This is a genomic window from Streptomyces sp. NPDC048172 (assembly GCF_043202595.1).
Lineage (GTDB): Bacteria > Actinomycetota > Actinomycetes > Streptomycetales > Streptomycetaceae > Streptomyces.
Map to the genome: position 1 here is coordinate 110,570 of NZ_JBIDAT010000007.1, position 55,623 is coordinate 166,192.

Annotated in this window: 51 protein-coding genes and 2 tRNA genes (2 of these 53 only partly in view); 30 read left to right on the forward strand and 23 right to left on the reverse strand. The window is 71.6% G+C overall.

Going from position 1 to position 55,623, the window contains the following annotated elements; translation table 11 throughout:
* Both ACGF3A_RS29950 and ACGF3A_RS29955 read left to right on the forward strand, forming a co-directional pair.
* Window positions 1–50: the final stretch of a Trm112 family protein gene (locus ACGF3A_RS29950; protein WP_393733503.1), read on the forward strand. It extends 196 nt beyond the left edge of the window; only the last 50 of its 246 coding nucleotides appear in the window; its start codon lies beyond the left edge, outside the window; the stop codon is at window positions 48–50.
* A complete protein-coding gene (locus tag ACGF3A_RS29955) occupies window positions 47–829 on the forward strand; it encodes an FkbM family methyltransferase (RefSeq protein WP_393733504.1) in 783 nt (260 codons plus the stop codon). Before ACGF3A_RS29950 ends, ACGF3A_RS29955 begins: the two co-directional genes overlap by 4 nt.
* Here ACGF3A_RS29955 and ACGF3A_RS29960 read toward each other — a convergent pair.
* Window positions 826–1,941 (reverse strand): Ku protein, encoded by a 1,116-nt coding sequence (locus tag ACGF3A_RS29960; RefSeq protein WP_393733506.1) that lies wholly within the window; start codon window positions 1,939–1,941, stop codon window positions 826–828. The genes ACGF3A_RS29955 and ACGF3A_RS29960 overlap by 4 nt on opposite strands.
* 30 nt (window positions 1,942–1,971) lie before the next feature.
* Between ACGF3A_RS29960 and ligD the strand changes: the two genes are divergently transcribed.
* The gene (gene ligD, locus ACGF3A_RS29965; protein WP_393733507.1) at window positions 1,972–2,883 is read left to right on the forward strand and encodes a non-homologous end-joining DNA ligase; all 912 of its coding nucleotides are present in this window, start codon (window positions 1,972–1,974) and stop codon (window positions 2,881–2,883) included.
* A gap of 63 nt (window positions 2,884–2,946) precedes the next feature.
* On the opposite strand, the gene ACGF3A_RS29970 is transcribed toward ligD, so the two are convergent.
* Entirely contained in the window at window positions 2,947–3,243 is a 297-nt protein-coding gene (locus ACGF3A_RS29970) for a YtxH domain-containing protein (RefSeq protein WP_393733508.1), read from the reverse strand.
* A gap of 155 nt (window positions 3,244–3,398) precedes the next feature.
* Here ACGF3A_RS29970 and ACGF3A_RS29975 point away from each other — a divergent pair.
* Window positions 3,399–3,471: transfer RNA gene (locus ACGF3A_RS29975), tRNA-Asn, on the forward strand.
* 200 nt (window positions 3,472–3,671) lie between these two features.
* A tRNA-Ile gene (locus ACGF3A_RS29980) sits at window positions 3,672–3,745 on the forward strand.
* Window positions 3,746–3,840: 95 nt separating this feature from the next.
* On the opposite strand, the gene ACGF3A_RS29985 is transcribed toward ACGF3A_RS29980, so the two are convergent.
* Window positions 3,841–4,923, reverse strand: a complete 1,083-nt coding sequence (locus ACGF3A_RS29985) for a CU044_5270 family protein (protein WP_393733509.1) — start codon at window positions 4,921–4,923, stop codon at window positions 3,841–3,843.
* A complete protein-coding gene (locus ACGF3A_RS29990) occupies window positions 4,920–5,552 on the reverse strand; it encodes an RNA polymerase sigma factor (protein ID WP_393733510.1) in 633 nt (210 codons plus the stop codon). Before ACGF3A_RS29990 ends, ACGF3A_RS29985 begins: the two co-directional genes overlap by 4 nt.
* Window positions 5,553–5,736: 184 nt before the next feature.
* Here ACGF3A_RS29990 and ACGF3A_RS29995 point away from each other — a divergent pair, with 184 nt between their 5' ends.
* The 4 genes from ACGF3A_RS29995 to ACGF3A_RS30010 all read left to right on the forward strand — a co-directional run bounded on the left by ACGF3A_RS29995 (window position 5,737) and on the right by ACGF3A_RS30010 (window position 8,161).
* The gene (locus tag ACGF3A_RS29995) at window positions 5,737–6,468 is read left to right on the forward strand and encodes an FG-GAP repeat domain-containing protein (protein WP_393733511.1); all 732 of its coding nucleotides are present in this window, start codon (window positions 5,737–5,739) and stop codon (window positions 6,466–6,468) included.
* A 119-nt stretch (window positions 6,469–6,587) separates the two neighbouring features.
* Window positions 6,588–6,821 carry a hypothetical protein gene (locus ACGF3A_RS30000; protein ID WP_393733512.1) on the forward strand — a complete coding sequence of 78 codons (234 nt, stop codon included), beginning with the start codon at window positions 6,588–6,590 and terminating at the stop codon, window positions 6,819–6,821.
* Between the two features lie 6 nt (window positions 6,822–6,827).
* Complete coding sequence (locus ACGF3A_RS30005) at window positions 6,828–7,460, forward strand: Clp protease N-terminal domain-containing protein (protein WP_393733513.1); 633 nt, start codon at window positions 6,828–6,830, stop codon at window positions 7,458–7,460.
* 170 nt (window positions 7,461–7,630) lie between these two features.
* Window positions 7,631–8,161: a hypothetical protein gene (locus ACGF3A_RS30010; protein ID WP_393733514.1), complete on the forward strand. Its 531-nt coding sequence runs from the start codon at window positions 7,631–7,633 to the stop codon at window positions 8,159–8,161.
* A gap of 110 nt (window positions 8,162–8,271) precedes the next feature.
* Here the strand turns inward: ACGF3A_RS30010 and ACGF3A_RS30015 are convergent, their stop codons facing one another.
* Complete coding sequence (locus tag ACGF3A_RS30015) at window positions 8,272–9,360, reverse strand: MalY/PatB family protein (RefSeq protein ID WP_393733843.1); 1,089 nt, start codon at window positions 9,358–9,360, stop codon at window positions 8,272–8,274.
* Window positions 9,361–9,647: 287 nt separating this feature from the next.
* Between ACGF3A_RS30015 and ACGF3A_RS30020 the strand changes: the two genes are divergently transcribed.
* The 3 genes from ACGF3A_RS30020 to ACGF3A_RS30030 all read left to right on the forward strand — a co-directional run bounded on the left by ACGF3A_RS30020 (window position 9,648) and on the right by ACGF3A_RS30030 (window position 14,976).
* Window positions 9,648–11,054, forward strand: coding sequence for an FGGY family carbohydrate kinase (locus tag ACGF3A_RS30020; RefSeq protein WP_393733515.1), 1,407 nt, complete (start codon window positions 9,648–9,650; stop codon window positions 11,052–11,054).
* Between the two features lie 266 nt (window positions 11,055–11,320).
* Window positions 11,321–13,054 carry an ABC transporter ATP-binding protein gene (locus ACGF3A_RS30025; protein ID WP_393733516.1) on the forward strand — a complete coding sequence of 578 codons (1,734 nt, stop codon included), beginning with the start codon at window positions 11,321–11,323 and terminating at the stop codon, window positions 13,052–13,054.
* Window positions 13,055–13,089: 35 nt separating this feature from the next.
* Window positions 13,090–14,976: an ABC transporter ATP-binding protein gene (locus ACGF3A_RS30030; protein WP_393733844.1), complete on the forward strand. Its 1,887-nt coding sequence runs from the start codon at window positions 13,090–13,092 to the stop codon at window positions 14,974–14,976.
* Between the two features lie 165 nt (window positions 14,977–15,141).
* On the opposite strand, the gene ACGF3A_RS30035 is transcribed toward ACGF3A_RS30030, so the two are convergent.
* From ACGF3A_RS30035 to ACGF3A_RS30055, 5 genes are all read right to left on the reverse strand, one after another.
* Window positions 15,142–15,951 (reverse strand): S1 family peptidase, encoded by an 810-nt coding sequence (locus ACGF3A_RS30035; protein ID WP_393733517.1) that lies wholly within the window; start codon window positions 15,949–15,951, stop codon window positions 15,142–15,144.
* Between the two features lie 325 nt (window positions 15,952–16,276).
* Window positions 16,277–17,554 (reverse strand): RNA polymerase sigma factor, encoded by a 1,278-nt coding sequence (locus ACGF3A_RS30040; protein WP_393733518.1) that lies wholly within the window; start codon window positions 17,552–17,554, stop codon window positions 16,277–16,279.
* 122 nt (window positions 17,555–17,676) lie between these two features.
* Entirely contained in the window at window positions 17,677–19,611 is a 1,935-nt protein-coding gene (gene dnaG / locus ACGF3A_RS30045) for a DNA primase (RefSeq protein ID WP_393733519.1), read from the reverse strand.
* Window positions 19,612–19,685: 74 nt separating this feature from the next.
* Window positions 19,686–21,431: a pyruvate dehydrogenase gene (locus tag ACGF3A_RS30050; RefSeq protein ID WP_393733520.1), complete on the reverse strand. Its 1,746-nt coding sequence runs from the start codon at window positions 21,429–21,431 to the stop codon at window positions 19,686–19,688.
* 99 nt (window positions 21,432–21,530) lie between these two features.
* On the reverse strand, window positions 21,531–22,823 hold the full coding sequence (locus tag ACGF3A_RS30055; RefSeq protein WP_393733521.1) for an NAD(P)/FAD-dependent oxidoreductase: 1,293 nt from the start codon (window positions 22,821–22,823) through the stop codon (window positions 21,531–21,533).
* Between the two features lie 538 nt (window positions 22,824–23,361).
* Between ACGF3A_RS30055 and ACGF3A_RS30060 the strand changes: the two genes are divergently transcribed.
* Window positions 23,362–24,492 carry an ArsR/SmtB family transcription factor gene (locus tag ACGF3A_RS30060; RefSeq protein WP_393733522.1) on the forward strand — a complete coding sequence of 377 codons (1,131 nt, stop codon included), beginning with the start codon at window positions 23,362–23,364 and terminating at the stop codon, window positions 24,490–24,492.
* On the opposite strand, the gene ACGF3A_RS30065 is transcribed toward ACGF3A_RS30060, so the two are convergent.
* A complete protein-coding gene (locus ACGF3A_RS30065; RefSeq protein WP_393733523.1) occupies window positions 24,469–25,794 on the reverse strand; it encodes a deoxyguanosinetriphosphate triphosphohydrolase in 1,326 nt (441 codons plus the stop codon). The genes ACGF3A_RS30060 and ACGF3A_RS30065 overlap by 24 nt on opposite strands.
* 218 nt (window positions 25,795–26,012) lie before the next feature.
* Here ACGF3A_RS30065 and ACGF3A_RS30070 point away from each other — a divergent pair, with 218 nt between their 5' ends.
* On the forward strand, window positions 26,013–26,783 hold the full coding sequence (locus ACGF3A_RS30070) for a glucose 1-dehydrogenase (RefSeq protein ID WP_393733524.1): 771 nt from the start codon (window positions 26,013–26,015) through the stop codon (window positions 26,781–26,783).
* A gap of 128 nt (window positions 26,784–26,911) precedes the next feature.
* Here the strand turns inward: ACGF3A_RS30070 and cutA are convergent, their stop codons facing one another.
* Window positions 26,912–27,229 carry a divalent-cation tolerance protein CutA gene (gene cutA, locus ACGF3A_RS30075; RefSeq protein ID WP_393733525.1) on the reverse strand — a complete coding sequence of 106 codons (318 nt, stop codon included), beginning with the start codon at window positions 27,227–27,229 and terminating at the stop codon, window positions 26,912–26,914.
* A 75-nt stretch (window positions 27,230–27,304) separates the two neighbouring features.
* On the opposite strand from cutA, the gene ACGF3A_RS30080 reads away from it, so the two are divergent.
* Window positions 27,305–27,703, forward strand: coding sequence for a VOC family protein (locus ACGF3A_RS30080; protein WP_393733526.1), 399 nt, complete (start codon window positions 27,305–27,307; stop codon window positions 27,701–27,703).
* A gap of 16 nt (window positions 27,704–27,719) precedes the next feature.
* Here the strand turns inward: ACGF3A_RS30080 and ACGF3A_RS30085 are convergent, their stop codons facing one another.
* Window positions 27,720–28,439 (reverse strand): helix-turn-helix domain-containing protein, encoded by a 720-nt coding sequence (locus ACGF3A_RS30085; protein ID WP_393733527.1) that lies wholly within the window; start codon window positions 28,437–28,439, stop codon window positions 27,720–27,722.
* A gap of 3 nt (window positions 28,440–28,442) precedes the next feature.
* Window positions 28,443–29,480, reverse strand: coding sequence for an AraC family transcriptional regulator (locus ACGF3A_RS30090; protein WP_393733528.1), 1,038 nt, complete (start codon window positions 29,478–29,480; stop codon window positions 28,443–28,445).
* Between the two features lie 65 nt (window positions 29,481–29,545).
* Here ACGF3A_RS30090 and ACGF3A_RS30095 point away from each other — a divergent pair, with 65 nt between their 5' ends.
* Window positions 29,546–29,869: a cupin gene (locus tag ACGF3A_RS30095; protein ID WP_393733529.1), complete on the forward strand. Its 324-nt coding sequence runs from the start codon at window positions 29,546–29,548 to the stop codon at window positions 29,867–29,869.
* An 82-nt stretch (window positions 29,870–29,951) separates the two neighbouring features.
* On the opposite strand, the gene ACGF3A_RS30100 is transcribed toward ACGF3A_RS30095, so the two are convergent.
* From ACGF3A_RS30100 to aroQ, 3 genes are all read right to left on the reverse strand, one after another.
* Window positions 29,952–30,149, reverse strand: coding sequence for a hypothetical protein (locus ACGF3A_RS30100; protein WP_393733530.1), 198 nt, complete (start codon window positions 30,147–30,149; stop codon window positions 29,952–29,954).
* Between the two features lie 41 nt (window positions 30,150–30,190).
* Window positions 30,191–31,555 carry a ferric reductase-like transmembrane domain-containing protein gene (locus tag ACGF3A_RS30105; protein ID WP_393733531.1) on the reverse strand — a complete coding sequence of 455 codons (1,365 nt, stop codon included), beginning with the start codon at window positions 31,553–31,555 and terminating at the stop codon, window positions 30,191–30,193.
* A 94-nt stretch (window positions 31,556–31,649) separates the two neighbouring features.
* On the reverse strand, window positions 31,650–32,126 hold the full coding sequence (gene aroQ / locus ACGF3A_RS30110; protein ID WP_393733532.1) for a type II 3-dehydroquinate dehydratase: 477 nt from the start codon (window positions 32,124–32,126) through the stop codon (window positions 31,650–31,652).
* 142 nt (window positions 32,127–32,268) lie between these two features.
* On the opposite strand from aroQ, the gene ACGF3A_RS30115 reads away from it, so the two are divergent.
* A complete protein-coding gene (locus ACGF3A_RS30115; protein WP_393733533.1) occupies window positions 32,269–33,180 on the forward strand; it encodes an oxidoreductase in 912 nt (303 codons plus the stop codon).
* Between the two features lie 60 nt (window positions 33,181–33,240).
* Entirely contained in the window at window positions 33,241–33,951 is a 711-nt protein-coding gene (locus ACGF3A_RS30120; RefSeq protein ID WP_393733534.1) for a response regulator, read from the forward strand.
* 6 nt (window positions 33,952–33,957) lie between these two features.
* On the opposite strand, the gene ACGF3A_RS30125 is transcribed toward ACGF3A_RS30120, so the two are convergent.
* Window positions 33,958–35,562 carry a family 20 glycosylhydrolase gene (locus tag ACGF3A_RS30125; protein WP_393733535.1) on the reverse strand — a complete coding sequence of 535 codons (1,605 nt, stop codon included), beginning with the start codon at window positions 35,560–35,562 and terminating at the stop codon, window positions 33,958–33,960.
* Between the two features lie 173 nt (window positions 35,563–35,735).
* Between ACGF3A_RS30125 and ACGF3A_RS30130 the strand changes: the two genes are divergently transcribed.
* Window positions 35,736–36,188 carry a MerR family transcriptional regulator gene (locus ACGF3A_RS30130; RefSeq protein WP_393733536.1) on the forward strand — a complete coding sequence of 151 codons (453 nt, stop codon included), beginning with the start codon at window positions 35,736–35,738 and terminating at the stop codon, window positions 36,186–36,188.
* Entirely contained in the window at window positions 36,185–36,517 is a 333-nt protein-coding gene (trxA, locus tag ACGF3A_RS30135) for a thioredoxin (RefSeq protein ID WP_393733537.1), read from the forward strand. The genes ACGF3A_RS30130 and trxA overlap by 4 nt, the downstream gene beginning before the upstream one ends.
* A gap of 196 nt (window positions 36,518–36,713) precedes the next feature.
* On the opposite strand, the gene ppdK is transcribed toward trxA, so the two are convergent.
* Entirely contained in the window at window positions 36,714–39,434 is a 2,721-nt protein-coding gene (gene ppdK / locus ACGF3A_RS30140) for a pyruvate, phosphate dikinase (protein ID WP_393733538.1), read from the reverse strand.
* Window positions 39,435–39,934: 500 nt separating this feature from the next.
* Here ppdK and ACGF3A_RS30145 point away from each other — a divergent pair, with 500 nt between their 5' ends.
* Both ACGF3A_RS30145 and ACGF3A_RS30150 read left to right on the forward strand, forming a co-directional pair.
* Entirely contained in the window at window positions 39,935–40,417 is a 483-nt protein-coding gene (locus tag ACGF3A_RS30145) for a gamma-glutamylcyclotransferase family protein (protein WP_393733539.1), read from the forward strand.
* 122 nt (window positions 40,418–40,539) lie between these two features.
* A complete protein-coding gene (locus ACGF3A_RS30150) occupies window positions 40,540–41,571 on the forward strand; it encodes an NAD-dependent epimerase/dehydratase family protein (RefSeq protein WP_393733540.1) in 1,032 nt (343 codons plus the stop codon).
* Between the two features lie 35 nt (window positions 41,572–41,606).
* Here the strand turns inward: ACGF3A_RS30150 and dusB are convergent, their stop codons facing one another.
* Window positions 41,607–42,743 carry a tRNA dihydrouridine synthase DusB gene (gene dusB / locus ACGF3A_RS30155; RefSeq protein ID WP_393733541.1) on the reverse strand — a complete coding sequence of 379 codons (1,137 nt, stop codon included), beginning with the start codon at window positions 42,741–42,743 and terminating at the stop codon, window positions 41,607–41,609.
* Between the two features lie 94 nt (window positions 42,744–42,837).
* Window positions 42,838–43,419, reverse strand: coding sequence for a MarR family winged helix-turn-helix transcriptional regulator (locus tag ACGF3A_RS30160; RefSeq protein ID WP_393733542.1), 582 nt, complete (start codon window positions 43,417–43,419; stop codon window positions 42,838–42,840).
* 171 nt (window positions 43,420–43,590) lie between these two features.
* Between ACGF3A_RS30160 and ACGF3A_RS30165 the strand changes: the two genes are divergently transcribed.
* Window positions 43,591–45,045 (forward strand): MFS transporter, encoded by a 1,455-nt coding sequence (locus ACGF3A_RS30165; RefSeq protein WP_393733543.1) that lies wholly within the window; start codon window positions 43,591–43,593, stop codon window positions 45,043–45,045.
* Between the two features lie 104 nt (window positions 45,046–45,149).
* On the opposite strand, the gene ACGF3A_RS30170 is transcribed toward ACGF3A_RS30165, so the two are convergent.
* Window positions 45,150–46,133 (reverse strand): helix-turn-helix transcriptional regulator, encoded by a 984-nt coding sequence (locus ACGF3A_RS30170; protein WP_393733544.1) that lies wholly within the window; start codon window positions 46,131–46,133, stop codon window positions 45,150–45,152.
* A gap of 251 nt (window positions 46,134–46,384) precedes the next feature.
* On the opposite strand from ACGF3A_RS30170, the gene ACGF3A_RS30175 reads away from it, so the two are divergent.
* The 6 genes from ACGF3A_RS30175 to ACGF3A_RS30200 all read left to right on the forward strand — a co-directional run bounded on the left by ACGF3A_RS30175 (window position 46,385) and on the right by ACGF3A_RS30200 (window position 53,095).
* Window positions 46,385–47,773 (forward strand): MFS transporter, encoded by a 1,389-nt coding sequence (locus ACGF3A_RS30175; protein ID WP_393733545.1) that lies wholly within the window; start codon window positions 46,385–46,387, stop codon window positions 47,771–47,773.
* Window positions 47,774–47,998: 225 nt separating this feature from the next.
* A complete protein-coding gene (locus ACGF3A_RS30180) occupies window positions 47,999–49,267 on the forward strand; it encodes an MFS transporter (protein WP_393733546.1) in 1,269 nt (422 codons plus the stop codon).
* A gap of 57 nt (window positions 49,268–49,324) precedes the next feature.
* A complete protein-coding gene (locus ACGF3A_RS30185) occupies window positions 49,325–50,239 on the forward strand; it encodes a LysR family transcriptional regulator (protein WP_393733547.1) in 915 nt (304 codons plus the stop codon).
* Between the two features lie 22 nt (window positions 50,240–50,261).
* Entirely contained in the window at window positions 50,262–51,530 is a 1,269-nt protein-coding gene (locus ACGF3A_RS30190; protein ID WP_393733548.1) for a sensor histidine kinase, read from the forward strand.
* Window positions 51,527–52,243 carry a response regulator gene (locus ACGF3A_RS30195; protein ID WP_393733549.1) on the forward strand — a complete coding sequence of 239 codons (717 nt, stop codon included), beginning with the start codon at window positions 51,527–51,529 and terminating at the stop codon, window positions 52,241–52,243. Before ACGF3A_RS30190 ends, ACGF3A_RS30195 begins: the two co-directional genes overlap by 4 nt.
* A gap of 120 nt (window positions 52,244–52,363) precedes the next feature.
* Window positions 52,364–53,095: an SAM-dependent methyltransferase gene (locus tag ACGF3A_RS30200; protein WP_393733550.1), complete on the forward strand. Its 732-nt coding sequence runs from the start codon at window positions 52,364–52,366 to the stop codon at window positions 53,093–53,095.
* A 108-nt stretch (window positions 53,096–53,203) separates the two neighbouring features.
* On the opposite strand, the gene ACGF3A_RS30205 is transcribed toward ACGF3A_RS30200, so the two are convergent.
* Window positions 53,204–54,586: a glycine--tRNA ligase gene (locus ACGF3A_RS30205; RefSeq protein ID WP_393733551.1), complete on the reverse strand. Its 1,383-nt coding sequence runs from the start codon at window positions 54,584–54,586 to the stop codon at window positions 53,204–53,206.
* A gap of 159 nt (window positions 54,587–54,745) precedes the next feature.
* Here ACGF3A_RS30205 and ACGF3A_RS30210 point away from each other — a divergent pair, with 159 nt between their 5' ends.
* Window positions 54,746–55,623 carry the 5' portion of a metal ABC transporter substrate-binding protein gene (locus ACGF3A_RS30210; protein ID WP_393733552.1) on the forward strand. 106 nt of this gene lie beyond the right edge of the window, so the window shows 878 of its 984 coding nt (coding positions 1–878); the start codon lies at window positions 54,746–54,748; its stop codon lies off the right edge, out of view.

Below are 55,623 nucleotides of genomic sequence, written 5' to 3' on the forward strand. Positions count from 1 at the left end.
GCGTCGACGGGCCCGACACACCGGACGCCCCGGAGGACCACCCCTCATGACCCTCGCTTCCCGACTCGGCCCGCATCTCCCCGGGGCCCTGCTGACCCGCGCGACCGACCTCCTCTACCCGCGCTTCGAGCCCGAGCTGCGTCACCTCGCGGACTTCTGCCCGCGCGGCGGCACGGCCGTCGACATCGGCGGCTGGTACGGGCCGTGGACCCGCCGTCTCGCCCGGCGGGCCGACCGCGTGGTGACCATCGAGCCCGTCCCCCATCTGGTCCGCCATCTGCGCGCCGCGGCGCCGCCGAACGCGGAGGTCCTCCAGGCCGCGGCGAGCGACCGTTCCGGCCGCGCCACCCTGTGGCTGCCACCGGACGGACGGGGCGACCGCGGCGTCTCCTCGCTCGTACGGCGCGAGGTGCACGACACGGCGCTCGACGTGCCGTGCCTCCCCCTGGACGAGCTGGGGCTCTCCGACGTCACCATGCTGAAGATCGACGTCGACGGCAGCGAACTCGCGGTCCTGAACGGCGCGGAGACCACTGTCAAGCGTGACCAGCCGGCGCTCTTCATCGAACTGGAGCTGCGCATCCAGCCGCTCGCGCCGGTCCTGTCGCTGCTCTCCTCGCTCGGCTACGCGGGCTGGGTGCTGCCCTCCCGCGACTGGCTGCCCCTGGAGGACTTCGACCTGGAGGCACATCAGCAGCGCACGGCGCATGTGGCGGAGCACGGCCTGCTGCGGCGTTCCCTCGCGCCCCACCGCCGCTACGTGAACTCGGTCCTCTTCCTTCCGGAGGGCCGCCGCCCGGGACCGGCCTCCGGGACCGCGAACGGTTAGGCGGTCTTCTTCGTCCGCGCGCTCGCCGTGCTCTTCTTCGCGGACGTCTTCTTGGCAGCCGTCTTCTTGGCCGTGGCCTTCTTGGTGGCCGCTGCCTTGGAGGACGCTGTCTTCTTCGCCTTCGCCGGAGCCGCCTTCTCGGACGAGGAGGACGCGGCCTTCTTAGCCGCCGCCTTCTTGCCGGAGGCTGCCGTCTTGGCGGAGGCCGTCTTCGCGGGGGCGGTCTTCTTCCCGGAGGCGCTCCTGGAGGCCGCCTTCTTGCCCGCTGCCGCCTTCTTCGCGGAGCGCCTGGTGGACAGCTCGTGGACGGTCGCCTCGCCCTCCCCGCGGGTCCCCTTGGCCTCCTTGACGCTCTTCTCCAGGACCGCCATGAGGTCGACGAGCTTCCCCGAGCCCTCCCCCGCCCCGGCGCCCTCCTTGGGGGCGCTGGGCTCCTTGCCGGACGCCTTCTCGGCGACCAGCTCCTCGACTGCTGCCCGGTACTCGTCGTGCAGCTCGTTCCAGTCGAGCTCCCCCAGCGTCTCCATGAGGGTGTCCGCGAGATCCAGCTCGGCGTCCCGTACGGTCACGCGCTCCTCCGGGGCGACCCCGCTCACCGACCGGATCTCGTCGGGCCAGAGCATCGTGTGCAGCGCGAGCGCGTCCTCGTACACCCGGAGCATCCCCAGGCTCTCCCTGCCGCGCATGGCCAGCTTGGCGACGGCCACCTTGCCCGACCGGGTCAGCGCCTCGCGCAGCAGCACATAGGGCTTGTCCGCGCTCTGCCCGTCCGCCGCCAGGTAGTACGAGCGGTCCAGCTGGATCGGGTCGATCTCCTCTTCCGGGACGAACCCCAGGATCTCCACGGTCTTCGCCGTCGGCAGCGGAAGGGCTGCCATGTCCGCGTCGGACAGCAGTACGGTCGTACCGTCGCCCGACTCGAAGCCCCTGCCGATCTCGTCGCGCGGGACTTCCTCCCCGTCCAGCTCGCACACCTTCCGGTATCGGATCCGGCCGCCGTCGGCGGTATGCACCTGGTGGAAGGAGACGCTGTGGTTCTCAGTGGCGGAGACCACCTTGATCGGGATCGAGACCAGCCCGAAGGAAATGGACCCTTTCCAGATGGAACGCATACTTTGTCCCTTCTATGGGACTCTCAGGGTATGCCGCACACGGAGATCGAGGGTCACCGTCTCTCCCTCAGCAACCTCGACAAGGTGCTCTATCCGGCGACGGGCTTCACCAAGGGTGAGGCGATCCACTTCTACGCGTCGATCGCCGGCACCCTCCTGCCCCACCTCGACGGGCGCCCCCTGTCCTTCCTCCGCTTCCCGGACGGCGTGGAGGGGCAGAGGTTCTTCACGAAGCACGTTCCGCGCGGCACGCCCGACTGGGTGACCGTGCACGAGATCACCGTGGCCAGCAAGACGCCCATGCACCAGGTCTTCCTCCAGGACGAGGCGTCTCTCGTCTGGGCGGCCAATCTGGCGGCCCTGGAGCTGCACACCCCGCAGTGGCGCGTGGACCGCCAGGGAATGGCGGACCGGCTCGTCTTCGACCTCGACCCCGGCGAGGGCGCCGACATCCTGGACTGCCGCACGGTCGCCTCCTGGCTGCGCGACCGCAGCGCCGAGGACGGCGTGACGCTGCTGCCCAAGACCTCGGGCTCCAAGGGGCTGCATCTGCTCGCCCCCATCGAGCGCAGGGACGCGCTGGACGTGTCGGCGTACGCCAAGCAGCTCGCCCGCGAGGCCGAGGACGCCCTGCCCGACCTGGCGGTCAGCAAGATGTCCAAGGACCTGCGCTCCGGGAAGGTCTTCGTGGACTGGTCGCAGAACAACGCGGCCAAGACGACGGCGGCGCCCTACACCCTGCGCGCGAAGGAACGCCCCACCGTCTCGACCCCCGTGACCTGGGACGAGCTGGACGCGGCGGACTCCGCCGACGACCTGGTCTTCGTCACCGCCGACCTGCCGCCCCGCCTGAAGTCCTACGGCGACCTGCTCGCGCCCCTGCTGACGGGCCCGGGCTCCAAGGGCGGGAGCGTCCGGGCCCGGCTGCCCAAGGCCCAGTGAAGCCCCGGAGAGACCCGGAGAGGCCGGTGCGGCCTCACAGGCATCTCCCGGCCGGCCCCGGGCTCATTCGTCGTCGGCCGGGCCCCTCGCGGGCGCGTTCCGCCGCTCACCGGCGGGGCCGAACCTGTCCGTCACCGCGTCGGGCAGCCGGTGGCCGACCTTCTCGCCGACAGCGCCCACGGTCTTCGCCGCGGCCCGCCTGCCCGTGAGCGCGGCGGACTCTCCCACATTGCGGACGGCCGGGTTCTCGGCGATCCTCCGAGCGCTCTTCCGGAGCTGCTCGTAGCGCTCACGCCCCGCTCGCGTGCCCAGCACATAACCGACGGCCAGTCCCGTCACGAACGTGAGCCGGTACCGCATGGCCAACCCCTTCTCTCGGCTCCCGGGGTGCGTCGCCGTGGCGGTTGCCGTGGCGGCGGCAATACCGATTTCGAAGCACCCCCTGGCATGCGCTAATGTATTCCTCGCCGCAAGGGAACGCCCCCGGGAACGGGGTGCGGATCCGGGCGAAGCGGTCCCGTGTAGCTCAATCGGCAGAGCAGCCGGCTGTTAACCGGCAGGTTACTGGTTCGAGTCCAGTCGCGGGAGCACCACCCAAAAGGGCCCCTCCGAGGGGCCCTTTTCCTTGTTCTGCCCTTCCCCGCAGGGAAGTTGGGCCCGAGCGGGAACCGATCACCCCCTGGCCGGGGTCCTCACCTGCGTAGATCCCCCCCGGCACGGGCGGCAGATCGTATGAGCAGCTATGCTGCGGCAGACGGCGCGTACAGATGTGCGCGGTGCGCCGTTTCGGGGCGGTAGCTCAGCCGGTTAGAGCAGCGGACTCATAATCCGTCGGCCGTGGGTTCGAGTCCCACCCGCCCCACCGAGCACGGCAGTGCAGAATCGATCTGACCTGCAGAAACGTCCCTTCGGGGACGTCTCTGCAGGTCATTTTCGTCTCATGCCGTTCGGTGTCGTTCAGCTCTTCCGCGAGGCGGACCGCTGCAGCTCCTCGTCGACGATCGCACGCTTGGTGACGGCGCTGGTGAAGGTGATGGTGCCGCGCTTGATCAGCTTGTCCTCGGGCTCGGGGTTCCTGCCCTCCTGCACCTTGACGTTGCGCTCGCCGAGGAAGGCGTGGGTCTTCTTGTCGAAGATCCACTCGGCGCGCTCGCCGCTGACCTTGTCGAGCCTGGCCACCGCGACCCCGTGCCGTCCGGTGACGTCGGCCGCGTCCTCGACCATGACCACCCCGGGGATCCTGGCCGCGGCCTTGTAGAGCGCGGCCTCCACCCCGGGGGGCGGGTATGACTCGCCGATCATTTCCCCGATCATCTCGAAGGCCGCCTGGTCACGGCTGTTGCCCTCCCCCTTGGACTCCTCGTAGATGTGCTTGAGCAGCGCCTTGGGGTCGGTGGGCAGCTTGGCGAGGCTGTTGTAGGCGTCCGAGCCCGCGTACGGCCCGTCCAGGGACTCGCCCGCCTCGGGGCCGCCCGGCGCGACCAGCCGCCCCTTCTTCCCGTCCGGCGACTCCCAGACGTGCCGCTCGTACGGCTCGTCGCTGACGACCCTGTGCTTGTCGCCGGACGTCTTCACATGGGTCTCGGCCACCATGGACTTGACGTAGAGGAACTGATCCTGGCGCGGCTTCCCGCTGTCCGTCTCACCCGCCGCCAGGGAGATCCGGTCGAGCAGCTTGCCGGCGCCCTGGGTGCTGGCCTGGCCGACGTTCGTGGTCAGCACCGGGCCGGTGGCGACGCCGGGAGTCGTGTCCTCGCTCTGCCCGACGAGCACACCGGTCACCATCGCACCGGCCAGGGCGCACGCCGCCACGGGCACCAGGAAGGCCGGACGCCGGTACCAGCCGCGCCGCGCACGGGGAGCCGCGGGAGAGGGGGTGGTGGCGGTGGGGGCGGTGGCGCGGGTCTCTTCGTGGATCTGGGCCATCAGACGCTCCTTGTGGAACTCGTGGCGGCCCGCAGGCAGATCCCGCTCGACCGGCGGCAGGAGCCCCTCGGTCTCCTGCCACTCTGCCGGACGCGGCGTAGGGGTGGCGTTCATCGGATTCCTTCCCGTTCGGACCGGACCGCTGTTGCGCGATCACCTCTTACCTGTCGAGGTGGCGGATCGAGTTCCCGTTCGCTTCCGGCGAGTTGGACGTCCGCGAGTTTCCGTAGTCTCTTGCGGGCCCGGGAGAGCCGGGAGCGGACCGTGCCGACCGGGACGCCGAGGGCGGCCGCGATCTCCGTGTACTCCATGCCCTCCCACAGACACAGCACGAGAACCTCGCGCTCGGGGCGCTTGAGGGAGGCCAGGGCGCGCAGTGCCGCGTCGATCCGCCGCCGGTCGTCCACCCGTCCGGCCACTTCCTCCGCGTGGTCGGGGATTTCGACCGCCCCGGCGCCGTTGGCGGCGGCCGCGGCGGCCGCCGCCCGGTAGCGCCGGTTGCTGCGGCGGCTGCCGCGCGCGACGTTGGTGGCCACTCCCAGCAGCCACGGCCGCAGCGATCCCCCGTCCGCGTCGACCTTCCCGCGCAGGCGCCATGCCTCCATGAAGGTCGCCGACATGACGTCTTCGGCCATCGACCAGTCGGCCGTCAGCCGGAAGGCGTGGTTGTACACAGCCCGCGCGTAAGCGTCGAAGAGCTCCGCGAAGGCTCCGGGATCGCCGTCCCGTATCCGAGTACGCATATCTGTGGTCACTCCTGTCCCCTGTTCAGGAGCCCGCAGCGAGTTCCCGTGACCTGCGTCACACACTCTCAGGCCTTCCGTCACGGCGGGGACTGTCACGGTTGCGTAATACACGAATTCACGCGTGAACCCGTGCGGTGGTGCCCACGTGGCTGTTCGCAGGAACAACGTTGGGAGTTCACCCATGCTTCGTAGCAAGCGCTCACGTCTGATCGCCGCGCCGATCGCGGCTGTCGCCCTTTCTCTGACCGTTGCCGGGTACCAGGCCAGTGCGGGCGAGTCGGGGAGCGGGAGCGAGAAGGCGGACACGTCGGGGGCCGCCTGCGTGGCCGACGCCACGACGCTGCACGCCGACCTCGACAGAGACGGCAGGACGGACAAGATCGCGAACCCCGGGCACACCGGCACCAAGATGACGATCCAGTGGGGACAGGGCGGCGGTTCGTACGGCCCCAAGCAGTCCGTCAGCAAGCTCCTCGGCGCGAAGGAGGGGGAGGTCGCGACCGCCGCGGTCGGCGACTTCGACAATGACAACACCCTGGACATGGTCGTCAACGTCGTCGAGCCGTCCGGCGTGGACGACCCCTCCACGGCACGCGTGGCCGAGTACCGTCCGGGCCCGCTCAAGCAGACCGACCTGGGCTCCGACGACGCCCGGCACTCCGACATCGGCGAACACGGCGAGGTCCAGGCGCTCGGGATCGCCAACTACGGCGACGACGACTACCCGGACCTGGCGGTCCTCAACAACGCCGGTGACGGACAGCTCGACCGGGACGTGCGGCTGTCGGACAAGGCGGGCCTGGGGGACTTCGACCGCGAGGCGAACGAGAAGTACGGCGAGACCGGGACCACACCCGAGCCGCCGGCCATGCCCACCGACGGCTGGAAGCACTTCTTCAAGCCCTGCGCCTGACCGAGCGGGCAGCACCTCAGAAGAGGCCCCCGGGTTCCGGCCCGGGGGCCTCTCGCGTTCGGTGCGCGGCATGTCAACCAAGGTTGACATGCCCTTCGTGTCATCTTAGGTTGACAGACATGGTCGAACCAGGCGCACAGGAAACCGTGGATACGGCCGAGGCCGCGCTGAGCAGTGATCCCCAGGTGGGACTCAAGGCCGTGGCCGCCCTGCGGCGGCTGGCCGAGCTCCTGGAGGCGCTCCAGGTCGACAGCGCGCGGGGCCAGGGCTGGTCCTGGGACGAGATCGGCGCGGCACTCGGAGTGAGCAGGCAGGCCGTGCACAAGAAGCACGCGAAGCGCACAGGAAGGTAGGTGCCCATGTTCGAGCGGTTCACCAAAGAGGCGCGGGACACCGTCCGCGGCGCACAGGAGGAAGCACGGGATATGCGGCACGGCTGGATCGGCACCGAGCACCTGCTGCTCGCGTCCCTCCGCCGGCCCGAGGACCCCGGCGTGGCCACGCTCACGCGCCTCGGGGTCACCGCGGCCTCGTGCCGGGGCGCGGTCGCGGGCGTGGTGACGGCCCGGAACGGGGCGCTGGGTCCCGAAGACGCGGAGGCGCTGCGGGCGTTCGGGATCGATCTGGACGAGATCTCACGCAAGGCGGAGGAGGCGTTCGGCCCCGGCGCGCTGGACGGGGCGCCGGAGGACCCCGAGCCGGGACGCCGTCAGCGGGGCGTCTTCGGCCGCCGCTCCCGGGACGGTGACGACGATTCCGGCGCGGGGGCGGTCAGGGGGCACATCCCCTTCTCGCCGCGGGCCAAGAAGGCGCTGGAGCTGACGCTGCGCGAGGCCGTCGCGCGCAACGACCGGCGCATCGGCAGCGAGCACCTCACGCTCGCGCTGCTGCGCTCCGACGACCGCATCACCGCGGCCGTGTTCGACCGGCTCGGCATCGTTCCGAAGGATGTACGCGAGCTGGTCCTCGCCGACCTGCGGCAAGCCGCGTAGGGCGATGGGCCGCGCACCGGACGGCAGTTGACCGAGTCTTCCGGAGGGAACGTACAACCCCGCGCCACCCCCGCGTGTCTCACTGGGTATACGGGGCATCGACCACATGCCTCGCATGGCACCTTTCATCGAGATTCATTCAGATTCATCATGAAAGTGGGGGAATCCTTATGCGTTCCACTCGACTGTCGAAGAGTGCGCTCGCGGCCGTGACCGGCGCGCTGGTCCTGCTGCCCGCCGGTGCGGCCTACGCCGGCAGCGGCCCCTCGGGCCCGGCGCCCGAGAAGACGACCAGGTCGGCGGCGCCCTCGCCCGAGGGCAACCCGGTCAGCAAGAAGGCCAAGGCGGCGGGCGTCTGCGACGACGCCGTCGAGATCGGACAGAAGGGGCTGATCAAGCGGAACGGGGTCACCATCGCCTCCGTGAAGCAGTTCTACTCGAAGAAGTGCAAGGAGAACTACGGCTACCTGTGGGTGTGGGACAGCTTCCACAACGGCGCGAAGCCGTACGACGTCTCGCTCGGTGTCTACAACTACGCCGACGACGCGACCCACGGGAAGGGCGTCTGGAACGCCACGACCCAGCAGGAGTTCTGGTCCGAGGGCACCGCCACGGTCGACGACTGCACCTCGGCGTCCGGCTCCCTGCGCCCGTCGGGCTCGCCCCAGGCGTACCAGGCGGTCTCGTCGAAGCGCTGCTGACCGGCGGCCTGCGGACGTGACAAAGGGAGGGGCCCGGCACCGTCGCATGATGCCGGGCCCCTCGTCATGGGGCAGGGGCCGCGGGCCCCTGGTGTGCCGTCCGGGCGCTCTCAGACCGCCGAGGCCATCCGGCGCACGGCCTCCTCCAGCACCTCGGGGGACGCCGCGAGGTTCAGCCGTACGTGTCCCGCGCCGCCGGTGCCGAACGAGGGACCGGAGTTGAGGGCCACCCGTCCGCGCTCCAGGAAGACCGCCGCGGGGTCGTCGCCCAGGCCCAGGGCGCGGCAGTCGAGCCAGGACAGGATGGTGCCCTCCTGCGGCCGGTAGCGGATCTCGGGCAGGTGCTCCGCCAGCAGCCGGGACAGCAGCCGCCTGTTCTCGTCGAGACCGTCGAGCAGGCTGTCGAGCCATCCGGTCGCGTGCCGCAGCGCGGCGGCGTGCGCCAGGATGCCGACGTGGCTGGGGCCGTGGCTGACCTCCTCGGGCATCGCCGCGAGGTCCCCCGCCGCCTCGGGCCCCGCGACCGCGAGCGCCGCCTTGAGACCCGCCAGGTTCCACGCCTTGGACGCGGACATCAGCGAGAAGGACCGCTCGGCTCCCGGCACCGTCAGATACGGCACGTGGCGCGCGCCCGGCAGCACCACGGGGGCGTGGATCTCGTCGGCGACCACCCGCACCCCGAGCGCGTTCGCCAGCGCGGTCGCCCCGGCCAGCTCCTCGGCCGTATGGACCGTTCCCGTCGGGTTGTGGGGGCTGCACAGCAGGAAGGCCGCGCGGTGCCCGGACGAGGTGGCCTGGGCGAAGGCCGTCTCCAGCGTGGCCGGGTCCAGCCGTCCCTCCTCCGTCAGGGGAGCCTCGATCACCCGTCGGTCCATATGGGAGACGAACTGGTAGAAGGGCGTGTAGACGGGCGAGTTCACGACCACCGCGTCGCCCGGGTCCGTCACCAGCCGAAGCACCTCGACGATGCCGAGCATCACGTCCGGCACGATCGCCGTACGGCCGGCGGGGACCCGCCATCCCCAGCGCCGGGCGGCGAAGTCGTCCAGGGCGTCCGCGTAGACCGTTCCCGCCGGGTATCCGGTGTCGCCCAGTGCCAGGGCCTCGCGCACCGCGTCAGCGACCGGCTCGGCGACGGGGACGTCCATCTCCGCCACCCACAGGGGCAGCACGTCGGGCGGATAGGCCCGCCATTTCATGCTGGTGCGCTTGCGCAGGTCCTCCAGCGAGCACTGCCTCAGCGGGTTGGCGGGGCGGCTGTCGGCGGACGTACCGGCGGCGTCCGCGCCGTCGAGATCCGATATGCGCAACGGAAACCTCCCTCTTCCCTTGTCGTCCAGCTCTCGTCGTTCGGCCCGACCGCTCCACGCTAGAACGTGTGAGCCCCTCGCGCACCGGTCCGTACGTCCCGTCCCGCACGGGACCTCACGGGGACCTCACGGGGTCCTGGCATCCTCCGGTCCCCCATAAGGCATCATTCCCGTCCATGGGGATAGTCGCCGGGCTGGACAGCTCAGCCGAGTACACAAGCATCGTCGTCTGCGACACGGAGTCGGGCGCCGTCGTCAAGCACGGCCACGCCGAGCACCCCGGCGAGCGCGACGACCCGCAGTCCTGGCTGATCTCGCTCGGCAAGGCGGCCAGCACCGGCCAGCTCGCCGACGTCCAGGCCATCGGGGTCTCGGGGCAGCAGCAGGGCCTCATCGCGCTGGACGGCGGGGGCGTGCCGGTCGGCCCCGCGCTGGTCGGAAACGACCAGCGGGTGCAGACCTCGGCCGCCGACCTGGTGGACGCGCTCGGCGGGCGCGAGGCGTGGGCGCAGGCCGTGGGCACCGTTCCGCAGGCCGCGCACCCCGTGTCCAAGCTGCGCTGGCTCGCCCGTGAGCAGCCGGAGGCGGCCAGCCGGGCCGTCGAGGTGATGCAGCCGCACGACTGGCTGGTGTGGCAGCTCCTCGGCCGTCCCGCGCGGCGCGTGACCGACCGGGGCGACGCCTCGGGCACCGGCTACTGGTCGGCGGCCACCGAGTCCTACCGTCCCGATCTGGTCGAGCTGGCCCTCGGGCACCAGGTGGGGCTCCCCGACGTGATCGGCCCGGCCGAGGCCGCGGGGCAGACGCCCGAGGGGCTGCTGATCTCCGCCGGTACGGGCCAGACCATGGCGGCGGCCTTCGGTCTCGGCGTCGGCGTCGGCGACGCCGTGATCTCGCTGGGCGCGACGGGCTCCGTCTGCGCCGTGCACCACGAGGCGCTCTCCGACCCGACGGGCACGATCACCTCGTACGCCGACGCCACGGGCATGCACCTGCCCGTCGTACGGACCCTCAACGCGACGCGTGCCCTGCGCGGCACGGCGGAGCTGCTCAGCACCGACCTGAAGGGGCTGGACGAGATGGCGGCGCGCTCGACCCCGGGCGCCTCCGGTCTGGTCCTCCTGCCCTATCTGGAGGGCGAGCAGACCCCGCAGCTCCCCCACACCGCCGGTTCGCTGCACGGGCTGCGCCGGGAGAGCATGAAGCCCGACTTCCTCGCGCGGGCCGCCGTGGAGGGCATGCTCTGCGGCCTCGCGGACGCGCTGGACGTGCTGCGCGGCCGGGGCGTCCAGGTGCGGCGCGTGTTCCTGCTGGGCCAGGCGGCCGGTCTCACGTCCGTCCGCGCGGCGGCCCCGGGCCTGCTGGGCGCGCAGGTCGTGGTGCCCGAGCCCGCCGACTACGCCGCGATCGGCGCCGCGCGCCAGGCCGCGTGGGTGCTCGCGGGAGGCGGGCAACCCCCGCAGTGGCCCGCGGCGTCCTGCCAGGTGTTCGAGGCCGGTGAGGAGATGGCGGTGGGACAGGCAGTGCGACAGCAGTACGTGACCGTGCGCGAGCAGACCTACCCGGGGGCCTTCTCGGTCTGACGGCCGGGGAGGCGGACCGTCCGGACCATTCCTCCGGGTGGCACGTCTGTTCTTCGCGAATCCCCGGCGGCGCCGCGGGAATTCATTGGAAGACCGGAGCACGGAAGTGCTAGACCACTTCCGCGCGTACGGCCTCGGGTTCAGCTCCCAGCGATCAGGGGGCACTTTGCCGGAGCTTGAGGGACGGCGCGCGGACGGTATTCGAAAATGGGGGCGGCTTTCTCGATCTTCCGTGCCCTTTCACGCCACCTGCTGAGGAACTCCGTGTGCTGATACGCGTTCTCCGTGCCCGGCTCCGCCCGCACCGGCGGCCGATCGCGCTGCTCGTCCTGCTGCAACTGATCCAGACGTCCGCCACGCTCTACCTGCCGACCCTGAACGCCGACATCATCGACAACGGTGTCGTGAAGGGCGACACCGGCTACATCCTGGAATTCGGCGGACTGATGCTGGCCGTCTCGGTCATGCAGATCGTCTGCAACATCGGCGCCGTGTTCCTGGGAGCACGTACGGCCGCCGCTCTCGGGCGCGACATACGGGCCGATGTGTTCGACCGGGTGCAGTCCTTCTCGGCGCGCGAGGTCGGCCAGTTCGGCGCCCCTTCGCTCATCACCCGCACCACGAACGACGTGCAGCAGGTGCAGATGGTGACGCTGATGACGTTCACCCTGATGGTGTCCGCGCCCATCATGTGCGTCGGCGGCGTCGTGCTCGCCCTGGGACAGGACGTGCCGCTCTCCTCCGTGCTGCTCGCCGTGGTGCCCGTACTGGGCGTCGCGGTGACCCTGCTCGTCCGCCGGATGCGGCCGCTCTTCCGCTCCATGCAGGAACGGCTGGACAACGTCAACCGGGTGCTGCGGGAACAGATCACCGGTGTCCGCGTCATCCGCGCCTTCGTCAAGGACGACTACGAGCAGCGGCGGTTCCACGGGGCCAACGCCGACCTGACCGACGTCCAGTTGCGCGTCGGCCAGCTCATGGCACTGATGTTCCCCATCGTCATGACGGTGGTGAACGGTTCGAGCATCGCGGTCGTCTGGTTCGGCGCGCACCGCATCAACAGCGGGGACATGCAGATCGGCGCCCTGACGGCGTTCCTGGCGTACCTGATGCAGATCGTGATGGCCGTCATGATGGCCACGTTCATGTTCATCATGGTCCCGCGTGCCGAGGTCTCCGCGGAGCGCATCCAGGAGGTCCTGGAGACCGACTCCAGCGTGGTGCCGCCCAAGGCACCCGTACGGAAGCTGCGCCGGCACGGCCATCTGGAGCTGCGTGGGGCCGGTTTCGGCTATCCGGGGGCTGAGGCGCCCGTCCTGCGGGACGTCGACCTGGTGGCCCGCCCCGGGGAGACGACGGCGGTCATCGGGTCGACGGGCAGCGGGAAGTCGACCCTGCTCGGTCTGGTGCCCCGGCTGTTCGACGCGACGGAGGGACAGGTCCTCGTCGACGGGGAGGACGTCCGCACGCTCGACCCCGATCTGCTGGCCGCCACGGTCGGCCTGGTGCCGCAGCGTCCGTACCTGTTCTCCGGGACGGTCGCGTCGAACCTGCGGTACGGCCGTACGGACGCGACCGACGAGGAGCTGTGGGAGGCCCTGGAGGTCGCGCAGGCCAAGGAGTTCGTGGAGCGCATGGAGGGCGGTCTGGAGGCGTCGATCTCCCAGGGCGGCAGCAACGTGTCGGGCGGGCAGCGCCAGCGGCTCGCCATCGCGCGCCTCCTGGTGCACCGTCCCGAGATCTACCTGTTCGACGACTCCTTCTCCGCGCTGGACTACGCGACGGACGCGGCCCTGCGCTCCGCGCTGTCGCGGGAGACGGCCGAGGCCACCGTCGTCATCGTCGCGCAGCGCGTGGCGACCATCAGGGACGCCGACCGGATCCTCGTCCTGGACGAGGGGCGCGTGGTGGGCGCGGGCCGCCATCAGGAGCTGATGGAGGAGAACGAGACGTACCGGGAGATCGTGCTCTCCCAGCTCAGTGAGCAGGAGGCCGCGTGAGTTCCACGGGAATGGGGGCGCCCCCGCGGCGCTCCATGGACTTCAAGGGGTCGAGCAAGAGGCTGCTGCGGCAGTTCCGTCCCGAGCGCGTCTGGCTGCTCGCGATGGTGCTGCTCGTGCTCGCGAGCACCGGCCTGAGCGTGCTGGGCCCGAAGATCCTGGGCCACGCCACCGACCTGATCTTCGCGGGCTTCATCGGCAAGAACCTCCCGGACGGACTCACCCGCGAGCAGGCGCTGGAGGGACTGCGCCGCTCCGGGGACGACGGGGCGGCGGACATGCTCTCCGGGATGGACTTCACGCCCGGCGCCGGGATCGACTTCGAGGCCGTCGGCACCGTCCTGCTGGGCGTGCTCGCGGTGTATCTCGTGGCGGGCGGGCTGATGTACGTGTCCGGCCGGATCTCGGCCCGTGTCATCAGCAGGACCGTGTACCGGATGCGCGAGTCCGTCGAGGTCAAACTGTCGCGCCTGCCGCTCTCCTACCTCGACAAGCAGTCGCGCGGTGAGGTGCTGAGCCGGGTCACCAACGACATCGACAACATCGGCCAGACGCTCCAGCAGAGCATGGGGCAGCTCATCAACTCGCTGCTGACCATCGTCGGCGTCCTGGTGATGATGTTCTGGATCTCGCCCCTGCTGGCGCTGGTCGCGCTGGTCACCGTGCCGCTGTCAGTTGTGGTCGCCACCCGCGTGGGCAAGCGCGCGCAGCCGCAGTTCGTGGCGCAGTGGCAGTCCACGGGCAAGCTGAACGCGCACATCGAGGAGATGTACACCGGCCACAGCCTGGTGAAGGTCTTCGGACGGCAGCGCGAGTCGTCCGAGGCGTTCCGCGAGCAGAACGACGAGCTCTACAAGGCGAGCTTCAAGGCCCAGTTCATCAGCGGGATCATGCAGCCCGCGATGATGTTCGTCAGCAATCTCAACTACGTGATGGTGGCGGTCGTCGGCGGGCTGCGCGTGGCGTCCGGGGCGCTGTCGATCGGCGACGTACAGGCGTTCGTGCAGTACTCGCGCCAGTTCAGCCAGCCGCTCAACCAGGTCGCCTCGATGGCGAACATGATCCAGTCCGGCGTCGCCTCGGCCGAGCGCGTCTTCGAACTGCTGGACGCCGACGAGCAGTCGCCCGACCCGGAGGGCAGCGAGGCGGAGCGCCCGTCCGAACTGTCCGGCCGCGTCGAGCTGAAGGACGTCTCCTTCCGCTACGAGGAGGACAAGCCCCTCATCGACGGCCTGTCCCTGTCGGTCGAGCCGGGCCAGACGGTCGCGATCGTCGGCCCCACGGGCGCGGGCAAGACCACGCTGGTCAACCTGCTGCTGCGGTTCTACGAGGTCCGCGACGGGCGGATCCTGCTGGACGGCACGGACATCGCCGCCATGGCGCGCGAGGAGCTGCGCTCCGGCATCGGCATGGTGCTCCAGGACACCTGGCTGTTCGGCGGCACCATCGCGGAGAACATCGCCTACGGCACGGAGGGCGCCACCCGCGAGCAGGTCGAGGAGGCCGCACGGGCCGCGCACGCCGACCGCTTCATCCGCACCCTGCCCGACGGCTACGACACGGTGCTGGACGACGAGGGCAGCGACGGCATGGGGGTGAGCGCGGGCGAGAAGCAGCTCATCACCATCGCGCGGGCCTTCCTGTCCGACCCGGTCATCCTCGTGCTGGACGAGGCGACCAGTTCGGTGGACACCCGTACGGAGGTGCTGATCCAGCGGGCGATGTCCCAGCTGGCCTCGGAACGCACCAGCTTCGTGATCGCCCACCGCCTCTCCACCATCCGGGACGCCGACGTGATCCTGGTGATGGAGAACGGCTCGATCGTCGAGCAGGGCACCCACGGGGAGCTGCTCGCGGCCGAGGGGGCGTACGCGCGGCTCTACAAGGCGCAGTTCGCCGAGGCGGTGGCGGAGGTCGACTGAGCGTCGGCGGGGCCGTACAGGGGGCCGTACACGCGATTCCGGGCCGCGTGTGGGCCCGCACGCGAGAGCGCCGTACGTCCGCGGGGAGGGCACCCCCGCGAACGTACGGCGCGAGAAGACTCACTGGACGGCCGCGGGCCCGCCGGGTCCCGCGGACGGTGGGCGTCAGCCCAGCTCGCCAGCCGCCTTCTTGATGTCGGCGGCGAAGGTGCTCACCTCGGAGTAGACGCCCGGCTTGCCGGGACGGGCGCAGCCCTCGCCCCAGCTCACGATGCCGACCTGGACGAACTTGTCGGCGTCGTCCTTGCGGAACATCGGGCCGCCGGAGTCGCCCTGGCAGGAGTCGACGCCACCGGCCTCCAGCTTGCCGGCGCAGATCTCCTCCTTCTCGATCAGGTTGGAGTAGGCGCCCTTGCAGGCCGCGTCGTCCACGAAGGGGACCTCGGCCTTGAGGAGCTTGGTCTGCTGGTCGCCGCCTTCCTTGTCGGCGCCCCAGCCGGCGATGGTGAAGTCGCCCTTGTTGTACGAGTCGTTCTCGGCTATCGCCAGGGTGGGCTGGTCGATGGCCTTCTCCAGCTTGATGACGGCCCAGTCCTTGCCGCTGCCGTCGTAGCCGGGGGCCTGGATGACCTTGGTGGCCTTGACCTCCTGGGCGTCCGGGGACTCCAGGTCCGCGACGCCGCCGATGGCGGTGATGTCGGGGTTGTCGCTGCTGCCGTCGACGCAGTGGGCGGCCGTCAGCACGACGTCCTTCTCCATCAGCGAGCCGCCGCAGCCCATGGAGAGCCGGACCATGAACGGGAACTCGCCCTCCTCGGCCGGGGTACCGCCGACGATCTTGGTGCGCGGTCCGCCGTCACCGCCGGGTCCGTCGGTGGGCATCGCCCAGGAGTTCGCCGGGTTGAGGCTGAAGGCGGCGAGGGTGACGGCGCCGACTGCGGCCGCTCTCTTGAGGAACGTGACCGTGGTCTTCAAGGGGTGTCCTCTCGTGGGGGGTGGGCACTCTGAAGAGCTCATGTCAACCCCTGGGGCGGAGGCGCCCGACGGAAGAACCGCGTGAGACACGGCAATTGACCGCAAGGTGTCCGGGCCCCGTGGGGTGAGCCCGCGAAATGCTTCCGTGATTATGCGGACCGAGCGAACGGCGTGGCAAGAGTGCCTACGGCGTATCCCCGCACAACTCGCACCGGCCGCACGACACTTCTGCCCCCTCGGGGCAGGGGTCAGTCCGGCACGGGCGAACTGTTCGAGAAAACGCCGGGCCTACGAGCGGGCGGACCGTACGGAAGAGCCCGTACGGTCACTCCAGATAGCCCCTGAGCTGGTCGGCGAAGGCGTGGTCGCGCAGCTTGTTGAGCGTCTTGGACTCGATCTGCCGGATCCGCTCGCGCGTCACTCCGAAGAGCCTGCCGATCTCCTCCAGCGTGCGGGGACGGCCGTCTATCAGCCCGTACCGCAACTGCACCACCTTGCGCTCCCGTTCCCCCAGCGTGGAGAGCACGGCCTCCAGGTGCTCGCGCAGCAGCAGGAAGGCGGCCGACTCGACGGGGGACGGCGCGTCACCGTCCTCTATCAGGTCGCCGAGGTTGACGTCGTCCTCCTCGCCCACCGGGGCGTGCAGCGAGACGGGCTCCTGCGCGAGCCTCAGGACCTCGCTCACCCGCTCCTCGGGCAGGTCGAGATGGACGGCGACCTCCTCGGGCGTCGGCTCGTAACCCCGCTCCTGGAGCATCCTGCGCTGGACGCGCACCACACGGTTGATCAGCTCGACGACGTGCACGGGCACGCGGATCGTCCGCGCCTGGTCGGCCAGGGCCCGGGACATCGCCTGGCGGATCCACCAGGTCGCGTACGTCGAGAACTTGTAGCCGCGCGCGTAGTCGAACTTCTCGACCGCGCGGATCAGCCCCAGGTTGCCCTCCTGGACGAGGTCCAGCATGGTCAGACCGCGGCCGACGTACCGCTTGGCGACGGAGACGACGAGGCGCAGATTCGCCTCGATGAGGCGGCGCTTGGCCATCCGGCCCATCACGACGAGCTGGTCGAGGTCCAGCGCGAGCTGCCCGTCCAGCTCGGGTGCCCGGGTGAGCTTCTCCTCGGCGAAGAGACCCGCCTCCACCCTGCGGGCGAGCTCGACCTCCTCCGCCGCCGAGAGCAGGGGGATACGGCCGATCTCGCGCAGGTACTGACGGAACAGGTCGGCGGAGGGGCCGCTGCCCGGCAGCTCCTGCTTGGGAGGGGTCTCCGGGGTCTCCACCTCGGCCTCGGGCGGGCCTGACTGCGCGGGAACGGTCTCCTGTACCTGGTCCGGCACCTTCTCGGGGTGCCCGGCGGGTGGCGCTGACGGCACGGCGGACGACGGCACCGTGGGGAGCGTAGGCGCGGCGGGGGCCGCGGTTGTCAGGGTCTGGGTCTGCACGGGGGCGACCTCCAGTGTGATCGCTGCCGGTTCGGGGGCGGCGTGCGAGACGGGGACGGCTGCGGCCGGGCCGCGCTCCATCCCATGCGTACTGTGCGGATCCGCGGGGGACTCCGGCCCCTCCTGGCCAGCACCGCCCCGCTCCGAGGACTCAGGCACCGCAAACCAGTGTGGAGTACGACACACTCCCGCCACGAGGGTCGTGCGGGCAGTTTTTCCATGAACTCGTGACGGGCTGCGCATGCTCCGACACAACGGGGTGGGGGCGTACGCCCCCTCTGTTAGAGGGCCGCGGCCCCTCGCTCGCGCAGGGCCCTGCCGTACTGCTGGAGGGTCCAGATCTGCTGCCGCAGGGGCGCCGAGCCCTCGTAGTCCTGCCGGGCCTCCAGGCGGCGCGCGGAGCCCTCCAGATCGGCGATACGGGCGTTGACGGCGGCGATGCGGACGGCCACCAACTGCTCCCCCGCGTACGCCTCGTCGACCCCGCGGCTGCGGGGGCTGCGCAGCGGCTCCACTGTCAGCTCGGTCACCAGGGAGCGCACCGTGTCGTCCGGCGCCGCGTCCCGTACGCGCGCGACATAGCCGCTGTCCTTCTCGCAGCCCTCCGCGCCGCCCGCCGCCTCGATGGCCTGCCGGATGACCGCGTAGGGCGGGGCGGTGAACTCGTCGGCCCCGTATGCGTCGAAGGCGGGCGAGACCAGCTCGGGGCGCTGGAGCGCGAGCTTCAGCAGCTCGCGCTCGACGCGGTGCGCCGGGCTGCGCAGATTGAGCGCCGGGCCGCGCGGGAGGGACTGCGCCGGGGTGCCGGGCCCCGCCGCGCCCGCTGACGGGCCCGCCGCCCTGCGGGAGCCCTGCGAGCCCGGGGCGCCCTCGCGCCCGCGCTCGCGCGCCCAGCGCGCGAGCTGCCCCACGCGCCGCACCACGAACTGCTCGTCCACGATGCCGAGCAGCCCCGCGAGCCGTACCGCGCTCTCGTGCTGGATGGAGCCGTCCTTGATCTGCGCGACGACCGGGGCCGCCTCCTCCAGCGCGGCGGAACGGCCGCCCGCCGTGTCGAGGTTGTGCCGGTCGACGATCGAGCGCATCGCGAACTCGAAGAGCGGCGAGCGACTGTCGACGACCTTGGCGACCGCCTCGTCGCCCTCCGCGAGCCGCAGGTCGCAGGGGTCCATGCCGCCGGGGGTGATCGCGATCCAGGTGCGCGCGGCGAACTTCTGGTCGTCCTCGAAGGCGCGCAGCGCGGCCTTCTGGCCCGCCGCGTCGCCGTCGAAGGTGAAGACGACCTCCGACTGCGAGTTGTCCATCAGGACGCGGCGCAGGATCTTCACGTGCTCGCCGCCGAAGGCGGTGCCGCAGGTCGCGATGGCCGTCGTCACCCCGGCGAGATGGCAGGCCATCACGTCGGTGTACCCCTCGACGACGACCGCGCGGTTGGCCTTGGCGATCTCCCGCTTGGCCAGGTCGATGCCGTAGAGCACCTGGGACTTCTTGTAGAGCGGCGTCTCCGGCGTGTTCAGGTACTTCGGGCCCTGGTCGTCCTCGCGGAGCTTGCGGGCGCCGAAGCCGACCACGTCGCCCGTGATGTCCCGGATCGGCCACAGCAGACGGCCCCGGAAGCGGTCGATCGGGCGCCCGTTCCGCGCCTCCTGGGCGAGCCCGGAGACGGTCAGCTCCTTGTCGGTGAAGCCCCGCCCGCGCAGGAACCGCACCAGGTGGTCCCAGCCCGCCGGGGCGTACCCGATGCCGAAGTGCTCGGCGGCCGTCTGGTCGAAGCCGCGCTCGGCGAGGAAGCGGCGGCCGATCTCGGCCTCGGGGCTGCCCAGCTGCTCCGCGTAGAACTCCGCGGCGACCTTGTGCGCCTCGACCAGGCGGGTGCGCTCGCCCTGCTGGGACGCGCGGCCGTATCCCCCCTGCTCGTAACGGAGCGTGATGCCGGCGCGGGCGGCCAGGCGCTCGACGGCCTCGGAGAAGGACAGGTGGTCGACCTTCATCACGAAGTCGAGGGTGTCCCCGCCCTCCTGGCAGCCGAAGCAGTGGTAGAACCCCTTGCTCGGGCTGACGTGGAAGGAGGGGGACTTCTCGTCATGAAAGGGGCAGAGGCCCTTGAGATTGCCGCCGCCCGCATTCCGCAGCTGGAGGTATTCGGAGACGACTGAGTCGATCGGGACCGCGTCCCTGACCGCCTTCACGTCTTCGTCGTTGATCCTTCCAGCCACGCGAAGAGTCTACGGCGCCCCGCTGACACTCCCCGCCGGGAGGCCCCCGGCGATCATGGCCGGGGACCGGACGATCATGGCCGGGGGATGTTCCGCAGGTTCGAGCGGGCCATCTGCACCATGCGGCCGACGCCGCCGTCGAGCACGGTCTTGCTCGCGGAGAGCGCGAAGCCGCTGAGCTGCTCGCGGGTGATCTTGGGCGGCAGGGAGAGCGCGTTCGGGTCGGTGACGATGTCGATCAGGGCGGGCCCCTTGTGCTTGAGCACGTCCCGCAGGGCGCCGCGCAGCTGCTTGGGCTTCTCGACCCGCACCCCGTACGCGCCCGCTGCCTGGGCGACCGCCGCGAAGTCCGGATTGCGGTTGGTCGTGCCGTAGGACGGCATGCCGTCGACCATCATCTCCAGCTCGACCATGCCGAGCGAGGAGTTGTTGAACAGCACGACCTTCACCGGCAGGTCGTACTGCACGAGCGTCAGGAAGTCGCCCATCAGCATGGTGAAGCCGCCGTCCCCGGACATCGAGACGACCTGCCGGTTCCGGTCGATGAACTGGGCGCCGATGGCCTGGGGCATGGCGTTCGCCATGGAGCCGTGGGTGAAGGAGCCGATCACGCGGCGGCGCCCGTTCGGCGTGAGGTAGCGGGCCGCCCACACGTTGCACATGCCCGTGTCGACCGTGAAGACCGCGTCGTCCGCCGCCTCCTCGTCCAGCACGGAGGCGACGTACTCGGGGTGGATGGGCGTGTGCTTCTCGACCTTGCGGGTGTACGCGCCGACGACGCCCTCCAGCGCGTCCGCGTGCTTCTTGAGCATCCGGTCGAGGAACCTGCGGCTCTCCTTGGGCCGCACCTTCGGCGTCAGGCAGCGCAGCGTCTCGCGGACGTCGCCCCAGACGGCCAGGTCGAGCGTGGAGCGACGGCCCAGGTTCTCGGGCCGGACGTCGACCTGGACGATACGGACGTCCTTCTGCGGCAGGAACGCGTTGTACGGGAAGTCGGTGCCCAGCAGGATCAGCAGGTCGCACTCGTGGGTGGCCTCATAGGCCGCGCCGTAGCCGAGCAGACCGCTCATGCCGACGTCGTACGGGTTGTCGTACTGGATCCATTCCTTGCCGCGCAGCGCGTGGCCCACGGGGGACTTCACGCGCTCGGCGAACTGCATGACCTCCTCGTGCGCTCCCGCCGTGCCGCTGCCGCAGAAGAGGGTCACCTTCTCCGCGTCGTCGATCATGCGTGCCAGGGCGTCGATCTCCGCGTCCCCCGGGCGGACCCGGGGGCGCGCGGTGACCAGGGCGTGCTCCTCGGCGCTCTCCGGAGCGGGCTGGGAGGCGATGTCCCCGGGGAGCGCGACGACGCTGACGCCCTGCCTGCCGATCGCGTGCTGGATGGCGGTCTGGAGCACCCGCGGCATCTGGCGCTCGCTGGAGATCAGCTCGCTGTAGTGGCTGCACTCCTGGAAGAGCTGGTCGGGATGGGTCTCCTGGAAATAGCCGGTACCGATCTCGCTGCTGGGGATGTGCGAGGCCAGGGCGAGCACGGGCGCCATGGACCGGTGCGCGTCGTAGAGCCCGTTGATCAGGTGGAGGTTGCCCGGGCCGCAGGAGCCGGCACAGGCCGCGAGCGAGCCCGTGAGCTGGGCCTCGGCGCCCGCGGCGAAGGCGGCGACCTCCTCGTGCCGGACCTGGACCCAGTCGATGGCCGAGTTGCGCCGGATGGAGTCCACGATGGGGTTGAGACTGTCGCCCACCACCCCGTAGAGCCGCTTGACCCCGGACCGCACCAGTGTGTCGACAAACTGCTCGGCCACCGTCTGCTTCGCCATTGCTCACTCGTCCTTAGCTCGCCATGCGGATGCGTGTGCGGTTTCGCGTGCGGGTTCGCGGCACTGTGGGCAATTTATCCCGCCGCTGCCCCAGGGGCATCACGCGGAATCGGACGTCCCTTCCGCCTCCGCACGAGTACCCAGCGACTCCAGGGGCACGCCCGGATCGGCGAGGGCGTGCGGATCGACCGTCGCCCCCGTACGGATCAGCTCCTGGATGGGCGCGGTGACGTCCCACACGTTCACGTTGAGACCGGCGAGCACATGGTTGTCCCGCAGCCAGAAGGCGATGAACTCGCGCTTGCTGACGTCGCCCCTGCACACGACCTGGTCGTACGAGCCGGGAGGCGCGTATCCGCTGTACTCCAGGCCGACGTCGTACTGGTCGGAGAAGAAGTACGGCACACGGTCGTAGGAGACGTCCTTGCCGAGCATCGCCCGCGCGGCCGCGGGTCCGCTGTTCAGCGCGTTGGCCCAGTGCTCCACCCGGAGCCGCTGCCCGAGCAGCGGATGCTGTACGGCCGCGACGTCCCCGGCGGCGAAGACGTCGGGGTCGGAGGTGCGCAGGGAGGCGTCGACGGCGATGCCCCCGCCGGGCCCCTCGGCGAGCGTGAGGCCCGCCGCCTCGGCGAGCGCGGTGCGCGGCTTGGCCCCGATGGCGGCCAGCACGTCATGGGCCGGGTGCTCGTCCCCGTCGTCCGTATGGACCGCCCGCACCATGCCGCCCTGGCCCTCGATGGAGGTCAGTCTGGCGCCGAAATGGAAGCGCACCCCGTGCTCGCGGTGCAGGTCGGCGAAGAGCGCGCCCAGCTCGGGCCCGACGACCGTGTGCAGCGGCGTCGGCTCGGGCTCCACCACGGTGACCTCGGCCCCGTACGAACGGGCCGCCGCCGCGACCTCCAGGCCGATCCAGCCGGCCCCGGCGACGACCAGATGGCCGTTCTCCTGGCCGAGCGCGGAGAGCACCCCGCGCAGCCGGTCGGCGTGCGCGAGCCGCCGCAGATGGTGCACCCCCGCGAGCCCGGTGCCGGGGATGTCCAGACGGCGCGGCTCGGCCCCGGTGGCGAGCAGCAGGGTGTCGTAATGGATGCGCGTGCCGTCACCCAGACGGACGGACTTGTTCGCACGGTCGAGCTGCACGGCGGGCTGGCCGAGGTGCAGCTCGATGTCGGCCCCCGCGTACCAGGCGGGCTCGTGAACGAAGACACTGTCGCGCTCGTCCGCACCGGTGAGGTACCCCTTGGAGAGCGGAGGCCGCTCATAGGGATGGTCGCGTTCGTCGCCGATCAGTATGACGCGGCCGGTGAAACCCTCCGCGCGCAGGGTCTCGGCGGCTTTCGCCCCTGCCAGTCCCCCGCCGACGATGACGAACGTCCGGTGTGCGTCGACCACTTGAAGCCTCCTCGCTGACGCTGCCCCTGAGGGCTGTGCTGTCCGGCCATACGGACGTGCGGACGCGCGGACGTCCGGATGCGAGCTGAAGCCATTGAACACCTGGCTCCCTGCCGTGCGCTTGGGCGCGTGCGGCCCGCGCGTGGTTCCCCGCGCGGCTGCCGGAGCCGCCTCGTCCACACGTGAGCGTCCCGCATCGGCGGGGAGGCGGGAAGAGGCAGGGGGTACCGGCCGGGCCGCTCACGGGCGCACGGAGGCCCGGCAGGAGCCCGGCAGGAGCCTCCCGTCACGGGCGAAACCGGATGATGGCGGAGCCCCGTCTCCCCCGAGGACGGCTCCGCCATCACCCGACAAGCGTCGTTCCGGCGCGGAGGGTTCGGGGCGGTTTCGTGGAGAACGCAAACGGAATTGAGCAGTCCGGTCCGGATCCTCCCTACGGTCGGGGGAAACGGCCGCGAGGCACGGGCCGGGAGCACGGCCGGGGGACGGCCGGGAACTGCCGGGAACTGCCGGGAACTGCCGGAGGGGACGGGCGCGCATGCTGCGGATCGAGTTCAGCAGCGAGGAGCTGAACGGGCTCAGGCTGGCCGACGGACCCGATCCCCTCTGGGAGACCGTGCTCAGCCTCCACATCCTCCAGACCAGGGAGGCCCCGCTCACCTTCGACCCCTGGCGCGCCGCCGCGCGTACGGCGCTCGCCCGCGCGGGCCTCACCAGGACGGTCGAGGCGCTGATGCGGCTGTGCCCGGCCGCGTCGTACTTCCCGGACTTCCTCACCCCCGGACAGGGCGGCCCCTCCGGGAGCGAGGCGGACGGTCTGGAGCGCTCCGTCGAGCAGGTGCTGTCCACGCCCAAGCGGCGCCTGAGGAGCGAGCTTTCACGGCTCTGCTCCCTCGTTCCGGGTCCCGTCCCGCCCGGCGCCCGGCAGCTCGCGGAAGGCGATCCGGAGGCTCTGCGCCGTCTGGGTGAGGCGCTGCGGCGCTACTACGCGACAGCGGTCGAGCCCTGTCTGCCCGCCATCCGGTCCGCGGCGGCCGAGGACCGCGCGCGCCGCGCCGACGCGGCCCTCTCGGCGGGGCCCGCCGGGCTGCTCAGGAGCTACACGACGGAGCCCGTCTGGCACCGGCCCGGCAGCACCGGCGCGGAGGCGGAGAGCGACGGCCGTACGGACGCGGAGAGCGACGGCCGTACGGGCGCGGAAAGCGACGGCAGGAGCGACGGCCGTACGGGCGCGTCGAGCGGGGTCCTGGAGGCGCCGTATCCGACCAGCCGCCGGCTGCCCCTGCACGGACGGTCGCTCACGCTCGTCCCGTCGCTCTTCTGCGTCCGCAGGCCCGTGGCGCTCGTCGACGAGAGCCTGCCGCCCGTACTGGTGCATCCGCTGTCGCCGCGGCCCGGCTGGTGCGCTCCGGCCGCGCGGCCGGAGGGCGAGACCCTGGCGCAGCTCATCGGGACCTCGCGGGCGCGCCTCCTGGAGACGCTGGACCGCCCGATGACGACCACGGGCGTGGCCGAGGCGCTGCGCGTGGCCCTGTCCACGGCGAGCCGCCATACGGCCGTCCTGCGCGAGGCGGGCCTGGTGCACTCCCTGCGGCAGGGGAACTCCGTACTGCACGCCCGTACTCCGCTCGGCGAAGCGCTCCTCTCAGGAGGCACTCCCACCTGGTGACGCGGCCAGCTCCCTGTGCAGCGCGCGGGCCGACGCGTCCGTGAGGGACGAGATCTGGTCGACCACGACGCGCAGCCGCGCGGCCTCGCCGTCGGCCTCCGCGTGGAGCACGCGGTACTGCGGGTCGAGCCCCTCGGGCGCGCGGGTGAGCAGCGCCTGGGCCAGCTCGCCCAGAACGACGCGCTGTTCGGCACGGAGCCGCTCCAGGTCGGGCCGCTGCATCACATAGCGGTCCGCCACCGCCTTGAGCACCGCGCACTCCAGCCGGACGCCGCGCGGGACGACCAGTTCGGCCGCGTACCGGGTCAGCCGTCCCGTTCCGTACGCCTCCCTGGTGGCTCCCTCCGCGGCGAGGCAGAAGCGGCCGATGAGCTGGCTGGTGGCGTCCTTGAGGCGGGCCTGCGCGAGCGCCGTGCCGTCGTATCCGCGCGGCCACCAGTCCTGTGCGAGCAGCCGGTCCAGCGCCTCGGCCAGCTCGTCCTCGGAGACGCCCGGCGCGTAACGGGCGGCGGCCACGGCGAAGATGTCGCGCCGTTCGGGACGCGCGTGCAGCATCCCGGGGCCGAGATGGCCCGCCTGCATGCCGTCCTCGACGTCGTGCACGGAGTAGGCGACGTCGTCGGACCAGTCCATGACCTGCGCCTCGAAGCAGCGGCGGTCGTCCGGCGCGCCCTGGCGGAACCAGTGGAAGACGGGCAGGTCGTCCTCGTACACCCCGAACTTCGGCGAGTCGGGGTCGTCCGGATGGCCGCCGCGCGGCCAGGGGTACTTGGTGGCGGCGTCCAGGGCGGCGCGGGTCAGGTTGAGGCCGACGCTCTCCCGTTCGCCGCCGTCCCCGGTGAAGCGCTTGGGCTCCAGCCGGGAGAGCAGCCGCAGGGACTGCGCGTTCCCCTCGAAGCCGCCCGCGGGGGCCGCGATCTCGCTCAGGGCACGCTCCCCGTTGTGCCCGAAGGGCGGATGGCCGAGGTCGTGCGCGAGGCAGGCGACCTCGACGAGGTCCGGATCGCAGCCGAGCGCGGCGCCCAGCTCCCTGCCGACCTGCGCGCACTCCAGGGAGTGGGTCAGCCGGGTGCGCGGCGTGATGTCCGCCAGCGGCGCCCCGGGCGTGACGACCTGGGTCTTGCCCGCGAGACGGCGCAGCGCGGCCGAGTGCAGGACGCGGGCGCGGTCGCGCTGGAAGGCGGTGCGCCCGAGCCGCTTGTCGGGCTCGGGTACCCAGCGCTCCGAGTCGGCGGGCGTGTAGCAGGGCCCGGGCGGCCCGTCAGCGGCTTCCGGGTCGGGTGTGCCGTACGTGCCGTGCATACGCCGACCGTAACCGGCCTGCGGCCCGGGAGGCCGGGCACGGGGTGGCGGGGGCGTACGCGGGGGTGGTGGCGGTGGGCGTGCGGGGGACGTGCGCGGGGGTGGCGGTGGAATATCGCGGCGGGCAGGATGTTATTTCTATTAGGCATATGCATCCCCGGCATATACCCCATCTCCGTGGGTTACGGGCATCAGGAAGAAGCGAGGCGAGCATCACCATGGCTGCTGATCTCGAAGGCAAGGTCGTCGTCGTCACGGGCGGAGCGCGCGGGCTCGGCGCAGCGGCGGCGAAGGCGGTGGTCGAGGGCGGCGGCCGTGTCGTCCTCACCGACGTGCTGGAGGACGAGGGCAGGGCGACGGCGGAGGCGCTCGGCGACGCCGCGCGCTTCCTGCGCCACGACGTCACCAGCGAGGACGACTGGCGCGCGGTGCTCGACCGCACGGTGTCCGAGTTCGGCGCGGTCCACGGCCTGGTGAACAACGCCGGGGTGACCACCGGCGGCACCCTGGAGCAGGAGACCGTCGAGCACTTCCGCAAGGTGATCGACATCAACCTGGTCGGCGTCTTCATCGGCATGAAGACGGTCCAGCCGCTGATGCTCGAGGCGGGCGGCGGCTCCATCGTCAACATCTCCTCGGCCGCCGGGCTCACCGCCCTGGCGATGACCGGCGCGTACGGAGCCTCGAAGTGGGGCGTGCGCGGCCTGTCGAAGATCGGCGCCGTGGAGTGGTCGGCGTCCGGGATCCGCGTGAACAGCGTGCACCCCGGGATGATCTACACCCCGATGACCGAGGTCACCGGCATCCGGCGCGGCGAGGGCAACTACCCGGGCGCCGCCATGGGACGCGTCGGCGAGCCGGAGGAGATCGCCTCCGCCGTCGCCTACCTGCTGTCGGACGCGGCGTCCTACGTCTCCGGCGCCGAGATCGCCGTGGACGGCGCCTGGACGGCGGGCAAGACGGTCCGCGACCTCACGGGCCAGGGCTGAGCGCGAGGGCCGGGGCCGGGCCTCACAGGCCCGGAGGCCGGGACCGGGGCCCGGAGGCTCGGCCTCCGGGCCCGGGAGCGGCTCAGCGGGGCGGTGAGCCCCGTGAGGGGGTGTCTGGCCGGGGCCGGTCAGGCGGTCTCCTCCGCGACCCACGCGAGGTAGTCCTCGCCGCCCCGGACGACCGGGGTGGCGATGATCTCCGGTACGTCGTAGTCGTGCGCCTCGCGGAGGTACGCCTCCAGCGCGTCGTACCGCGCGGCCGTCGTCTTGAAGAGCACCTGCCATTCCGGGTCGGACTGGACGGCGCCCTCCCAGCGGTAGAACGACTGCACGGCGGAGCCCACTTGGGCGCACGCCGCGACCCGCCGCTCGATGGCACCGGCGGCGAGTGCGCGGGCCTTCTCCTCGCTGTCGATGGTGGTCAGGACGGTCAGGATCTCCGGCATGCGCCCACGGTAGCGGCGGTCCGGGCGTCCGATTCGTTCAAGACCAGAGATCGCGGCTCTGGCTACGGTGCTCGTATGACTCCTCGATTCGACCTCATCGGCATCGTCACCTCCGACATGGCCGCGTCGCTCGCCTTCTACCGGCGGCTCGGCCTCGACATCCCGGCGGACGCGGACAGCGAACCGCACGTCGAGGCCGAGCTGCCGGGCGGACTGCGCATGGCCTGGGACACGGAGGCGACCGTCCGCTCCTTCGAGCCCGACTGGAAGGCGGTCGAGGGCGCGGGCCGCATCGGACTCGCGTTCCTCTGCGACAGCCCGTCCGACGTGGACAAGAACTACGCCGAGCTGACAGCGGCGGGGCACACGGGCCACAAGGAGCCCTGGGACGCGTTCTGGGGCCAGCGCTACGCGGTGGTCCTCGACCCGGACGGCAACTCGGTGGACCTCTTCGCGCGCCTCGGCGACGCGTGAGTCAGCGGCGCATGGGTCAACGGCTCATGAGCCCCGTCATGGACGTGCCGGCCAGCGCTCTGACCTCGCGGGCGAGATGGGCCTGGTCGGCATAACCGGCGCGGAACGCGGTCTCGGACAGGGGCGTGCCGCCGTCCGCGAGGCGCAGCGCCGTGCGCATGCGCAGCACACGGGCCAGGGTCTTCGCTCCGTAACCGAAGGCGTCCAGGCAGCGGCGGTGCAACTGCCGCTCGCTGAGGCCCACTTCCCGGGCGATCTCCCGCACCCCGTACCCCCGCGTCAGCAGCGCGACGACCGCGTCCGTGAGCGGCCCTTCGGCGCCCTCGGGGCGCGCCCCGGGCGCCGCGCCCTCCGCGGCGGCGGCCAGTCGCGCCCCCGCCACGGACTCCAGCGCCACGCCCCGGTCGGGGGCGGCCAGCATCCGCTCGGTCAGCTCGCGGACCTCCCGCGCGGGCCACATCCCGGCCAGCGGCACCCGCTGGTCCCGCACCTCGAACGCCCGGACCCCGAAGACGCGCGGGCCCGTCCCCGGCGCCAGGCGCAGGCCGGTGATGCTGTGCTCGGGACGGCGGGAGAATTCATGGGCGCGGGTGTCGGGACCGGCGACGACCAGCTCCCCGTTCCACAGCAGGAGGTCCATGCAGCCGTCCGGCAGCACCAGCCCGGTCCCGTCGGGCGCCGCCCCGTGAGACCAGACCACCGCGCCGGGGATCCGCGAAGGCCGTTCCTGGTACATGCCTCAAGGATGCCCCGCGCCACTGACAACGGGCTCTCCGGCGCCGGCCTCCCCCGCCCCCGCCGGGAGCGTGGCCGCGCGGTGCTCGGCCGGGCTCACTCCGCGTACGCGCTTGAACGCGGCGCTGAGCGCGAAGGCGTCGGCGTACCCGACGCGCCGGGCCACCGCGCCGACGGTGGTGCCGGGCTCGCGCAGCAGGCGCGCGGCGAGATCGATGCGCCACTGCGTGAGGTACGCCATCGGCGGCTGGCCCACCAGTTCGCTGAATCGGCGGGCCAGACTGGCGCGGGAGACCCCGGACTTGGCCGCGAGCCCCGCCACGGTCCAGCCGTGCGCGGGCTGTTCGTGCATCACCCGCAGCGCCGCGCCGACCACAGGGTCGCTCTGCGCCCGGTACCAGGCGGGAGCGCGCGCCTCGGCCCGCGCGAACCAGGCGCGCAGCACGGAGATCAGCAGCAGGTCCAGCAGCCGGTCGAGCACCATCTGCTGCCCCGGCTCCTCCTTGACGACCTCGGCGGCGACCAGCGGCATCAGCGCGGAGTCCCAGTCGCGTGCCTTGAGCAGCAGGACGGGCGGCAGCGCGTCGAGGAGCCGCGCCGAGAGGTCGCCCTGGAACTGGTAGTTGCCGCTCAGCACCAGATGCGGGTCGTCGTGGCTCTTGCCCCAGGTGCGGACGCCGAGGCTCAGTTCCTCGCACATGTCCACGCCGTTCAGGTCGGTGAAGCAGTCGCCGGGGTTGACGACCAGCTCCGGCACGGTCGCGGGGTCGTCGGCCACCACGTACGGCTCCGGCCCGCGCAGCACCACGATGTCGCCGCGCTCCATCCGTACGGGCTCGCCCTCACCCGGGATCACCCATGCCTCGTCCCCGCGCAGCATGGAGGCGAGGGCGAGCGGCGCGCCGTCCTGCACGCGCAGCGCCCAGGGGGGTTCGAGCACCGCCTGGTGGAAGAGGCCGCCCCGTGCGCGTGCCCCGCTGAGCACATCGGCCAGCGCCTCGGCCAGCACGTCTTCCGCGGAAGTGTTCACCGGTCCGTCCACGCTCGTCAGCTTAGACGCGGCCCGGGCCCGGTTGCGCCGTCCCGTCGGCCCGCGAGGATGGAGGGATGGATGACCTCACCACACTCGCGGACGAGCACATGGCGTTGGCCGGGAGCGACCCGCGCGGTCGCAGTGCGCATCTGTTCCTCCAGGACGGGCCGCTGCGGCAGAGTGTGATCGCCCTGGTCTCGGGCGCCTCTTTGGAGGAGCACAACGCTCCCCCGGCAGCCAGCCTGCACGTGCTGCGCGGCTATGTGCGCATCACGTCCGACAGCGGGCACAAGGAGGTCGCCGCCGGGCAGGTGCAGCGCATCCCTCAGGAGCGGCACGGGCTCACCGCGATCGAGGACTCGGTCGTCCTGCTGACGACGGTGACCGGCACGGAGTGACGGAGCCGCGTTCGGTCCCGTCCGGCGGATCATGGTTGCCCTCGTCTCTGGGCTGGGCAACCATGACCCGGCCGGACACGGCCTAGGGATGCTCCGCCGCGCCCCCGTCCGGCATACGGTCGGGTGCCGGCGGCGCGGCCGGGTTCACGGTCAGGACGAGCAGGGTCGCCGCGACGGCGCTCGCCCCCGCGAGCCCGGCGGCGAGCCTGCTCCTTGCGCGTGCCGGGCGCGGAGGCGCCGAAGGGGCGGTCGGTACGGGCTGCTTGCGGTGGCGTGCCATCGCGGAAGGTCCTCGGCTTTCTCTCGTCGGTGGGCGGGGCGTCAGAACGCGAACTCCTCGGAATGGACCCGCCCCCGTGGCACCCCGCACCGCGCCAGCGCGGCGACGGCGGCCCTGGTCATCCCGGGCGGTCCGCACAGGTAGACGTCGTGGTCGGCCAGGCCGGGCACGAGCTCGCGCAGCGCCCCGGGGGCGAGCGGGTCGTAGGGTCCGTCCGAAGGCCCCAGCAGGTAGTGCAGGTTGGCGCCGCGCCGCAGGGCGATGGCCTCCAGTTCCTCGCGCAGTACGAGTTGTTCGGGGCTGTTCGCGCGGTACAGGAGCGTCAGTTCGCCGGGCGCGCACGGGAGCGTCTCGAAGAGCGCGCGCATGGGCGTGATGCCGACCCCTCCCGCCAGGAGCAGCACTTGGCTCCTGGTGCGCCGGTGCGCGGTCATCGCTCCGAAGGGGCCCGTGGCCAGCACCCGTACGCCCGGACGGAGACGGCGCATACGGCGGGTGTGGTCGCCCAGCGCCTTGACGGTGATGCGCAAGGTGTCGTCCCTGACGGGCGCGGAGAGCGAGAACGGAAGCGCCGTCCGCCACAGGCGCGGGGCGAGGAACCGCCAGCGGAAGAACTGTCCGGCCTCCGCTTGGAGCGCGTCGACTCCCCTGCCCCGCATGGTGACCGACACGACCCCCGGTCCCTCGGGCCGTACGTCCACCACACGCAGGGCGTGCCGGAGGGCCTGCCGCACGGGCACCACCGCGCGGTACCAGACCAGCAGCACGGCCACCGCGGCGTGCAGCAGCGACCACAGCCAGGACACGAACGGGCTGCCCGCGATGTCGGGGCCGGAGAGCTGGTGGACGAAGGCCAGCCCGGCGGCGACGTACATGAGGAGATGCGCCGAGCGCCACACCTCGTAAGAGACCCGTGCGCGCACCGCGCGGGCCGAACTCGCGCCCAGGGCGGCCATCATGACCGTGCCGCCCGTCGCGGCGGCGAGCGCGGGGTATCCGGCGAGCGCCTTCGCCGCGGTGACCAGATCGGTGCCGGTGTGCGCGGCGTAGCCGCACAGGGCGAGCAGGGCGTGGAGGACGCACAGCAGCACCACGGAGCGGCCGCTCCGGGCGTGCCAGCGCGCCAGCCTGTCGGCGCCCACCCCGTGCTCGACGGCGGGGACGCGCGCCATCAGGAAGAGCATGACCAGCACGCCGTACCCCGCGAGCAGCCCGGTCAGGTGCGCCGCGGTCGCGAAGACCGCGTCCAGACGGGCGGAGGAACGCGCCTGTACGGCCCACAGGGCGACGACGGCGAGCCCGCCGAGCACCAGTGCCACCGCGAGCGCGCGAGGCGGCACACGGGGCGTCTCGGGGAGCGGCGCGGACGGCGCAGGCGGGGCCGACGTGCCGACGGGGAGGGGCATGGCGCCAACCTAGCCGCCAAGAATTCGACGAAAGCCCAGGTCAGCGCCCGACCGGCGATCCTTACGGAGCGCTTAAGGGTGGCCTCAAGAGCGGTTAAGCCCGCCCTTCCTTCCGCCATTCCCCGATCCTGTGCAGCACGGAGCGCAGCGCGAGCTCGTACCCGAAGACGCCGTGCCCGGAGACCATGCCCTGGCACACGGGGGCCGTCACGGAGGTGTGCCGGAAGGGCTCACGGGCGTGCACGTTCGAGATGTGCACCTCGACGCAGGGGACGCCCATTCCGGCGACCGCCTCGAGGGCGTCGCGCAGGGCGTAGCTGTAGTGCGCGTAGGCCCCGGGGTTGAAGACGATGCCGCTGTCCCCGTTCCTGGTGCTGTGCACATGGTCGATGAGCGTGCCCTCGCTGTTGCTCTGCGCGCAGCGCACCTCGGCGCCCAGCTCGCGCCCCAGAACCGTCGTCCGCTCCTCGACGTCCCGCAGCGTGGTGCTGCCGTACGTGGCGGGGTCGCGCTCGCCGAGGAGGTTGAGGTTGGGACCGTGCAGGAGCAGCACGCGAGGGGTCGCAGTCATGGAATCACCCTAGAGGGACGGGCCGTACGGGTGCGCCCGGAGGCCGGGCCCCCGCACTGCCTCGACCATCCGGAAGCGTGCGGCTAGCCTCCGGATGGAAGGTGACCCGGGAGTCAGTGACGAGGCGAGGAGCACGGCTGACATGGGCTGGACAGCACGCAGGATCCCGGATCAGGGCGGCCGCACGGCGGTGGTGACGGGAGCGAACAGCGGCATCGGCTTCGTCACGGCCCGGGAGCTGGCCCGCAGAGGCGCCCGCGTCGTCCTGGCGTGCCGGAGCGAGGAGCGCGGCCTGGAGGCCCTGGAGCGGCTCGTGAACGAGCTGCCCGAGGCGGCGCCCCGTACGGAGCTGCGGACGCTCGATCTGGCGGACCTGGCATCGGTCCGTACGTTCGCCAAGGAGCTGCCGGACGAGCGGGTGGACCTGCTGATCAACAACGCGGGCGTGATGGCGCTCCCGTACCGCAGGACCGCCGACGGCTTCGAGACGCAGTTCGGCGTCAACCATCTGGGGCACTTCGCGCTCACCGGGCTGCTGCTGGACCGTCTGCTGGCGGCGGACGCGCCCCGCGTCGTGTCGGTCTCCAGCTTCATGCACCTGCTGGCCAACATCGACATCGGCGACCTCAACAGCGAGCGCGGCTATCAGCGCTGGACGGCCTACGCGCGCTCCAAGACGGCCAACCTGCTCTTCGTCCACGAGCTGGCCCGTCGTACGGCGAGGACGGAGCTGGTGGCGGCGGCCGCGCACCCGGGCTATTCCTCGACCAATCTCCAGACCACGGGTCCCCGGATGGAGGGCCGCGGGACGGCGGAGCGTATCTTCAGGCTCGGCAACAGCCTGATGGCCCAGTCCGCCGAGGCGGGCGCGCTGCCGACGCTGTACGCGGCGACGGCGCCCGGCGTCCGCGGCGACTCCTTCACGGGCCCGCGGCTGCTGGGCTGGCGCGGCACGCCCGCGCCGTCGTGGCGCGCGCCCTGGACGCGCAGCGACGCGGCGTCCGAGCGGCTGTGGGTGGCGTCGGAGCAGCTCACCGGGGTCAGCTACGGCTGAGGCCGCGTACTGGCAGCTGGCAGCGAGGCCGCGGACGGGCGGCGAGAGGCGGGAGAGCGCGTGATCCGCGTCCTGGTCGTCGACGACGACTTCATGGTGGCGAAGCTGCACAGCACGCTGGTCGCACGCGTCCCCGGGTTCGAGGTCGCGGGGGTGGCGCACAGCGGCGCCGACGCGCTCTCCTCGGTGCGTGAGCTGCGACCCGACCTGGTGCTGCTGGACCTGTACCTGCCGGACCTGAGCGGCCTGGAGGTGCTGCGCAGGCTGCGCGGCGACGAGGCGCCGGGCGGCGGCCCCGACGTGCTGGTCATCACGGCCGCCAGGGATGCCGCGAGCGTCCGCGCGGCGCAGCACGGCGGTGCCGTGCAGTACGTCGTGAAGCCCTTCGAGGGCAAGCTCCTCCAGGAACGCCTCGTGCGGTACGCGGAGCGGCGCCAGGAGTTCGAGGCGCTGGCCTCGGCCGGGCAGGACGAGGTGGACCGGATCATCGGCGGCCCCGCGGCGGGAGGTGCCACGGGGTCCGCCCTCCCGGCACACGCGCCCGCCCTCCCCAAGGGGCTCACCGAGCAGACCGCCGAGCTGGTGCGGGGCGCCCTCGACGCCAGCCCGGAGGGCGAGGGCATGTCGGCCTCCGAGTGCGCCGGACGCAGCGGCCTCTCGCGGGTGAGCGCCCGGCGCTATCTGGAGCACTTCGTCGCCACGGGCACCGCGCGGGTGACGCTCCGGTACGGCACGACGGGCCGTCCGGAGCGCCGCTACCACCGCGCCTGAGCCCGGTCACTCCTTGCCGAGGAGCTCCAGTCCGGGGCCGAGCCCGAGCCCGTCCACACCCTGCTGGAACGCGTCGTAGGCGAGCCCCGCCGCGTCCCCGCTCCACATCTTCTGCGCGAGCACGCCGAGCGTCTTGTTCACCATGGTGTGCACGTCCCGTTCGGTGTACGGATGGTGCACGAGGTCGTTCCACACGGCGAAGAGCGAACCGTGCAGCGAAGGGTCGAACGGTTCGACGCTCTGACCGTCCGGGAAGACGTGCGGCGCCCATTCCTCGTACAGGTAACGCCCGTCCAGGCCCTGCCCGTGGTAGTAGTCCGCGTACGGGACGATGTAGAGGGTCGCGTCGTTGATGTTGACGAACTCGTAGCCGTCCTTCTTGATGGCCGTCGGGCCGTACCAGCCGTTGTTCCAGCTGTAGATCCGTACGTCCTTGTCGAAGCCCTCGGCCGTACCGCCGAGTTCGCTCAGGCTGCCCCAGGCGGCCGGGCGCTTGCCCAGGTCCCTCAGATGTGCGGCGAGGGCGTTGAAATAGCCGCGGTACTGCTCGACGGGACCGCCGTACTCGTCGGCGCCGTAGTGGACGACGGGGCTGCGGAACCAGGGGACGAAATGGGTGAACAGCTCCCGCATGAAGGCCGTCGACGCCTCCTTGGCCAGGTCGAGATGGTCCGAGTTCCCGCCGTCCAGGCCGATGTCGGGCCGGAACTTCACGAAGGCACGCGAGTGCGCCGGGGCGTCGAACTCGGGGGTGAGCCGTACGGCGTGGGCCTCGGCGAGGTCCTCGAACCCGTCCCAGGTGGCGCGGTCGTACGACCCGTCGCGCGCCGCGAGCCCCGACCAGGCCGGGTCGTCGCTGGCGAGCCGGAAGGCGGACTGCGCCTTGCTCCAGTCGCCGTCGGGCGCCTTGATCTCGTTGTCGTTGAGATGGATCTGGAAGTCGTTGAACTTGAACCAGCTCAGGGCCCGGATGTAGTCGCGCAGGAACTCCGGCGTGAAGAACCTCCGTCCCACGTCGAGCATGAGGCCCCGGCGCGCGTAGTCCGGCCAGTCCTCGGCGGTCCCGGCGGGGACCGCGCGGCGCTCGTCGCGCACGAGGATCTGCAGGAGGCTGCGGGTGGCGTGGAAGACGCCCGCGTAGGCGGGCGCCGTGACGGTGACGTGCCGGGCCGTGACGGCCGTTCTGCTGCCCTCCTCCCGGTAGCGCTCGCCGCCCTCCGGGTGGCTGTCCGAGTCGTCGAGGAGGAGCCGTATCTCGCCCTCGTCCGCGCGTCCGTTGTCGGTGCCGGGGGCGCGCAGCCGGACGCCGGTCAGCTCCTCCAGCTCGGCGGTGAGGGTCCGGGCGAGCTTCCGCAGCCGTGCGTTCCCCCGCGAGACGACCACACGGCTGGCGGACGTCAGACGGAACTCCCCCTCCCCCGCCTCCCACCGCTGGAGCGCGGGGACCACGAAGGGCGCTCCCTCCGCCGCACGGGCGCGTGACGGCAGCGCCGCGGCGCTGCCGGACAGGGGCACCGCCAGTCCGCCCGCGGTGAGACCCCCCGCGGCCAGAGCGGCGAGGCCGGTCGTGAGGGTGCGTCTGCTGGGTTGGAACTTCTCGTTTTCTGTCATGGGGGCCTCTCGGAGGGGACAGGAATGAACGGAATTCCACGTGCTCCAGTGGTAGATACCAGTTCCCCGCCGGTCGGCGACACCCCTTGTGCCAGCCTTGACGTCCTGTGCTGGCCTTGACGTCGGCGTCAATGCCTAGCGTGTGGCACGCGGTACGGAGGGAGCGAGCTGGAATGCGCATCGGTGAACTGGCGAAGCGCGCGGGGACGACCACGCGGACCCTGCGCTACTACGAGTCCCGCGGGCTGCTGACCGTACGGCGGGACGCGAAGGGCTACCGCGCCTTCGGCGAGGAGGACCTGAGACTCCTGCGGCAGATCAGGATGCTGCGGGACTCCGGGTTCGACCTGGAGGAGACGCGGCCCTTCGTGGAGTGCCTGCGGGCCGGTTACCCGACCGGCGACTCCTGCCCGGCCTCTTTGGAGGCGTACCGCAAGAAGCTCGCCGAACTGGACGACTGCATCACGCAGCTCCAGGACGTACGGGACAGGGTGCGCGCCGATCTGGCCCGCGCCGAGGTGGAGTCCACCGCGCGGTCGGCGGACGCCCCGGAGCCCCGCTGCGAGCTGACGCCCCGGTCCGGGGCGTCCGTCACGGGAGAACCGGCAGAGGGGAACACGACATGACACGCACGACGGCACTGACGGAGGTCACCGACGAGACGTTCGCCGAGGAGGTGCTCAACTCGGACGTGCCCGTACTCGTCGACTTCACGGCGGACTGGTGCCCGCCCTGCAAGATGGTCGCGCCCGTACTGGCCGACATCGCGGCCGAACGGGAGGGCGCGCTGAAGGTCGTCTCCCTGGACGTGGACAGCAACCCCCGCGCACAGGCGGCCTACGGGGTGATGTCGATGCCGACGCTGATGGTCTTCCGCGACGGCGAACCGGTGCGCTCCGTGGTGGGCGCACGCCCGAAGGCGCGGCTCCTCAAGGACTTCGAGGACGTCCTCTGAGCCGTTCAGCCGTCCCTCGGGCGGTCTGAACACGTTCACGTATCTCCTGAACACGTTCACGCCCGCACTGAACACGTTCACGCACAGGGGGAGGGGGCGGCACCTCCGCACAGGGCCGCCCCCTCCAGGGTCCCGGGCCCCGCTGCCGCAGTGAGGGACGTGCGACGCAAGGGTCCGGTGGTACGTCGATCCGTCGTCAGCGCGTCCCGCGCGCCGCCGCCCTGCCCGCCTCCAGGCGGGCGACCGGGATCCGGAACGGGGAGCAGGAGACGTAGTCCAGCCCCGCCTCGTGGAAGAAGTGCACCGACTCCGGGTCGCCCCCGTGCTCGCCGCAGACGCCCAGCTTGAGGTCGGGCCGGGTGGCCCGGCCGGCCGCCGCGGCGTCCCGTACGAGCGCGCCGACGCCGTCCTTGTCGATGGTCTCGAACGGCGAGACCCCGAAGATGCCCTTCTCCAGGTACGCGGTGAAGAAGCTGGCCTCCACGTCGTCCCGGGAGAAGCCCCAGACGGTCTGCGTGAGGTCGTTCGTGCCGAACGAGAAGAAGTCGGCCGACTCGGCGATCTGGGCGGCCGTCAGCGCGGCGCGCGGCAGCTCGATCATCGTGCCCAGCGAGAGCTTCAGCTCGACGCCGTACTCGCGCTCGACCTCGTCGATGACCTGCTCGGCCTCCTCGCGGACGATCTCCAGCTCCTGGACGGTGCCCACGAGCGGGATCATGATCTCCGCGCGCGGGTCGCCGTTGGCGTTCTTCCGCTCGGCCGCCGCCTCCGCGATGGCCCGCACCTGCATGGTGAACAGGCCGGGGATGACGAGACCGAGCCGCACCCCGCGCAGGCCCAGCATCGGGTTCTGCTCGTGCAGCCGGTGGACGGCCTGGAGCAGCCGCAGATCGTTCTCGTTGGCGTCCTTGCGGGACTCGGCGAGAGCGACCCGTACGGACAGCTCGGTGATGTCCGGCAGGAACTCGTGCAGCGGCGGGTCCAGCAGCCGTACGGTCACGGGCAGCCCGTCCATCGACTCGAACAGCTCGACGAAGTCGCCCTTCTGGAGCGGCAGCAGGCTGTGGAGCGCCTTGTCGCGCTCCTCCTTGGCGTCGGCGAGGATCAATCGCTCGACCATTTCGCGCCGTTCGCCGAGGAACATGTGCTCCGTACGGCACAGACCGATCCCCTGGGCGCCGAAACGGCGTGCCCTGGAGGCGTCTTCGGCGTTGTCGGCGTTCGCACGCACCCGCAGCCTGCGGACGCGGTCGGCGTAGGCCATGATCCGGTGGACGGCCTTCACCAGTTCGTCGGAGTCCTCGGCGCCCGCGTGCATCCGGCCCTCGAAGTACTCGACCACGGGGGACGGCACGACCGGGACCTCGCCCTGGTAGACCTTGCCGCTGGAGCCGTCGATGGAGACGACGTCGCCTTCCTCGATGACGAGACCGCCCGGTGCCGTCATCCGACGGCGCTTGGTGTCGACCTCCAGCTCCTCGGCGCCGCACACGCAGGTCTTGCCCATACCGCGCGCCACGACGGCCGCGTGCGAGGTCTTGCCGCCGCGCGAGGTGAGGATCCCCTCCGCCGCGATCATGCCGTCCAGGTCGTCCGGGTTGGTCTCCCGGCGGATGAGGATGACCTTCTCGCCGGAGCGCGACCATTTGATGGCGGTGTACGAGTCGAAGACCGCCTTGCCGACGGCCGCGCCCGGCGAGGCGGCGATGCCCCAGCCGATCTGCTCGGCCTTCGCGTCCACGTCGAACCGGGGGAACATCAGCTGCGCGAGCTGCGCCCCGTTGACCCGCTGGAGCGCCTCGGCCTCGTCGATGAGGCCCTGGTCGACGAGCTGCGTGGCGATCCGGAAGGCCGCGGCGGCGGTGCGCTTGCCGACGCGCGTCTGGAGCATCCACAGCTTGCCGCGCTCGATGGTGAACTCGATGTCGCACAGGTCCTTGTAGTGCGTCTCGAGCGTCTCCATGATCTCCATGAGCTGGTCGTAGGAGACCTTGTCGAGCGCTTCCAGCTCGGCGAGCGGGACGGTGTTGCGGATGCCCGCCACGACGTCCTCGCCCTGCGCGTTCTGGAGGTAGTCGCCGTACACGCCCTGCTGACCGCTGGCCGGGTCACGGGTGAAGGCGACGCCCGTACCGGAGTCCGGGCCGAGGTTTCCGAAGACCATGGAGCACACGTTGACGGCAGTGCCCAGGTCGTGCGGGATGCGCTCCTGGCGGCGGTAGAGCTTCGCCCTGTCGCCGTTCCACGAATCGAAGACCGCGCGGACGGCGAGATCCATCTGCTCGCGCGGGTCCTGCGGGAAATCCCGGCCCGTCTCCTTGGAGACGATGCCCTTGAACTGCTCGACGAGCTGCTGGAGATCGGCGGCGCACAGGTCCACGTCGGTGGCGGCGCCGCGCGTCTTCTTGGCCTCCTCCAGCGCGTCCTCGAAGAGCTCCCCGTCGACGCCGAGCACCGTCTTGCCGAACATCTGGATGAGGCGGCGGTACGAGTCCCAGGCGAACCGCTCGTCGCCCGCCTGCGCCGCGAGCCCATGCACGGACTCGTCGGAGAGGCCGATGTTGAGGACCGTGTCCATCATTCCGGGCATGGAGAACTTGGCGCCCGAACGGACCGAGACCAGCAGCGGGTCGTCGGCCTGGCCGAGCTTCTTACCCATCCGCTCCTCAAGGGCGGCGAGATGGGTGCTCACCTCGTCGCGGAGGGCGGCGGGCTCGGCCCCGGAGTCGAGATAGACCTTGCACGCCTCGGTGGTGATCGTGAATCCCGGAGGGACGGGAAGTCCGAGGTTCGTCATCTCGGCGAGGTTGGCCCCCTTCCCACCAAGGAGGTCCTTGAGGTCCTTGTTGCCCTCGCTGAAGTCGTAGACGAACTTCTGCTGTTCTGCGCCTGATGCGTTCTTCGCGTGAACTGGCACCGGACTCGGCTCCTCGTGGTCGGCTGCCCTGACGGCGGGGAGCGTACCCAGATCAAAGGCTTTGAGGTACGTCCAGCGGCACGTCACACGGCTGTAACCACCCATGTGCCGAGAGATCGAAAGTGTGGGCCCTTTCTGCTTACTTGATAGCGCCATCCATCTAGTGGAGCAATGACTGCGAGGAGCAACGATCCACCTCTCTCATCTCACTCGCTGCACTTTTTTCCTTCAAGTAGTGAATCTAGAGGCGGTAAAGTCGCGGCACGCTCGTTGGAGATCTACAGCTCACAATTGAGCACTCATTAGCGCTCATCTGAGCGCGACCATTATCAAGGTGGCGCGAATCACGCGCCCGAGCGAGCGAACGTCTCACTATGCGGACAGGCCCTCGTGGCCGTAACCACGCATTCACGACACGGGGCCCCAGGGGCCGCGCAGTAGATTCGCCCTGCGAAGCGACAGCCCCTGTTCCCGCTCAACTTCGAGATGGATTGCCCCTTATGACCAACCCCACGCTCCAGGTGCGGCTCGCCCGGCTCGCGCCCGGCGCCGACGTCCTGTTCGTCTACGGCACCCTGCGCTTCCCCCGGATCCTGTCGGCCCTGCTCGGCCGGGTGCCGACCGGAACGCCCGCGGTCGTCTCGGGCTGGCGCGCGGCCGCGCTGCAGGACAGGCCGTACCCGGGACTCGTCGAGGCGCCGGACGGAAGAGCCACCGGCCTGCTGCTGGCGGGGCTGTCCGTACGGGAGTGGCGCATACTCGACGGCTTCGAGGGCGACGAGTACGACCTGCGCAAGCTGCCCCTGGACGGCCCCCTGCACGACGGCACTCCGGGCACCGGCTGGGCGTACACCTGGGAGAGCCCGGACCTGGCACGCCCCGAGGACTGGGACGCCGACGCCTTCGCCGCCGGAGTGCTCGATGCCTACGCAGCACGGCTGGAGGCGGCGAAGGTCTCGCCCGCACCGGAGGGCACGGGCTGACACCGGCATCGGCGCCGACACCGGCACTGGCATCGGCATCGGCACCGGCACCGGCCGCGTCGTGATTCCGCTGTGAGCGTGCAGCCGTTCCGCGGATGGCGCGCGGGAGGCAGAGTCGGCGCATGAGACTTCTCGTGCTGGGCGGAACGGAGTTCGTGGGGCGGGCCGTCGTCGAGGCGGCGCTCGAACGCGGCTGGGACGTGAACGTCTTCCACCGGGGCCGTCACGAGCCACCGCCGGGCGTCGGCGTACTGCACGGGGACCGGGGGACCGAGGGCGGGCTGAAGGCCCTGTCCGACCCGGACCTCGCGCCCTGGGATGCGGTGGTGGACACCTGGAGCGGCGCCCCCTCCGTCGTACGCGACAGCGCCCGTCTGCTGGCCGGCCGGGCGGGACGGTACGTCTATGTGTCGAGCGGCTCCGTCTACGCGTTCCCGGCGGCGCCCGGAAGGGGCGAGGACCGGCCCGTCGTGGAGGGATCGCCGGACGACGGCGGCGAAGTGGACTACGCACGTGCCAAACGGGGCGGCGAACTGGCCGCGACGGACCTCTTTGGAGACCGTGCCCTCCTGGTGCGCGCGGGGCTCATCCTCGGTCCCTGGGAGAACATCGGGCGGCTCCCCTGGTGGCTCACCCGTGTCGCACGGGGCGGTGAGGTCCTGGCCCCGGGCCCGCCCGGGCTGGAGCTCCAGTACATCGACGTCCGCGACCTGGCGGAATGGACGCTCGACGCGGTCGAGTCGGGGCTGCACGGCCCGTACGGACTGGTCAGTCCGCCCGGACACACGACCATGCGGGAACTGCTGGAGACGCTCGTCCGGGTCACCGGTTCGGACGCGGAACTGCGCTGGGCGGGCCCGGACTTCCTCACACGCGCCGGGGTCGAGCCCTGGACGGAGCTGCCCGTATGGGTGCCGCCGGGCGGAGATCTGTACGACACGCTGCACCGCAGCGACGTGACGAAGGCGCTCGGGGCAGGGCTCAGTTGCCGTCCGTTCGCGGAGACGGCCGCCGGGACCTGGGAGTGGCTGTGCTCGCTCGGCGGCGTGGCGCCCCAGCGGCCCGACCGGCCGCTCCCGGGGCTCGCGCCGGAGCGCGAGGCCGAGCTGCTGCGTGCGCTGGCGGAAGAGACGGGCCCGCGCGGCGCGGACTGAGGACGCGACCGTCGGGAGGATCAGCCGCCGGAGGATCAGCCGCCGGAAGTGTCCAGTTCCGCGTCGGGAGCGAGGACGCCGCACTCCTGGGGATCGTCCAGCCAGCCCTCGGGGAGCACGACCTTGTTGCGCGAGTGCGTCCTGCCCCGGGGGCCGTCGGCGCTTTCCGGCCACTCCTGGTCCAGGTCAAGCCCGTCCAGCAGGGTGCGCAGCTCCTCCAGCGACCCGGCTACGGCCAGCCGCTTGCGCGCCTCGGAGCCGACGGAGAAGCCCTTGGTGTACCAGGCGACGTGCTTACGGAAGTCGATGACGCCACGCGCCTCGTCGTCCAGCCACTCCCCCAGCAGCCGCGCGTGCCGCACCATCACGTCGGCGACCTCGCGCAGCGTCGGGCGGGCGAACTCCTTCGGCCCGTCGGGCGACAGCGCCGCCACCAGGTCGCCGAAGAGCCAGGGCCGGCCGAGGCACCCGCGCCCGACGACCACGCCGTCGCACCCGGTCTCGCGCATCATCCTGACCGCGTCATCGGCGGACCAGATGTCTCCGTTGCCCAGGACGGGGATCTCCGGGACCGCCTCCTTGAGGCGCGCGATGGCGTCCCAGTCGGCCGTGCCGCCGTAGTGCTGCGCCGCGGTGCGGCCGTGCAGCGCGATGGCGGTGATTCCCTCGTCGACGGCGATCCGGCCCGCGTCCAGGTAGGTCAGGTGGTCGTCGTCGATGCCCTTGCGCATCTTCATGGTCACGGGCAACCCGCCCGCGTTGCCGACGGCCTCGTGGAGGATGGCGCGCAGCAGGGGCCGCTTGTACGGCAGTGCCGAGCCGCCGCCCTTGCGGGTCACCTTGGGCACGGGGCAGCCGAAGTTGAGATCGATGTGGTCGGCCAGGTCCTCGTCCGCGATCATTCGCGCGGCCTTGCCGACGGTCACCGGGTCCACGCCGTAGAGCTGGATGGAGCGCGGCTTCTCGGTCTCGTCGAAGTGGACGAGCTGCATGGTCTTCTCGTTGCGCTCGACGAGCGCCCGCGTGGTGATCATCTCGCTGACGAACAGGCCCTGCCCGCCGGAGAACTCCCTGCACAGCGTCCGGAACGGCGCATTGGTGATCCCCGCCATGGGCGCGAGCACCACGGGCGGCTGAACGGCGTGCGGTCCGATACGGAGCTGCTGGGTCATAGGGCGGGCATCCTCCGGCGGTCAGGGGCAGACCCCCCATTGTCCCCCATACGGCCGCGTGCCTGACCAGCGCTCCCGCGGACGGCCGTCGTCGTCACCGCGGCCCCGCGCCGCTCCCGGAACCGCTGCCGACGCCCATGCCCACGTCCGCGTCCGCCTTCCCGTCCACGTCGCCGTCCGCCGTGCCCGGCCCTCTGAGGCGGGCAGCGGCCCGGCGCTGCCGTCGGGTCGCCTCGCCGATGAACCGGGCGACCAGCTCCAGCTCCTCGGTGGTGAACTCGGAGTGCAGCTCCTGGACCTCGTGCTTGAAGTCCTCGAACAGCACCTGCATGTCGGCGTGCCCCTCCGGGATGATCTCGATGAGCACGCGCCGCTGGTCGGTGGGGTGCGGGACGCGGCGGACGTACCCCTTCTTCGCGAGCCGGTCGACCAGGCCCGTGACCGAGGCGGGCGCCAGCCCTGACCGGTGCACCAGCTCCTTGGCGGTCAGCGCACCGTCGCGGTCCAGCCAGTCCAGCGCCTTGGTCTCGATGGCGCTCAGCCCGCGCTTCTCGGCGATCGCGCTGTGGAACATGACCGCGACCGAGCTCATCTCCCGCTCGGCCCTGATCAGCTCGCCTATGACCTCGGCCCGGTGCTCCTCGCTGTCGCTGCCCGGCCTGCCCTCACTGCTCATGACGCCAGCCTAGCAAGGAATTTCGTTCGCCCGAACGAAGGACTTGCGCGGCGGCGGCTCCGCGTGCCAACATTTCTTTCGTTCGGGCGAACGAAAGAATCTGCGCGAAGAATCCGCTGGGCCTCCCGCTCCCGCTCGGGGCCCTCACCCTCGACGAGACGGAGCCCTGAGATGTCCGCCCAGACCCTGACCACGTCCCCGGTGTCAGCGCCGGATCCCGTTCCCCCGCCGCACCCGCGCCGCTGGGCCGCCGCGGTGGTGATGATGGTCGCCGCGCTCATGGACATGATCGACATCACGATCGTCAACGTGGCCCTGCCGTCCATAGGCCGCGACCTGCGCGCCCCGGAGAGCGCGCTCCAATGGCTCATGTCGGCGTACATGCTGGGATTCGCCGCGACGCTGATCATCGCCGGACACCTGGGCGATCGTTACGGACGCAAGGTCCTCTTCCTGCTCGGCACCGGCGGCTTCGGGCTCGCCAGCCTGGCGTGCGGCACAGCCCAGTCGCCGGGCCAGCTCATAGCGGCGCGCGCGGTGCAGGGAGTGGCCGCGGCCCTGGTCCTGCCGCAGGTCCTCGGCTCGTTCCGCACCCTTTTCCAGGGCAAGGAGCGCGGCGCGGCCTTCGGGATGTACGGGGCCGTGGCGGGCTTCGCCTCCGCCGTGGGGATCCTGCTGGGCGGCGTGCTCACCGACGCGGACCTCTTCGGCTGGGGCTGGCGCTCCATATTCCTGATCAACGTGCCGGTGGCGGTGGCCACCCTGATAGCCGGACTCCTGGTCGTCCCGTCCACCCGGGAGCGGGGGACCCGGCACCCGGATGTGCTCGGGAGCCTGGCACTGGCCGCGGGGCTGATCGCCGTCGTGCTGCCGCTGGTGCAGGGGGACAGCTGGGGATGGCCCGTCTGGGGCTGGCTGTGCATGGCGGCCGGGGTGCTCGTGATCGTAGGCGTGGCCGTCGTCGAGTCGCGCCGTCGGGGTATGAGCACCCCGCTGCTGCCTGCACAGGCCTTCCGTAACCCGGCGTTCTCGGTGGGGGTGGCGGTGCAGCTGCTGTTCGCCGTCGGGCTCCAGGGCTTCTTCCTCATCTTCGCCCTGTGGCTCCAGGCCGGTGAGGGGTACACCCCGCTGCAGGCAGGCCTGGTGACCGTCGCCTTCTCCGCCGGGGGCTTCCTGACCGCCCCCGTGGCCTCGGGCCTCGCGGTGCGCTTCGGACGGCTGCTGCTCGTCGCGGGGGCGCTCATGATGACGGGCGGCTTCGGCTGGCTGTGGGCCGCCGCCGACGGCGCCTCGGCCGCGCACACCGGTGCCTGGCCGCTGGTGCCGGGGCTGGTGCTGGCGGGGGCCGGACTCGGCTTCCTCGTCGTGCCGTTGGTGAACGTCGTGCTCTCCGCCGTGCCCGCCGGCCTGGCCGGAGGCGCCTCCGGGATCTTCTCGACGGCCCAGCAGTTCGGCGGAGCGGTCGGGGTCGCGGTGATCGGCTCGGTCTTCTTCCGGCACACCGACGGCGGCATGACCGACGCGTTCGTGCACGCCGTGCCCTGGGCGGCGGGAGCGGCGGCCTGCTGCGCCCTGCTCTGCCTGTGGCTGCCGCGCACGGCCGTCGCCGAGGACGAGGCCCTGTGACGAGGGCGCCGGAGGCGACGGCGCCGACAGCGCCGGACCCGGTGCGGGAAACCGGGGAAGCCAGGGAAGCCGGGCGGCTGGCGGTGGGCCCTGCGGGGCTCCCGTCAGCCGCCGTTCCTTTCCACGCCCGCGCCCGATCCCGCTGCCGCGCCCGCTCTCGATCCGGTTGCCGCGTCGGAGCCCACGCCCCCCACTGTCTCCGTCTCCGCGTTCGCCTCCGCCTCCGTCACCAGCGCGTGCAGTCGTTCCACGCGCTCCCGCGTCTGCTCGTCCACCGGGACGTACACGCCCATCCGGGCGCCCTCGGCCGGGTTCAGCCAGAGTCCGTGGTACGTGAACTGGAGCATGCCGACGTGGGGGTTGAGGAACCGCTTGTGCTTGTCGACGGCGCGGGCGACCTCGTGCCGCTGCCACACGTCGCGGAACTCGGGCGAGGTCTGGAGGCGCTTGAGCAGCGCCTTCCAGGCGGGCTCCGAGAGGTGCTCGGCCATCCGGGCGCGGAAGCGGGCGGCCATCAGGCGGACCGTCTCGTCCCTGTCGGGCATGGCCGCGCCCCAGTCGGGGTCGGTGAAGGCGAGCCACATGCAGTTGCGGTCGCATGCGGGGTGGGCGTCGAGGTCGCCGAGGAGACGCCCGTAGACGCGGTTGTAGGCGAGGATGTCGTAGCGGGCGTTCTGCACGCAGGCCGGGAAGGGTTCGAGCCGCGTGAGCATCTGCCGCATGCCGGGCGGCAGGACGGTGGTGTCGTCCGTCGGCATCGGGTCGGCCGTTCCGGCCAGGGCGAAGAGGTGGGCTCGTTCGCTGCCGTCGAGCATCAGGGCCCGGGACAGCGCGTCCAGGACCTGGGCGGAGACATGGATGTCCCGCCCCTGTTCGAGCCAGGTGTACCAGGTGACGCCCACCGTCGAGAGGTGTGCGACCTCCTCGCGGCGCAGGCCCGGGGTGCGGCGGCGGGGGCCGCGTGGGAGGCCCGCCTGTTCGGGGGTGATGCGTTCGCGGCGGCTGCGCAGGAAGGCGGCCAGCTCACTGCGGCGCACCCGGTCGGCGGCGGGTGTTTCGGGCGGGGACTCGGGGGCGCTGGCGCTCATGGGCTCCAGCTTGCGACATGGGAGGACGTCTGTGCCAGGTAGTCCTGGTACCAGGATGAAGAGCGTCTGGTACCAGGTTCGCGTGGGGATCAGTGTCGACTCTCGTGAGCGACAACGTCACCACTTCAGCCAGTACCCGTTCCGACCCCCGGTCCTCGTCGCGGCCGCCCTCGTCGCAGCCGCTCTCGTCGCGGTCATCCCCTTCGAGCCCGTCCCCCTCGCACGGCGCGGCCGCCGGTGCGGCGCCGTCCATGGCGCTCAGCACGCTGGGGCTGCTCACCGTGCTGCTCGGCGCGGCCCTGCCGATGGTGGACTTCTTCATCGTCAACGTCGCCTTTCCGAGCATCCAGCGCGACCTGGACGCGTCTCCGGCGGCACTCGAAATGGTCGTCGCCAGCTACGCGGTCGCCTACGCGGCGCTGCTGGTCCTGGGCGGACGCCTAGGCGACTCCCTCGGGCGTCGGCGGCTCTTCCTCTGGGGCGTGGCCGCGTTCGGAATCACCTCGCTCGCCTGCGGGCTCGCGCCGAACGCGTGGTCCCTGATCCTCGCGCGGCTCACCCAGGGCGCCGCCTCCGCGATGATGCTGCCTCAGGTGCTCGCCACCATCCACGCGACCACCGAGGGGCGTCGGCGCAGCCGGGCCATCGGGCTGTACGGCTCGGTCGGTGGCATCTCCATGGTCCTGGGGCAGGTGCTGGGCGGTGTCCTCGTCGCAGCGGACCTCGGGGGCTCGGGCTGGCGTGCGATCTTCCTGGTGAACGTGCCCGTTGTGCTGTTCGCCCTGCTGCTCGGCGTGCGGAGCGTGCCCGACAGCCGTTCGACCACGCCCGCGCGGGGCGACATCCGGGGCACCGTGCTGCTGACCGCCGCGCTGGTCGCCCTTCTGCTGCCGCTCACCGAGGGCCGGGCCGCGGGCTGGCCGCTCTGGTCGGTGGCGCTGCTGGTCGCGGCACCCTTCCTGGGCTGGGCCTTCTTCGCGACCGAGGCCCGGGCCGAGCGGTCGGGCGGCAGCCCTCTGCTCCCTCCTTCGCTGCTGCGTGAACCGGGCGTGCGGCGTGGCCTGATGGCGGGACTGCCCGTCTTTCTGGGCTTCAGCGCCTGGATGTTCGAGATCGCGCTCGTCCTGCAGCAGGGGCTGCGGTTCGGCGCGCTCCAGGCCGGGCTGGCCCTGGTGCCGCTGGGGATCGCCCAGTTCGCGTCGTCGGTCATGGCGCCACGGATCACGGAGCGCCTCGGGACGGGACGCGTGCTCACGTTCAGCGCCGTCCTCCAGTCCACCGGCCTGGTCCTCGTCGGGCTCGCCGCACTGGCCTGGTGGCCGGAGCTGTCCTGGGCCGGTCTGGCGCCGGGATTCGTCCTGTGCGGGCTGGGCCAGGGGCTCCAGCTGCCCTCGTACTTCCGCCTCGTGCTCTCGGCCGTCCCCGCCTCCCATGCCGGGGCGGGCAGCGGGCTCGCCGCGACGACCCAGCAGTCCTGCCTGGCCCTCGGAGTGGCCACGCTCGGTTCGCTGTTTCTGGCACTGATCCCAGTGCTGGGCATGCGGGACGCGTGGCTCGTCGCGCTGTCCGTGCAGGTCGTCGGGTTGGCGGGGCTGTTCGTCGTGGGGCTCCGGGTGCCCAGGGACGCGGCCGAGGGGTGACAGGTCCGGGCACCACCGGCCAAGGCACCGGCCAACGCACCCGGCCGGAACGTCCGTACGGACCGCTTACAGGGCCGTCCGTACGGATCGCTCACACGGGCCGCCTATACGGATCGCGTATAGGCGGCCCCGGCCGCGTATTTCTGTCCCTCCCGCGCACCCGCATAGCGTCCCGGGACGTGGCGCCACAGCTCGTACTCACCACGTCTCACGCAAGGACCACCCGTGCGTCTCGTTCTTCTGCTGGCTCTCGGTACGTTCGCGCTCGGCCTCGACGCGTACGTCACCGCCGGGCTGCTGCCCGCCATGGCCGACGATCTCGGCACCTCGGTCTCCGCCACCGGCCAGACGGTGACCGCCTTCACCCTCGCCTACGCGCTCGTATCGCCGCTGTGCGCGACCCTGCTGTCCGCCGCGCGGCAGCGGGCCGGGCTGCTGGTCTCCCTCGCGGTGTTCGCCGTCGCCAACGCGGGCAGCGCGCTCGCGCCCTCGCTGACCGTCCTGCTGGTGACCCGTGCCGTGGCCGGGGTCGGCGCGGGGCTCTACCTCGCGCTGGCCGCCTCCTGTGCGACCACGCTGGTGAGCGCGGAGCGCAGGGGGCGGGCGCTCGCCATGATCATGGGCGGGATGAGCAGCGGCACGGTGCTCGGCGTGCCCGTGGGCGTGCTGCTCGCGCGGCACGCGGGCTGGCGGGCCACGCTGTGCCTGGTGGCCGTGCTGGGCGTGCTGTCGTTCGTGGGGCTCGCCGCGCGGCTGCCCCGTCTCCTGGGGGACGGGGCAGCCGCGCCGTCCCTGCGCGGCAGGCTGTCCGTACTGGCGGACGGGCGGGTGGCGTCGGTCGTGACCGTCTCGTTCCTCGCCGCCGTCGGGAGCCTCGGGCTCTACACGTATCTCGCGCCCGTCATGGAGTCGGAGGCGATGGGCGGGGTGCACGGCATCACGCCGTACCTGTGGGCCTGGGGCGTGGGCGGGGTGCTGGGGAGCGTGCTGATCGGCCCGCTCGTGGACCGTTTCCGGCGTCCGTACACGCTGGTCGTCGGCGTGCTGGCCGTACTGTGCTGTGCGCTGGCCGCGTTCCGGCTCACGGCCTCCGTCGCGCCGCTGCTCGCCCTCGCGCCCCTCGCCGTGTGGGGCGCGGCCGGTTGGGCGCTCCAGGTGCCGCAGCAGCACGAGCTGACGACCACGCGGAACACGAGCGGCGGCGCGAGCGGCGGCACGGGCGGTCGCGCGAGTGGCGGCACGGGCGGTGGCACTGTCGCCGTCGCGCTCAACGAGTCCGCGCTCTATCTGGGCAGCGCGGTCGGCTCGGGGCTGGGCGGTGTCGCGTTCGGGCTCGGCTGGGACCCGTCGGCGCTGCCCCTCTACGCGGCGGGCTTCGCGCTGCTCGGCCTGCTCACCCAGCTCACCTGGGTCCGTACGGCCACGCGGCGGGCACGTCCTACGCTGGCCGCACAGGACTCGGGCGACACTGAGGACGCACCGAAGCGGCGCTGAGGCAAAACCGAGGCAGCGCCGAGGCGGCGACAGTGCGGAGAAGGGAGGAGACGCGGCGTGCTCGACCGGAACATCGGACTGCGGCAGCTCCGCGCCTTCCTCACCCTCGCCGAGACGCTCAACTTCACGCAGGCGGCCGCCGAGCTGGGCACGACCCAGCCCACCCTCACGCGCACCGTCCACCGCCTGGAGGAGGAGCTGGGGGTACGGCTGCTGGACCGTACGACGCGGCAGGTCGCCCTCAGCGCGGAGGGCACGCGGCTGCGGGGCGAGCTGCTCGTCCTGCTGCCCCGCCTGGAGGCGGCCCTCTCCCCCGCAGCCGGCCCCGCGCCGCTGCGGCTCGGCTTCACCTGGCTGCTGCCGGGCGACTGGCTGCACGAGGCCATCGGACGGTTCGAGGAGGAGACCGGCGTCCCCGTGGAGCTCTCCCGCAAGGATGAGCTGCACGCCGGTGTGACTCAGGGCGCCGTCGACGTGGCCCTGCTGCGCACCAAGGAGGTCCCGCGCGGCCTGCGCTCCCTGGAGCTGGGCAGGGAACAGCAGGTCGCCGCGGTGGCGCAGGGCTCCCCGCTCGCGCGGCGCACGTCGCTGGAGTGGACGGAGCTGGCCCGGCACCCCATCGTCGCCAACACCGTCAGCGGCACCGTGCGCGGCGACTGCTGGCCCGCCGATCACCGCCCCGGAACGGTCGTGGAGTGCGGCAACTTCGACGAGTGGCTGGAGCTGATCGCCGCGGACCGGGGCATCGGCGTCGGCCCGGCGCTGCTGCGCAGGCGGCGGCCGCATCCCGCCGTCGCCTTCGTCCCCCTCACCGGCGTCGAACCGGTGCCGCTGCGGCTGGTGCGCCCCGCGCAGGGCCCGCACCCGTACGCGGAGCGGCTGATGCGCCTTGCCCGGACGGTTCTAACCGAGCACCACGCCACGCACATCCCCCCACGGTCGGTCATCCCACAGGGCGAAGCGGGCCCCTGACCCCGGTACTACCGTGAATCGCGTGGCTCACTCCCGTCGTTGGCGCGAGCTGGCTTTCCGTCCGCTGCGCCGAGGCGAGCTGCTGGGGCTGGACTGCCTGGCCGCCGCCGAACTGCTCGTCCTGTACCTGTCCGTCCCCTTCTCCACCTCCCACACGGACGAAGTTCCGCTCCCCGTCCGGCTGTTGCTCATAGCGGCGATGGCGCTGCCTGTCGCCGTCCGCCGCCTGTGGCCGGTGCCGGTGCTCGCGGTCGTCACCGTGGCCTCGCTCGTCGCCGCCGTGACGGGCGTGGTCGCCGAGCCCCTGCTCGCGGTCGCCTTCGCGCTGTATTCGGTGGCGGTCGTCTCCTCGCACAGGCGCTGGGTGCCCACCCGGGCGATAGCCGTGGCCAGCGTGCTCGTCCTGATCTCCACCTTCGTCTTCGGCCCCCGCCTGGACCCGCGCCCCGCGGTCGTCCATGTCCTGGGCGTGGTCCTCGCGGGCGCGGCGTGGACGACGGGGCGTGCCGTGCGCGAGCGCCAGGCGTTCGTGGAGCGGTCGGCTCGGCAGTTCGCGGCGGCGGCCGTGACCGAGGAGCGGCTGCGGATCGCCCGCGAGCTGCACGACGTGGTCGCCCACCACATCGGGGTGATCGCGGTGAAGGCGGGCGTGGCCAATCATGTGCTGGCCGCGCGGCCGGAGGAGGCGGGCGAGGCGCTGACCGTCATAGAAGAGTCGAGCCGGACGGCGCTCGCGGAGATGCGCCAGATGCTGGGGGTGCTTCGGGCCACCGGCTCGGGCGAGCGCCCGGGCGAGGGCCCCGGTGAGGGCCCGGCAGGAGAGCCCGCGGCCGAGCTCGGCCCGATGCCGGACCTGTCGACGCTGCCGTCCCTGGTCGAGCACGCGGCCCAGGCGGGGGTGACGGTCGAGCTGGCGGGCGGCCTGCGCCCCCCGCTCCACCACCAACTCCCGGAGGCCGTCAGCCTGTCGGCGTACCGGATCGTGCAGGAGGCGGTCACCAATGTGATGAAACACGCGGCGCCCGCGCGGTGCCGGGTGGCGCTGGACACGGACGGAGAGGAGCTGAGGATCGACGTCACGGACGACGGCCCCGGCGCCCCCCGTGAGCCGTACAAGGGCCTCACCGGGCGGGCCGGACACGAAGGGGGGATGACCGGGCACGGGCTGGTGGGAATGCGGGAGCGGGTCGCGGTGCACGGCGGCGAGTTCGAGGCGGGGCCGGGAGAGAGCGGCGGATTCGCCGTCCGTGCGCGGATACCCTTCACGGCGCAGACGAGGGGGCGCCCATGACCGACATGGCCAAGATGACATCGACAGACCCGGAGGACGCGGAGGGGACGATCCGTGTGCTCATCGCCGACGACCAGGCGCTGCTGCGCGGCAGCTTCCGGGTGCTGATCGAGGCGGAGCCCGGACTCACCGTCGTCGGGGAGGCCGAGACCGGGGCGGCGGCCGTGGAGCTGGTGCGGCAGCACCGGCCCGATGTGGTCCTGATGGACATCCGGATGCCCGAGATGGACGGCATCGAGGCCACACGGGCGCTGCGCGGGACCGGGGTGCGGGTGGTGATGCTGACGATGTTCGGGCTGGACGAGTACGTGTTCGCGGCGCTGCGCGCGGGGGCGAGCGGGTTCCTGCTCAAGGACATCCCTCCGGCTGAGCTCCTCCACGCCATCCGGGTCGTGGCCGCCGGGGAGAGCCTGCTCTCACCGGCGGTGACGAGTCGGCTGATCGCCGAGTTCTGCACCCAGCCCGAGCAGGCGCCGAGGGTGCCCCCGTCGCTGACGACGCTGAGCCCGAGGGAGCGCGAGATCCTGCTGCTGATCGCCCGCGGTCTGACCAACGCCGACATCGCCGAGAAGCTCCGGGTGAGTCCGGCGACCGTGAAGTCGCACATCTCGCACCTGTTCAACAAGCTCGATGTCCGCGACCGCGTCCAGCTGGTCATCCTCGGATACGAGTGCGGGCTGATCCGCCCCGGAGCGGGACCGGACGCGACCTGAGCAGGGCGGGTGGGGCGGTCCGGGGGGGGCGGGGCGCGCCCGGCACAGGCCCGGCACAGACCCAGGGGGGGCACGGAAATTGTGAGGCGGTCGAGAGGGGCGCTCTGCGAGTCTGCCCGGATGGACAGACAGAAGCGCTCTCTTCTCGCCCACACCGACCACCCCATCGCCGCCCCGCTCGACGACGAGTCCGTGCGGCGGCTCCTCCAGCAAGCCGTGCGGCGCGGGGACGAGCGGCTGCTCGACCTGGGGTGCGGCGAGGCGGCCTGGTTGCTGCGGGCCCTCGCGGAGCACCCCGGGGTGTCCGCGGCGGGTGTGGACGTCTCGGAGGTGGCGCTGGAGCGGGCGCGTGCGCTGGCCGACGAGGCGGGGGTCGGTGACCGGCTGACGCTGCACCGGACGGAGGCGGAGGGGTTCGCGCCGCCGGAGCCGTTCGACGTCGTGCTGAGCGTGGGCGCCACCCATGCCTTCGGCGGGCTGCTCGCCACGCTCGCCGCGGCGCGCACCCATCTGGCGCCCGGCGGCACGGTGCTGGTCGGCGATGCGTACTGGCGGGCCGAACCGAGCGCGGAGGCACGGGAGTTGCTCGGGGAGTACGAGGATCTGCAGGCGACCGTCGACAAGGTCGTGGCGGACGGCTGGGTGCCGGTGTACGCGCACCTCAGCACCCGGCACGAGCTGGACGACTACGAGTGGTGCTGGACCGGTTCGCTGTCGCACTGGGCCCTGGACCACCCCGAGGACCCGGACGCTCCGCAGGCGCTGGAGGCCGCGCGGCAGCACCGGGACGAGTGGCTGCGCTCGTACCGCGACAGCTTCGGCTTCGCCTGCCTGGTGCTCCGCAGGGGCTGACGGCGGGAGCCGGGAGTCGGGAGTCGGGGGCAGATACAGGAGGAGGGCCGACGGAACCTCGTTCCGTCGGCCCTCCTCCGCGGTTCAGCAGCGGAGCTGCGGCGCGGCTCAGCAGCCGATCAGGCGGCTCGCGAGGTAGCCCTCGATCTGGTCCAGCGAGACGCGCTCCTGCTTCATCGTGTCGCGCTCACGGACCGTGACGGCGTTGTCGTCGAGGGTGTCGAAGTCGACGGTGACGCAGAACGGGGTACCGATCTCGTCCTGGCGGCGGTAGCGGCGGCCGATGGCGCCCGCGTCGTCGAACTCGATGTTCCAGTGCTTACGCAGCGTCTCCGCGAGGCCACGGGCCTTCGGCGACAGCTTCTCGTTGCGCGACAGCGGCAGCACCGCGACCTTGACCGGCGCGAGGCGCGGGTCGAGGCGCATGACCGTGCGCTTCTCCATCTTGCCCTTGGCGTTGGGCGCCTCGTCCTCGACGTAGGCGTCGAGCATGAAGGCGAGCATCGCGCGGTTCACACCGGCCGCGGGCTCGATGACGTACGGGAACCAGCGCTCGCCGGCCTCCTGGTCGAAGTACGACAGGTCCTGGCCCGAGGCCTTCGAGTGGGCGGAGAGGTCGAAGTCGGTGCGGTTGGCGACGCCCTCCAGCTCACCGAACTCGCTGCCGCCGAACTGGAAGCGGTACTCGATGTCGGCGGTGCGCTTGGAGTAGTGGGAGAGCTTCTCCTTCGGGTGCTCGTACCACCGGATGTTCTCCTCGCGGATGCCGAGGTCGCGGTACCAGGCCCAGCGCTGCTCCATCCAGTACTGCTGCCACTCCTCGTCCTCGCCCGGCTTGACGAAGAACTCCATCTCCATCTGCTCGAACTCGCGGGTGCGGAAGATGAAGTTGCCCGGCGTGATCTCGTTCCGGAACGACTTGCCCATCTGGGCGATGCCGAACGGGGGCTTCTTGCGCGAGGTCTGCTGCACCTGGGCGAAGTTGGTGAAGATGCCCTGGGCCGTCTCGGGGCGCAGGTAGGTGACCGAGCCCGAGTCCTGGGTGGGGCCGAGGTGTGTGGAGAGCAGGCCGGAGAACTGCTTGGGCTCGGTGAAGCCGCCCTTGTTGCCGCAGTGCGGGCAGTTGATGTCCGCCAGGCCGTTCTCGGGCTCGCGGCCGTGCTTCGCCTCGTACGCCTCCATCAGGTGGTCGGCGCGGAACCGCTTGTGGCACGAGGTGCACTCGGTGAGCGGATCGGTGAAGGTGGAGACATGGCCCGACGCCTCCCAGACCTCGGGGGCCAGAATCACCGACGAGTCGATTCCGACGACGTCGTCGCGCGAGGTGACCATGGCGCGCCACCACTGGCGCTTGATGTTCTCCTTGAGCTCCACACCGAGCGGCCCGTAGTCCCAGGCGGCCCGCTGACCGCCGTAGATCTCACTGCACGGGTAGACGAAGCCACGGCGCTTGCTCAGGCTGACGATTGTGTCGATCTTGTCGGCGGCCACGGTGCTCTCTTCATTAACGACGACGGAATACCTCAGATTACTGGGACCGGAGGGGGGCGGATCAAATCGGTTCCGGATAGACGGGGGTTCGTCCCCGCCCCTCACGCAGCGCGAAGCTTTAGTTGACAATCGTTTCCATGTAGGGTGAAAATGAGTGTCATGAACACCCACCCGCGCCCTCGTCGGCTGATACGCACCACCGCCGCCGCCACCGTTCTCGGCCTCGGCTCGCTCACCCTGGCCGCCTGCGGGAGCGACGCGGCCGACGACGGCAAGGTGCACGTCTCCGCCTCGTTCTATCCGATGCAGTTCCTCGCCCAGCAGATCGGCGGGGACCACGTGACCGTCGACAACCTCACCAAGCCCGGCGTCGAGCCCCACGACCTGGAGCTGAGCCCCAAGCAGACCGGCAAGCTCAGCGAGGCGGACGTGATCGTCTACCTCAAGGGCCTCCAGCCCGCCGTCGACGAGGCCGTCAAGCAGTCCGAGGTCGAGAACGTCGCGGAGGCCACCTCCTTCACCTCCCTGGAGAAGCACGGGACGGACGTGCACGGCGAGGAGGGCCACGGGGACGAGGGCCATGGCGAGGAGGGCCACGAGGGGCACGATCACGGGGACGAGGCCGCCGGTGACCCGCACATCTGGCTCGACCCGGTGCGTTACGCGGAGGTCGCCAAGGGTGTCGGGAAGACGCTCCAGAAGGCCGACCCCGACCACAAGGGCGAGTACAAGGAGAACACCACCGCCCTCGTGAAGCGGCTGCAGAGCCTCGACAAGGACTTCAAGAGCGGTCTGAAGAAAAAGAAGTCCGACACCTTCATCACCACGCACGCCGCCTTCGGCTACCTCGCGGAGCGCTACGGGCTGCACGAGGAGTCCGTCTCCGGCATCGACCCGGAGTCCGAGCCCAGCGCGGCCCGGATGAAGGACCTCCACAAGGTCGCCAAGGAGGACGACGTCGACACCGTCTTCTTCGAGGACACCGCCAGCGACAAGACCGCCAAGACGCTCGCGAAGGACCTGCGACTGAAGACCGC

Bases quoted from the DNA above. Each gene is read 5' to 3' on its own strand.
- ACGF3A_RS30150 (WP_393733540.1), top strand. From the start codon at position 40,540: ATGAGACTTCTCGTGCTGGGCGGAACGGAGTTCGTGGGGCGGGCCGTC.
- ACGF3A_RS30115 (WP_393733533.1), top strand. From the start codon at position 32,269: ATGGGCTGGACAGCACGCAGGATCCCGGATCAGGGCGGCCGCACGGCG.
- trxA (WP_393733537.1), top strand. From the start codon at position 36,185: ATGACACGCACGACGGCACTGACGGAGGTCACCGACGAGACGTTCGCC.
- ACGF3A_RS30010 (WP_393733514.1), top strand. From the start codon at position 7,631: ATGCGTTCCACTCGACTGTCGAAGAGTGCGCTCGCGGCCGTGACCGGC.
- ACGF3A_RS29955 (WP_393733504.1), top strand. From the start codon at position 47: ATGACCCTCGCTTCCCGACTCGGCCCGCATCTCCCCGGGGCCCTGCTG.
- ACGF3A_RS30165 (WP_393733543.1), top strand. From the start codon at position 43,591: ATGTCCGCCCAGACCCTGACCACGTCCCCGGTGTCAGCGCCGGATCCC.
- ACGF3A_RS30070 (WP_393733524.1), top strand. From the start codon at position 26,013: ATGGCTGCTGATCTCGAAGGCAAGGTCGTCGTCGTCACGGGCGGAGCG.
- ACGF3A_RS30160 (WP_393733542.1), bottom strand. From the start codon at position 43,419: ATGAGCAGTGAGGGCAGGCCGGGCAGCGACAGCGAGGAGCACCGGGCC.
- ACGF3A_RS30130 (WP_393733536.1), top strand. From the start codon at position 35,736: ATGCGCATCGGTGAACTGGCGAAGCGCGCGGGGACGACCACGCGGACC.
- ACGF3A_RS29990 (WP_393733510.1), bottom strand. From the start codon at position 5,552: ATGCGTACTCGGATACGGGACGGCGATCCCGGAGCCTTCGCGGAGCTC.
- cutA (WP_393733525.1), bottom strand. From the start codon at position 27,229: ATGCCGGAGATCCTGACCGTCCTGACCACCATCGACAGCGAGGAGAAG.
- ACGF3A_RS30095 (WP_393733529.1), top strand. From the start codon at position 29,546: ATGGATGACCTCACCACACTCGCGGACGAGCACATGGCGTTGGCCGGG.
- ACGF3A_RS30175 (WP_393733545.1), top strand. From the start codon at position 46,385: ATGGCGCTCAGCACGCTGGGGCTGCTCACCGTGCTGCTCGGCGCGGCC.
- ACGF3A_RS30005 (WP_393733513.1), top strand. From the start codon at position 6,828: ATGTTCGAGCGGTTCACCAAAGAGGCGCGGGACACCGTCCGCGGCGCA.
- ACGF3A_RS30060 (WP_393733522.1), top strand. From the start codon at position 23,362: ATGCTGCGGATCGAGTTCAGCAGCGAGGAGCTGAACGGGCTCAGGCTG.
- ACGF3A_RS30195 (WP_393733549.1), top strand. From the start codon at position 51,527: ATGACCGACATGGCCAAGATGACATCGACAGACCCGGAGGACGCGGAG.
- ACGF3A_RS30000 (WP_393733512.1), top strand. From the start codon at position 6,588: ATGGTCGAACCAGGCGCACAGGAAACCGTGGATACGGCCGAGGCCGCG.
- ACGF3A_RS30105 (WP_393733531.1), bottom strand. From the start codon at position 31,555: ATGCCCCTCCCCGTCGGCACGTCGGCCCCGCCTGCGCCGTCCGCGCCG.
- ACGF3A_RS29970 (WP_393733508.1), bottom strand. From the start codon at position 3,243: ATGCGGTACCGGCTCACGTTCGTGACGGGACTGGCCGTCGGTTATGTG.
- ligD (WP_393733507.1), top strand. From the start codon at position 1,972: ATGCCGCACACGGAGATCGAGGGTCACCGTCTCTCCCTCAGCAACCTC.
- ACGF3A_RS29960 (WP_393733506.1), bottom strand. From the start codon at position 1,941: ATGCGTTCCATCTGGAAAGGGTCCATTTCCTTCGGGCTGGTCTCGATC.
- ACGF3A_RS30020 (WP_393733515.1), top strand. From the start codon at position 9,648: ATGGGGATAGTCGCCGGGCTGGACAGCTCAGCCGAGTACACAAGCATC.
- dusB (WP_393733541.1), bottom strand. From the start codon at position 42,743: ATGACCCAGCAGCTCCGTATCGGACCGCACGCCGTTCAGCCGCCCGTG.
- ACGF3A_RS30050 (WP_393733520.1), bottom strand. From the start codon at position 21,431: ATGGCGAAGCAGACGGTGGCCGAGCAGTTTGTCGACACACTGGTGCGG.
- ACGF3A_RS30085 (WP_393733527.1), bottom strand. From the start codon at position 28,439: ATGTACCAGGAACGGCCTTCGCGGATCCCCGGCGCGGTGGTCTGGTCT.
- ACGF3A_RS29995 (WP_393733511.1), top strand. From the start codon at position 5,737: ATGCTTCGTAGCAAGCGCTCACGTCTGATCGCCGCGCCGATCGCGGCT.
- ACGF3A_RS29985 (WP_393733509.1), bottom strand. From the start codon at position 4,923: ATGAACGCCACCCCTACGCCGCGTCCGGCAGAGTGGCAGGAGACCGAG.
- ACGF3A_RS30080 (WP_393733526.1), top strand. From the start codon at position 27,305: ATGACTCCTCGATTCGACCTCATCGGCATCGTCACCTCCGACATGGCC.
- ACGF3A_RS30065 (WP_393733523.1), bottom strand. From the start codon at position 25,794: ATGCACGGCACGTACGGCACACCCGACCCGGAAGCCGCTGACGGGCCG.
- ACGF3A_RS30100 (WP_393733530.1), bottom strand. From the start codon at position 30,149: ATGGCACGCCACCGCAAGCAGCCCGTACCGACCGCCCCTTCGGCGCCT.
- ACGF3A_RS30170 (WP_393733544.1), bottom strand. From the start codon at position 46,133: ATGAGCGCCAGCGCCCCCGAGTCCCCGCCCGAAACACCCGCCGCCGAC.
- aroQ (WP_393733532.1), bottom strand. From the start codon at position 32,126: ATGACTGCGACCCCTCGCGTGCTGCTCCTGCACGGTCCCAACCTCAAC.
- ACGF3A_RS30145 (WP_393733539.1), top strand. From the start codon at position 39,935: ATGACCAACCCCACGCTCCAGGTGCGGCTCGCCCGGCTCGCGCCCGGC.
- ACGF3A_RS30015 (WP_393733843.1), bottom strand. From the start codon at position 9,360: ATGAAATGGCGGGCCTATCCGCCCGACGTGCTGCCCCTGTGGGTGGCG.
- ACGF3A_RS30125 (WP_393733535.1), bottom strand. From the start codon at position 35,562: ATGACAGAAAACGAGAAGTTCCAACCCAGCAGACGCACCCTCACGACC.
- ACGF3A_RS30200 (WP_393733550.1), top strand. From the start codon at position 52,364: ATGGACAGACAGAAGCGCTCTCTTCTCGCCCACACCGACCACCCCATC.
- ACGF3A_RS30030 (WP_393733844.1), top strand. From the start codon at position 13,090: ATGGACTTCAAGGGGTCGAGCAAGAGGCTGCTGCGGCAGTTCCGTCCC.